The organism is Roseateles sp. P5_E4 (genome assembly GCF_054049255.1).
Window position 1 is genome coordinate 56,989 of record NZ_JBFUMS010000008.1, and the last position, 57,671, is coordinate 114,659.

General features: G+C 66.6%; 44 protein-coding genes (2 of these 44 only partly in view). 20 read left to right on the forward strand and 24 right to left on the reverse strand.

All coding sequences use genetic code 11. The features are described from left to right. The 5 genes from urtB to ACXJLH_RS16475 all read right to left on the reverse strand — a co-directional run. A protein-coding gene (urtB, locus tag ACXJLH_RS16455; protein WP_457445300.1) for an urea ABC transporter permease subunit UrtB crosses the window boundary here: on the reverse strand, positions 1 to 704 show its start. 838 nt of this gene lie to the left of the window's left edge; 704 of the gene's 1,542 nt are visible here — the first part of the coding sequence; the start codon lies at positions 702 to 704; its stop codon lies off the left edge, out of view. A gap of 113 nt (positions 705 to 817) precedes the next feature. Then, positions 818 to 2,068: an urea ABC transporter substrate-binding protein gene (gene urtA, locus ACXJLH_RS16460; protein ID WP_056203781.1), complete on the reverse strand. Its 1,251-nt coding sequence runs from the start codon at positions 2,066 to 2,068 to the stop codon at positions 818 to 820. A gap of 231 nt (positions 2,069 to 2,299) precedes the next feature. Further along, the gene (locus tag ACXJLH_RS16465; protein ID WP_457353646.1) at positions 2,300 to 3,049 is read right to left on the reverse strand and encodes a LytR/AlgR family response regulator transcription factor; all 750 of its coding nucleotides are present in this window, start codon (positions 3,047 to 3,049) and stop codon (positions 2,300 to 2,302) included. After that, positions 3,046 to 4,062, reverse strand: coding sequence for a sensor histidine kinase (locus ACXJLH_RS16470; RefSeq protein ID WP_457445302.1), 1,017 nt, complete (start codon positions 4,060 to 4,062; stop codon positions 3,046 to 3,048). The genes ACXJLH_RS16465 and ACXJLH_RS16470 overlap by 4 nt, the downstream gene beginning before the upstream one ends. Positions 4,063 to 4,075: 13 nt before the next feature. Next, a complete protein-coding gene (locus tag ACXJLH_RS16475; protein ID WP_457445304.1) occupies positions 4,076 to 4,660 on the reverse strand; it encodes a hypothetical protein in 585 nt (194 codons plus the stop codon). A 131-nt stretch (positions 4,661 to 4,791) separates the two neighbouring features. Here ACXJLH_RS16475 and ACXJLH_RS16480 point away from each other — a divergent pair, with 131 nt between their 5' ends. The 10 genes from ACXJLH_RS16480 to ACXJLH_RS16525 all read left to right on the forward strand — a co-directional run bounded on the left by ACXJLH_RS16480 (position 4,792) and on the right by ACXJLH_RS16525 (position 20,414). Then, complete coding sequence (locus ACXJLH_RS16480) at positions 4,792 to 5,490, forward strand: ABC transporter ATP-binding protein (RefSeq protein WP_457445306.1); 699 nt, start codon at positions 4,792 to 4,794, stop codon at positions 5,488 to 5,490. Next, positions 5,483 to 7,825, forward strand: coding sequence for an ABC transporter permease (locus ACXJLH_RS16485; protein ID WP_457445308.1), 2,343 nt, complete (start codon positions 5,483 to 5,485; stop codon positions 7,823 to 7,825). The genes ACXJLH_RS16480 and ACXJLH_RS16485 overlap by 8 nt, the downstream gene beginning before the upstream one ends. A gap of 149 nt (positions 7,826 to 7,974) precedes the next feature. Continuing rightward, entirely contained in the window at positions 7,975 to 9,264 is a 1,290-nt protein-coding gene (locus ACXJLH_RS16490) for an ABC transporter substrate-binding protein (RefSeq protein ID WP_457445310.1), read from the forward strand. Then, positions 9,261 to 9,986, forward strand: a complete 726-nt coding sequence (locus ACXJLH_RS16495; protein WP_056203803.1) for a response regulator — start codon at positions 9,261 to 9,263, stop codon at positions 9,984 to 9,986. The genes ACXJLH_RS16490 and ACXJLH_RS16495 overlap by 4 nt, the downstream gene beginning before the upstream one ends. Beyond that, the gene (locus tag ACXJLH_RS16500; RefSeq protein WP_457445312.1) at positions 9,970 to 11,481 is read left to right on the forward strand and encodes an ATP-binding protein; all 1,512 of its coding nucleotides are present in this window, start codon (positions 9,970 to 9,972) and stop codon (positions 11,479 to 11,481) included. Before ACXJLH_RS16495 ends, ACXJLH_RS16500 begins: the two co-directional genes overlap by 17 nt. A gap of 3 nt (positions 11,482 to 11,484) precedes the next feature. Beyond that, positions 11,485 to 12,954: a tryptophan halogenase family protein gene (locus ACXJLH_RS16505; RefSeq protein ID WP_457445314.1), complete on the forward strand. Its 1,470-nt coding sequence runs from the start codon at positions 11,485 to 11,487 to the stop codon at positions 12,952 to 12,954. A 457-nt stretch (positions 12,955 to 13,411) separates the two neighbouring features. Further along, positions 13,412 to 14,998 carry a glycoside hydrolase family 43 protein gene (locus ACXJLH_RS16510; RefSeq protein WP_457445316.1) on the forward strand — a complete coding sequence of 529 codons (1,587 nt, stop codon included), beginning with the start codon at positions 13,412 to 13,414 and terminating at the stop codon, positions 14,996 to 14,998. 77 nt (positions 14,999 to 15,075) lie between these two features. Continuing rightward, positions 15,076 to 16,731, forward strand: coding sequence for a glycoside hydrolase family 43 protein (locus ACXJLH_RS16515; protein WP_457445318.1), 1,656 nt, complete (start codon positions 15,076 to 15,078; stop codon positions 16,729 to 16,731). A gap of 226 nt (positions 16,732 to 16,957) precedes the next feature. Then, entirely contained in the window at positions 16,958 to 18,622 is a 1,665-nt protein-coding gene (locus ACXJLH_RS16520) for a cellulase family glycosylhydrolase (protein WP_457445319.1), read from the forward strand. A gap of 199 nt (positions 18,623 to 18,821) precedes the next feature. Beyond that, complete coding sequence (locus ACXJLH_RS16525) at positions 18,822 to 20,414, forward strand: GH39 family glycosyl hydrolase (protein ID WP_457445321.1); 1,593 nt, start codon at positions 18,822 to 18,824, stop codon at positions 20,412 to 20,414. A gap of 250 nt (positions 20,415 to 20,664) precedes the next feature. Here the strand turns inward: ACXJLH_RS16525 and ACXJLH_RS16530 are convergent, their stop codons facing one another. The 4 genes from ACXJLH_RS16530 to ACXJLH_RS16545 all read right to left on the reverse strand — a co-directional run bounded on the left by ACXJLH_RS16530 (position 20,665) and on the right by ACXJLH_RS16545 (position 24,939). Then, complete coding sequence (locus ACXJLH_RS16530; RefSeq protein WP_457445323.1) at positions 20,665 to 21,942, reverse strand: TRAP transporter large permease subunit; 1,278 nt, start codon at positions 21,940 to 21,942, stop codon at positions 20,665 to 20,667. Next, positions 21,939 to 22,553 carry a TRAP transporter small permease gene (locus ACXJLH_RS16535; protein WP_457445325.1) on the reverse strand — a complete coding sequence of 205 codons (615 nt, stop codon included), beginning with the start codon at positions 22,551 to 22,553 and terminating at the stop codon, positions 21,939 to 21,941. The genes ACXJLH_RS16530 and ACXJLH_RS16535 overlap by 4 nt, the downstream gene beginning before the upstream one ends. Before the next feature lie 28 nt (positions 22,554 to 22,581). Next, positions 22,582 to 23,796 carry a fumarylacetoacetate hydrolase family protein gene (locus ACXJLH_RS16540; protein WP_457445327.1) on the reverse strand — a complete coding sequence of 405 codons (1,215 nt, stop codon included), beginning with the start codon at positions 23,794 to 23,796 and terminating at the stop codon, positions 22,582 to 22,584. Between the two features lie 114 nt (positions 23,797 to 23,910). Then, entirely contained in the window at positions 23,911 to 24,939 is a 1,029-nt protein-coding gene (locus ACXJLH_RS16545) for a TRAP transporter substrate-binding protein (protein WP_457445329.1), read from the reverse strand. A 149-nt stretch (positions 24,940 to 25,088) separates the two neighbouring features. Here ACXJLH_RS16545 and ACXJLH_RS16550 point away from each other — a divergent pair, with 149 nt between their 5' ends. Next, positions 25,089 to 26,054, forward strand: a complete 966-nt coding sequence (locus ACXJLH_RS16550) for a LysR substrate-binding domain-containing protein (protein WP_457445598.1) — start codon at positions 25,089 to 25,091, stop codon at positions 26,052 to 26,054. A gap of 71 nt (positions 26,055 to 26,125) precedes the next feature. Here ACXJLH_RS16550 and ACXJLH_RS16555 read toward each other — a convergent pair whose 3' ends face one another. From ACXJLH_RS16555 to ACXJLH_RS16585, 7 genes are all read right to left on the reverse strand, one after another. Beyond that, entirely contained in the window at positions 26,126 to 27,445 is a 1,320-nt protein-coding gene (locus ACXJLH_RS16555) for a sugar MFS transporter (RefSeq protein WP_457390752.1), read from the reverse strand. 74 nt (positions 27,446 to 27,519) lie between these two features. Beyond that, entirely contained in the window at positions 27,520 to 30,075 is a 2,556-nt protein-coding gene (locus tag ACXJLH_RS16560) for a TonB-dependent receptor (RefSeq protein ID WP_457445331.1), read from the reverse strand. Between the two features lie 252 nt (positions 30,076 to 30,327). Beyond that, positions 30,328 to 31,557: a fumarylacetoacetase gene (gene fahA, locus ACXJLH_RS16565; RefSeq protein ID WP_457445333.1), complete on the reverse strand. Its 1,230-nt coding sequence runs from the start codon at positions 31,555 to 31,557 to the stop codon at positions 30,328 to 30,330. Beyond that, complete coding sequence (gene hmgA / locus ACXJLH_RS16570; protein WP_457445335.1) at positions 31,554 to 32,846, reverse strand: homogentisate 1,2-dioxygenase; 1,293 nt, start codon at positions 32,844 to 32,846, stop codon at positions 31,554 to 31,556. Before hmgA ends, fahA begins: the two co-directional genes overlap by 4 nt. After that, positions 32,839 to 33,039: a DUF2783 domain-containing protein gene (locus ACXJLH_RS16575; protein ID WP_056203839.1), complete on the reverse strand. Its 201-nt coding sequence runs from the start codon at positions 33,037 to 33,039 to the stop codon at positions 32,839 to 32,841. The genes hmgA and ACXJLH_RS16575 overlap by 8 nt, the downstream gene beginning before the upstream one ends. Then, on the reverse strand, positions 33,032 to 34,612 hold the full coding sequence (locus ACXJLH_RS16580) for an FAD-dependent oxidoreductase (RefSeq protein WP_457445337.1): 1,581 nt from the start codon (positions 34,610 to 34,612) through the stop codon (positions 33,032 to 33,034). Before ACXJLH_RS16580 ends, ACXJLH_RS16575 begins: the two co-directional genes overlap by 8 nt. A 6-nt stretch (positions 34,613 to 34,618) precedes the next feature. After that, on the reverse strand, positions 34,619 to 35,587 hold the full coding sequence (locus ACXJLH_RS16585; RefSeq protein WP_457445338.1) for an MBL fold metallo-hydrolase: 969 nt from the start codon (positions 35,585 to 35,587) through the stop codon (positions 34,619 to 34,621). 69 nt (positions 35,588 to 35,656) lie between these two features. Between ACXJLH_RS16585 and ACXJLH_RS16590 the strand changes: the two genes are divergently transcribed. Beyond that, complete coding sequence (locus tag ACXJLH_RS16590) at positions 35,657 to 36,382, forward strand: IclR family transcriptional regulator (protein ID WP_056203845.1); 726 nt, start codon at positions 35,657 to 35,659, stop codon at positions 36,380 to 36,382. A gap of 169 nt (positions 36,383 to 36,551) precedes the next feature. Here ACXJLH_RS16590 and ACXJLH_RS16595 read toward each other — a convergent pair whose 3' ends face one another. Beyond that, positions 36,552 to 36,716: a hypothetical protein gene (locus ACXJLH_RS16595; protein WP_457445340.1), complete on the reverse strand. Its 165-nt coding sequence runs from the start codon at positions 36,714 to 36,716 to the stop codon at positions 36,552 to 36,554. 146 nt (positions 36,717 to 36,862) lie between these two features. Between ACXJLH_RS16595 and ACXJLH_RS16600 the strand changes: the two genes are divergently transcribed. Beyond that, positions 36,863 to 39,565, forward strand: a complete 2,703-nt coding sequence (locus ACXJLH_RS16600; protein ID WP_457445342.1) for a TonB-dependent receptor — start codon at positions 36,863 to 36,865, stop codon at positions 39,563 to 39,565. A 75-nt stretch (positions 39,566 to 39,640) separates the two neighbouring features. Here the strand turns inward: ACXJLH_RS16600 and ACXJLH_RS16605 are convergent, their stop codons facing one another. Further along, positions 39,641 to 40,549, reverse strand: a complete 909-nt coding sequence (locus ACXJLH_RS16605) for a LysR family transcriptional regulator (RefSeq protein ID WP_457445344.1) — start codon at positions 40,547 to 40,549, stop codon at positions 39,641 to 39,643. Between the two features lie 141 nt (positions 40,550 to 40,690). Here ACXJLH_RS16605 and ACXJLH_RS16610 point away from each other — a divergent pair, with 141 nt between their 5' ends. Next, positions 40,691 to 41,560, forward strand: a complete 870-nt coding sequence (locus tag ACXJLH_RS16610) for an SDR family oxidoreductase (RefSeq protein WP_457445346.1) — start codon at positions 40,691 to 40,693, stop codon at positions 41,558 to 41,560. Here ACXJLH_RS16610 and ACXJLH_RS16615 read toward each other — a convergent pair. Further along, positions 41,557 to 42,390, reverse strand: coding sequence for a DMT family transporter (locus ACXJLH_RS16615; protein ID WP_457445599.1), 834 nt, complete (start codon positions 42,388 to 42,390; stop codon positions 41,557 to 41,559). The two genes, ACXJLH_RS16610 and ACXJLH_RS16615, sit on opposite strands and share 4 nt — an antisense overlap. Positions 42,391 to 42,564: 174 nt before the next feature. On the opposite strand from ACXJLH_RS16615, the gene ACXJLH_RS16620 reads away from it, so the two are divergent. Beyond that, positions 42,565 to 43,422 (forward strand): LysR family transcriptional regulator, encoded by an 858-nt coding sequence (locus ACXJLH_RS16620; protein ID WP_056203856.1) that lies wholly within the window; start codon positions 42,565 to 42,567, stop codon positions 43,420 to 43,422. Here ACXJLH_RS16620 and ACXJLH_RS16625 read toward each other — a convergent pair. The 3 genes from ACXJLH_RS16625 to ACXJLH_RS16635 all read right to left on the reverse strand — a co-directional run bounded on the left by ACXJLH_RS16625 (position 43,406) and on the right by ACXJLH_RS16635 (position 47,269). Beyond that, positions 43,406 to 44,617, reverse strand: coding sequence for a glycoside hydrolase family 27 protein (locus tag ACXJLH_RS16625; protein WP_457445348.1), 1,212 nt, complete (start codon positions 44,615 to 44,617; stop codon positions 43,406 to 43,408). The two genes, ACXJLH_RS16620 and ACXJLH_RS16625, sit on opposite strands and share 17 nt — an antisense overlap. A 20-nt stretch (positions 44,618 to 44,637) precedes the next feature. Beyond that, positions 44,638 to 46,113: an MFS transporter gene (locus tag ACXJLH_RS16630; protein WP_157282095.1), complete on the reverse strand. Its 1,476-nt coding sequence runs from the start codon at positions 46,111 to 46,113 to the stop codon at positions 44,638 to 44,640. A gap of 109 nt (positions 46,114 to 46,222) precedes the next feature. Beyond that, complete coding sequence (locus ACXJLH_RS16635) at positions 46,223 to 47,269, reverse strand: LacI family DNA-binding transcriptional regulator (RefSeq protein ID WP_457445350.1); 1,047 nt, start codon at positions 47,267 to 47,269, stop codon at positions 46,223 to 46,225. Between the two features lie 181 nt (positions 47,270 to 47,450). Here ACXJLH_RS16635 and ACXJLH_RS16640 point away from each other — a divergent pair, with 181 nt between their 5' ends. From ACXJLH_RS16640 to msrA, 5 genes are all read left to right on the forward strand, one after another. Beyond that, a complete protein-coding gene (locus ACXJLH_RS16640) occupies positions 47,451 to 48,374 on the forward strand; it encodes a PfkB family carbohydrate kinase (protein ID WP_457445351.1) in 924 nt (307 codons plus the stop codon). A gap of 13 nt (positions 48,375 to 48,387) precedes the next feature. After that, the gene (locus tag ACXJLH_RS16645; protein ID WP_457445353.1) at positions 48,388 to 49,773 is read left to right on the forward strand and encodes a GH1 family beta-glucosidase; all 1,386 of its coding nucleotides are present in this window, start codon (positions 48,388 to 48,390) and stop codon (positions 49,771 to 49,773) included. A gap of 2 nt (positions 49,774 to 49,775) precedes the next feature. Further along, a complete protein-coding gene (locus ACXJLH_RS16650) occupies positions 49,776 to 51,266 on the forward strand; it encodes a tryptophan halogenase family protein (protein ID WP_457445355.1) in 1,491 nt (496 codons plus the stop codon). Positions 51,267 to 51,307: 41 nt separating this feature from the next. Then, positions 51,308 to 52,840, forward strand: a complete 1,533-nt coding sequence (locus ACXJLH_RS16655; protein ID WP_457445357.1) for a tryptophan halogenase family protein — start codon at positions 51,308 to 51,310, stop codon at positions 52,838 to 52,840. 394 nt (positions 52,841 to 53,234) lie between these two features. After that, positions 53,235 to 53,930: a peptide-methionine (S)-S-oxide reductase MsrA gene (gene msrA / locus ACXJLH_RS16660; RefSeq protein WP_457390727.1), complete on the forward strand. Its 696-nt coding sequence runs from the start codon at positions 53,235 to 53,237 to the stop codon at positions 53,928 to 53,930. 105 nt (positions 53,931 to 54,035) lie between these two features. Here msrA and ACXJLH_RS16665 read toward each other — a convergent pair whose 3' ends face one another. Continuing rightward, positions 54,036 to 57,116: a TonB-dependent receptor gene (locus tag ACXJLH_RS16665; RefSeq protein ID WP_056203880.1), complete on the reverse strand. Its 3,081-nt coding sequence runs from the start codon at positions 57,114 to 57,116 to the stop codon at positions 54,036 to 54,038. 158 nt (positions 57,117 to 57,274) lie between these two features. Then, on the reverse strand, positions 57,275 to 57,671 hold the end of the coding sequence (locus ACXJLH_RS16670; RefSeq protein ID WP_457445359.1) for a glycosyl hydrolase 2 galactose-binding domain-containing protein. 2,102 nt of this gene lie beyond the right edge of the window; 397 of the gene's 2,499 nt are visible here — the last part of the coding sequence; the start codon falls outside the window, past its right edge; its stop codon occupies positions 57,275 to 57,277.

The window sequence follows — 57,671 nt, forward strand, 5'->3', positions numbered from 1 at the left end:
GCGACGAGCAAGAGCACAGAGCCGAGGCTCAGGCCCGAGAACAGCAGCTGCGCGCGCTCGCCCCAGGCCAGGCGGTCGCCGATGGCGTCGATGGCGCTCTTCATCGCGGCCTTGGTGGAGGCATCGGTCTCGTTGCCGATGCGATCCAGCAGCAGGGCCCGCGTCGTCGGGTCGGCGCTGCCGGCCAGCTCGACGGCAGCGGCGCGGCGCTGTGCAGCGTCGGTGGACGACAGCTTGGCGCCGGCCACCAGCGCACTCAACTGGCCGCGCAGGTCCGCATCGGTCTCGGCCGCCAGCGCACGCTCGTACAGCGGCAGCTTGGCCGCGCTGGCGTCCTCACGCAGCGTCGCCAGCGCCTTGGCGCGCGTGTCGCGATCCTTGGACAGCAGGGCCAGCCCGGCCAGGGCCGAGTCGATCTCGCGGCGCAGGCGGTTGTTCAGCATGGGTTCGTCGCCCTCTGGCGGCGCGGCGCCCTCGGCGGCCACGACCGCCTTGCCCTCGCGCAGCCGCACTCGGCCGTCGAGCAGTGCGTGCAGGTAGTCCGCCAGCGCCGGGTCAGCCTGCGCCACGGCCTCGTTGAGGGCGGCGACACGCTCGTCACCCTCACCCGCAGCGATGCGGGTGAGCAGCTCGGGTGGCAACGCAGCCCAGGCTTGAAGGCCACACAGCGCCAGCAGCCAACCGAAAAGAAGTCGCTTGATCATGAAGGCCCAGCCGAGTCAAAACCAGCGCGGTGCGACAGCACGCGCGCCTCTCCAGTGGGCGCCGCCCAACCCGGCCTGGCCGGTCGGACGGCGCGCCGCAGCTTTGCTGCGGCTTACTTCGTGGGCTCGTCCTTTTTGCCCTTGTTCTCAGGGATGTAGGGGCTCCACGGCTGGGCCTTGACCGGGCCGGGCGTCTTCCACACCACGTTGAACTGGCCGTCACCCTTCACTTCGCCGATGAAGACCGACTTGTGCAGGTGGTGGTTCTTCTCGTCCATCTTGGACGTGATGCCCGAAGGTGCCGTGAAGGTCTGGCCGGCCATGGCGGCGATGACCTTGTCGGTGTCGGTGCTACCGGCCTTCTTGACGGCCTGCGCCCACATGTTGATGCCGATGTAGGTGGCTTCCATCGGGTCGTTGGTCAGCGGCTTGTCCTTGTGGCCGGCGATGCCCTTGGCCTTGGCGTAGTCGCTCCACTTCTTGATGAAGGCGTCGTTGGCGGGCGCCTTGATCGACATGAAGTAGTTCCACGCGGCCAGGTGGCCCTGCAGCGGCTTGGTGTCCACGCCGCGCAGCTCTTCCTCACCGACCGAGAAGGCCACCACCGGCACATCGGTCGCCTTCAGGCCCTGGTTGCCCAGTTCCTTGTAGAAGGGCACGTTGGAGTCGCCGTTGATCGTGGAGATGACCGCCGTCTTCTTGCCTTCGGCGGCGAACTTCTTGATCTTGGCAATGATGCTTTGGTAGTCCGCGTGGCCGAAGGGGGTGTAGTCCTCCATGATGTCGGCTTCGGGGATGCCCTTGCTTTTCAGGAAGGCGCGCAGGATCTTGTTCGTCGTGCGCGGGTAGACATAGTCGGTGCCCAGCAGCACGAAGCGCTTGGCGCCGCCGCCGTCCTTGCTCATCAGGTATTCGACGGCGGGGATGGCCTGCTGGTTGGGCGCGGCACCCGTGTAGAAGACGTTCTTGCTCAGCTCCTCGCCCTCGTACTGCACCGGGTAGAACAGCAGCGCGTTGGTCTGCTCGAAGACCGGCAGCACCGACTTGCGGCTCACCGAGGTCCAGCAGCCGAACACCACGGCGACCTTGTCCTGCGAGATGAGCTGCTTGGCCTTCTCGGCGAACAGCGGCCAGTTGGAGGCCGGGTCAACCACCACCGGCTCCAGCTTCTTGCCGAGCAAGCCGCCCTTGGCGTTGATCTCGTCGATGGCCATCAGCACGGTGTCCTTCAACACGGTCTCGGAAATGGCCATGGTGCCGGACAGCGAGTGCAGCACGCCGACCTTGATGGTGTCGGCAGCAAAGGCGGCGTGGGGGAGCAGGGTGGCAGCGGTGGCCAGTGCAAGAGCGGAACGGCGAAGCATCGGTATTCCTCCAGGTTGGATGTGAGGGTCGGGTAGCCGGAGGGCATGAGCGCAAGCCCCGTGCCAGCTTCGTGCACTTCGTCACACCCGGCGATCGCCCACCGGGTCGCACGTTCACGGCCCATGACAGCCCTGTCGCGGTGCAATTTGCACCGTTGGTGTACTGCAGCATTGGGCTATTGCACGAAAACAGGGCTGGTCATGCCCCGATTTGTGGCTTGCGGGTAGACCCTAGCCAGCCAAGCCGCGCAAGACCTGGGACCGGCTTCGGCTGACCATCAATGCCCGGCCGTCCTTCAGTTCGGCGCTGAGCTGGCCATTGGCCAGGCGCCGGAAGCGCGCCACCGCATCCAGGTTGACGATGCAACCGCGGTGGATGCGCACCCAGCGCTCGGCGTCCAGCCTCTCCTCCAGCCGCGCCAGGGCCAGATGCAGCAAGTGCTCGGCACCGCCGGCGTGCACGGCGACGTAGTCGCCCACTGCCTCGAAGTGGCTGACCTCGGCCACGGCCACCGGCACGATGGCCGCGCCGCTGCGCACGAACAGGCGTGTCAGCGGGCCGCGCCCGAGCAGCTCGGCCAGTCGCTCCAACGCCGGTGGGCAGGGCTCGCCCAGGGCGGCGCGCACACGCTCCAGCGTGGCATTGAGCCGCTCAGCGCCGAAGGGCTTGAGCAGATAGTCCAGCGCGCCCAGCTCGAAGGCCGTGATGGCGTGTTCAGCGTGGGCCGTCGTGAAGATGACCAGTGGCGGCGTGCCGGACGCCGCCAGGCGGCGCAGCACCTCGGTGCCCAGCAAACCCGGCATCTGGATGTCCAGGAAGACCAGCTCGGGCTTCAGGCGCTGGATCTCGGCCAGCGCCGCCGGGCCGTCGGCCGCTTCGCCCACGCAATGCAGCCAGGGCAGGCCGCGTAGCAGATGGCGCAGGCCGGCACGGGCGACGGGCTCGTCGTCGGCGATCAGGGCGGTGACAGCGGCCGTCATGCCTCGTCCTTCACCGGCAGGCGCAGTTCGGCGCGCAGGCCCCGGCCAGGCGCCGTCTGCACCGTCAGTGAAGCGCTGGCGCCGTAGAGCCAACCCAGCCGCTCGCGCAGCCGGCGCAGGCCGGTGCCACCGGCCTCCAGCGCGGCGGGCTCCGCGCCCATGCCGTCATCCGCCGCGGCGATCAGCAGAGTCTCGCCCTCGACGCGTGCAGTGACGCGCACCGTCGTCGCCTCGACCCGCGGCGCGGCACCGTGGCGCACCGCGTTTTCCACCAGCGTCTGCAGCGCGAAGCTCGGCAGCAGCTCGTTCAGCGCCGCGTCCTCGAACTCGGTGACGACACGCAGGCGCTCGCCGAAGCGGATGGCCTCGATGTCCAGGTACAGCTGCACCATCGCCCACTCCTCGCGCAGCGTGACGAACTCGCGCGGGTTGTCGAAGCTCGCGCGCAGCAAGGCCGCGAGTTGCTCGGCCGCGCGCGTGGCGCGTTCGGGGTCCAGCGGGATCAGCTGCACCACCGTGTGCAGCGCGTTGAACAGGAAGTGCGGATGCAGCTGGGCGCGCAGGGCCGCCAGCTGGCTGCGCGCCTGCAGCGCCTCCAGCTGGGCGTTGCGGGCCGCGGCGCGCTGGGCGTAGGCGACGCCGGCGATCATCACGTAGAACCACACGCCGGTGACGAGGTAGGCCGCGATGCCGGGGCCCACCACCAGAACGATGCGGCCCACCCTCACGCTCTCGACGATGCTGTTGGCCAGCACCCAAGCCACGGCGTACAGGGCCGCACCCAGCGCATGCTTGGCGATGAAGGCCAGCCGCATCGGATGCGGCCAGGGCAGGCGAGCGGTGACCCGGTGCACGACGAGGCCGAGCACGGCCGCCGTCGCCATCAGCCGCAGCGAGTAATGCAAGGCCTCGTGAATGCCGGCGCCATGCACGGTCATCATCAGCACCGCGAACAGCGCTGCTACCGGCAGCCAGCCGATCAGCCATTGCACCCAGATCCAGGCTCTGCCCATTCCTGCTCCGCGCCTATCTAACCGCTTTGCGCGACGTGCGCTTGGCGATGATGGTCAGCGTCCCCTCCTCCCAGTTCGCGCCATTGTCCAGCGAGCGGTCCTGGCGCATCTTGAAGCGGTCAGCGGTGATCTCGGTGAAGCGCGTGCGTGTCAGCACCGGCTTGCCCTCGGCGTTCTGACCACTGCCCTCGAGCAGCATTTCACCGCCCTGCCACTGGCCGTTGCTGCTGCCGAAGCGCGCGCGGTAGACGTCCAGGCCGCTGATGAGCCAGCGCCTGGTCTTGGCGTCGAAGATGCGCTGGCTGTAGTTCAGCGACGTCGGGTTGCCCGACGCATCGAAGATGCGCAGCTCGTCATCCAGGCCGTAGCCGTCGAAGGCTTTCCAGGCCTTCCAGCTGCCCACCAGCTTCGGTGCGCCGTGGATCATCGCGGCCAGACCGCCGACCTTGGGTGCAACCTCCAGCTCCCACTGGCCAACGAGGAAGTCGAACTGCGCGGCTTCGGCCGGCGCAGCGGCGGCTGCGGGCACCGCGCCGCCATGCTGGGCATGGGCAATGCCGGTGAAGGCGAGAGCGAGGGACAGGACAAGAGCTTTCATGACGTCTCCAGGTAAGGGATGGCGCAGCATCGCGACGCGCGCGACGCCTGGCGAGGGCCAAATCGCCGAGTGGCACAACGGTGCCGTCCAACGGTGCGCCGCGCGGCCGGCGGCTTCCTACATTGGTCGCCATGGACCCAACTGCACTCATCCACCTGCGCGGCGTCGGCAAGAGCTACCCGCAAGCGGGCGGCGATTTCCAGGCCCTCGCCGCCCTCGACCTCGACATCCACGCCGGCGAGTTTGTCGCCGTGGTCGGCCCTTCGGGCAGTGGCAAGTCGACGCTGCTCAACCTGCTCGCCGGTATCGACCGCGCCGGCTGCGGCGAGCTGAGCGTGGCTGGTCAAGACCTGCGCGCCCTGCCCGAGCGCGCACTGTCCCGCTGGCGCGGCCGCGCCGTCGGCGTCGTCTTCCAGTTCTTCCAGCTGCTGCCCACGCTGACCGCGCTGGAGAACGTCATGCTGCCGATGGACTTCTGCAACCAATGGCCCGCAGCTGAACGACCTGAGCGGGCCCGGGCCTTGCTCGAGCGCCTGGGTGTGGCCGACCAGGCGGACAAGTTCCCGTCTGCCCTTTCAGGCGGCCAGCAGCAGCGCGTGGCCCTGGCCCGGGCGCTGGCCAACGCGCCGGCGCTGATCCTGGCCGACGAGCCGACTGGGAACCTCGACTCCGTCAACGCCGAAGCGCTGCTGGCGCTGCTTGCCGAGCTGGCCCGGGAACAAGGCGTCACCATCGTCATGGTCACGCACGAAGCCGCCGCTCTGGGCCAGGTGCAGCGCAGCCTGCGCCTGCGCGACGGCCGCCTCGTCGAGGACCGCCGTCATGCTTAGGGCACTGAAAAGTTGGCGCGACCTCTGGCAACACCGCGCGCGCAGCCTGCTCGTTGTGCTCGCGGTCGCGCTGGGGCTGACCGCCGCCGGCACCATCCTGAATGCGTGGACCCTGGTCGAACGCGCCACCGACCAGGGCTATAGCGCCAGCCTGCCCGTCTCGGCCACGCTGGTGCTGGACCGGGCCGATGCGCAGGCGCTGGCCCTTGCCAAGGCACAGCCCCAGGTCGTCGCCGCACGGCTGCGGCGCAGCGCGATGGCCGCCGTGCAGGCCAATGGCCGGTCGCGCAATGCCGTCGTCATCGCGCTCGACGACTTTCAGCGCGCCGACATCGGGCGGCTGCAGCTCGACACGCCACCCATCGACGGCGGGCTGTGGATCGAACGCTCGTCGCTGGACTTCTCCGGCGCCAGCGTTGGCGAGCCTGTGTCCCTGCGCGCGGCCGGTGCCGAGACACTGCCGGTCGACATCAGGGGCTTGGTGCGCGACGTCAGCCAGGCGCCCGGCTGGATGGAAAACCTCGTCTACCTGTACGGCACCGCAGCGACGCTGACGCGACTGGGTGCGCCAGCGGGTTTCAACGAATTGCAGTTCCGCATGCGGGACGAGCACGCGACGCGCACCGACGTGCGCGCTGTCGTCGACAGCTTGAAGGCCGCGCTGATCGCCGGTGGCTACGTGGTCAAGAGCGTCGACGTGCCCGAACCCGGCCAGCACATCCACGCTGCGCAGATGGACTCGCTGCTGATGACCCAGGGCGCCTTCGGCCTGCTGGCGCTGCTGGCCTGCGGCTTCCTGGTCGTCAACCTCGTGGCCGCGATGCTGGCCGGGCAGACGCGCGAGATCGCCGTCATGAAGGTGCTGGGCGGCTCGCCTGGCCAGATCGGCGCGATGGTGCTGGCCCAGGCTGGCGCTTTAGGCCTGCTGGCCTCGGCAATCGCACTGCCCTTGGCGCTGTGGCTGGGGCGGCTCTACGGCGGTCTCAAGGCCGAGCTGCTGAACTTTCCGCTCGACGGCATCGCCACACCGGCGTGGGGCGTCACGATGCAGTTGGCCGTCGGGCTCGCGCTGCCGCTGGCCGCCGCCGCGCTGCCGGTGCGTACGGCCCTGCGCCGCCCCGTGGGCGAGGCGCTGCGCGACATCGGCATCACCCGCGAAGGCCGGCCGCTGAGCCTGCAGCGTGGCGCGCTGGCGGCGCGGCTGGTGCCGCTGCTCGGTGGCTGGGCGCGGCCACTGCTGCTGTCAGTGGGCAATGCCTTCCGCCGCCGCCAGCGCATGCTGCTGACCGTGCTGGCCCTGGCCAGCGGCGGCGCGGTGTACCTGGGCGCGGCCAATCTGCGCAGCGCCGTGCGCGGGTCGGTGGACGATCTCTTCGATGCCCAGCGCTTCCAGCTGCAGGTGCGCGTCGCCACGCCTTCACCCGCCACCAAGCTGGAGGCGCTGGCCCAGCAGGTGCCTGGCGTCGCGGCGGCCGAGGCCTGGCGCGGGCTGCGTACCAGCCTCGGTGCCGAGCCGCTGACGCTGCTCGGCGTGCCGTCCGCCGGACGTCTGCTGGCACCGCGGCTGATCGAAGGCCGCTGGCTGGCCGGTGACGGCGAACTCGTCGTCAGCCGCCTGCTGCAGAGGCAGCAACCCTCGCTGATCGTCGGCAGCCACCACCGCATCGCCGAGCGAGACTGGACCGTCGTCGGCCTCGTCGATGCCGGCCCGCAAGCCCTGGCCTACACCTCGCGCGCCACGCTGGACGCGCTGGCCGGCAACGAGCTCGCGACCAGCCTGGTGCTGAAGCTCGATCGCCCGGCCTCGCCCGTCGCCCTGCTCGACGCGGTACAGCAGCTGCGCGCGTCCCTCACCGAGGCCGGCATCGGCGTCGCCGCCAGCCAGTCCCAGGCTGACAACCGCCGCGTCGTGGAGGACCATCTGCTGATGGTCGTGGACTTCCTCGGCGCCATGGGCCTGGTGATGATTGCCGTCGGCGCTATGGGCCTGGCCTCGACGATGGGCCTGGCCGTGCTGGAGCGCCGGCGCGAGATCGGTGTGCTTCGGGCCATCGGTGCACGCGATGGCGCCATCCTGGCAATGGTGCAGGTCGAGGGCCTGACCCTGGTCGTGCTGGCCTGGCTGACGTCGCTGCCCCTGGCCCTGCCCATCAGCGCCCTGCTCGAGGTGGCCTTCGGCCGCATCATGTTCAGCGTGCCATGGCGCTTGCTGCCGAGCCCGGCCACGGCGTTCGGCTGGCTCGGATTGATGGCGCTGATCTCGCTGATTGCCTGCGCGCTGCCCGCACGCCGCGCGTTGCGCATTCCCGCTGCGCAGGCGCTTGCCTACGCCTGAGTCACGGTAAGCCCCAATCGCCATTTGAAGCACTTCTCAAGACAATCGCGGCCTCCCGGCAGGTGGCGATCTCCTTGAGTCACACAACATTACAGAAGTCGTACGAAACGCAAGGTTGGCGCTGCCGGGCGGCCCGCAAGATGCGGCGCATGTTGGCGTTGGCGGTGTTGCCCTGGAGTTGCGCGGCCATGGCGGCTGGGCCTGCTTCGACCTCGCCTGCGCCCGAAGGCAGCGGCGAGCTCAACGTGCTGCACTGGTGGACGTCTGCCAGCGAACGCGCCGCGGCCAACCACGTCGCCGCACGCATGGCCGAGAACGGCCTGAAGTGGGTGGACGGTGCCGTGGCCGGCGGCGGCGGCGGTCCGGCCATCAAGGTGCTGAACGAACGCATCCTGCGCCGCATGGCGCCCAAGGTGGCGCAGCTCAACGGCGCGTCCATGAACGAATGGGCCGACATGGGCCTGCTGCTCGAACTCGACGGTGTCGCCGCGAAGCGCAACTGGTCCAAGGTCATGTTCCCGCAGGTCATGGCCCAGGTGACGGTGCGCGGGCACATCGTCGCGGCACCGTTGGGCATCCAGCGCATCAACAACCTCTACCTGAACAAGGCGTTGCTGAAGCGCCATGGCATCGAGCCGCCCAATGACTGGGACGGCCTGGAGCGCGCCGCCGTCAAGCTGCGCGCCGTCGGCGTCACGCCGGTCGCCTTCAGCGATGAGCCCTGGCAGGTGGCCACCATCTTCGAGGCCATGCTGCTCAGCGAGGCCGGCCCGGCGCTGTACCGCCGCATGCTGGAGCAACGCGACCTCAGCGCTTTCGACGACCCCGCGTTGGAGCGCGCCCTCAAGCGCCTGCGCAACTGGCGCAACCTCGCGCTGCCGGCCAGTGGTGTGGCGCCCGGCGAGCGACCCTGGACCGACGTCGTTGCCGACTTCGCCAATGAGCGCGCGGCCATGATGATCATGGGCGACTGGGCTCGCGGCGAGTTGGGCGCCATGGGGCTGGAAGGTGAGCGCGACTTCAGCTGCAAGGCCGTGCCCGGCACCGCCCAGGCCCATCTCTACAGCATCGACACCCTGGCCATGCTGGCCGGCAATGGCGGCAGCCAGGCCGACCAGGAGAAGATGGCCGAGCTGCTCGGCAGCGCCACGCTGCAACTGGGCTACAACCGCATCAAGGGCTCCATCCCCGTGCGCCGCGACGTGCCGGTGGACGAGCTGGACCCCTGCGCGCAAGCCTCCTTCCATCTCTTCGCCAACCCCAACACGCCGCGCGTGCCGAGCCTCGTGCACCGCATGGCCTTTGGCGAGGTCGGCAAGAACGCCATCATCGAAACCGTCCACCGCTTTGCGCTGGACCCGAGCCAGACGCCCGCCGCCGCACAGCGCAAGCTGCAGGGCCTGCTGCGCGCACTCGCTCCCAAGAAAGCTGTCCCATGACCCCGCGCAAGATCCTGATCGTCGACGACGATCAAAAAATCCGCAGCCTGTTGAAAACCTATCTCGAGAAAAACCAGTACGAGGTGCTGCTGGCCCACGATGGCGCCAGCTTCATGGCCGAGTTCGAACGCCACCGCGACGAAATCAGCCTGTGCATCCTGGACGTGATGCTGCCCGACACCGAGGGCTTCACGCTGTGCCAGTCGGTGCGCCGCCGCTCCGAGGTGCCCGTCATCATGCTGACCGCCAGCGCCGACGAAACCGACCGTATCGTCGGCCTGGAGCTGGGCGCCGACGACTACCTCGGCAAGCCCTTCAACCCGCGCGAGCTGCTGGCGCGCATCAAGGCCATCACGCGCCGCACCGGCCAGGAGAAGGCCAAGGAGCCGCGCTACTACGCCTTCAACGGCTTCACGCTGGACCTGCTGGAGCGCAGCCTCATCGACCCCGACGGCACGGCCACGGCGCTGTCGGGCATGGACTTCCAGCTGCTCAAGCTGCTGGTGGAACACCCGGGCGAGGTGCTGGACCGCAGCCGCCTGGCCGAGGTCACGCGCGGCCGCGACCTGGGGCCGCTGGACCGGTCGCTGGACGTGCAGGTCAGCCGCCTGCGCCAGCGCCTGCAGGACGATGGCAAGCAGCCGGCGCTGATCAAGACCGTGCGCGGCTCGGGCTACGTTTTCTCAACGACGGTGACGCCAAGGCATGCCCTCGGAGGTTGAGGACGCAGGGCCGCCCGTACCGGCGCGCCGCTGGTGGCAGCGCGCCAGCAGCTTTCTGTTCGACAGCCTGCAGGGGCGCTTCGTGCTCGCCATGCTGGGCGGCCTGGCTCTTGTGCAGTTGGTCGTCAACCTGCTCTGGTACAGCCAGATCGAGCAGCGGGTGCGGCGCCAGACCGAGCTGGCCGCGCATCACGTCGCCAGCGGTGCAATAGGTGCCGTACGTGCGCTGCGTGAGCTGCCGGCGGCCTATCGCCCCCTGCTCATCGAACAGTTGCGCACGATGGGCGGCACACGCTTCCTCGTCTTCTTCAACGGCGCCGCGGTCAGTGTTGAGCCCCTTCCCAGCCAGCCGATGGCGCACATGTTGGAGCAACAGGTCACACAGGAACTGACCGCCCAGTTGCCCAAGGGCACGCCGCTGCGCGTGGCGCTGGCCTCGCCCATCGGCCTGGCCGTGTCGCCCAGCGGCGCGCTGCTGAGCGACTTGCCGGAGAGCTGGGTCGAGCCCTCGTTGATTGCCGCCGAGCGGCCCGCGCCCTTTCTCGTCATCCAGGCCGAGACCGAGCCGGGCGTGTGGCTCTACCTGAGCAGCACCCTGCCCGATCCCTACTTCCTGGAGCAGCTGGAGTTCTTCACCTGGCAGCGCCTGACGCCGCAACTGCTGGCCCTGGGCCTGGCCGTGCTGCTGACGTTGATCGCCGTACGCGCCATCACGCGGCCGCTGGCGGGCCTGAGCCAGGCGGCGGCGCGCGTGGGCCGGCGCGTGGCGCCCAAGCCATTGCGTGTCAGCGGCACGCAGGAGGTGCGCCAGGCCATCGAGGCCTTCAACGACATGCAGGAGCGCATCCGCCGCTACATCGGCGACCGCGAGCGGCTGTTCGCGTCCATCTCGCACGACCTGCGCACGCCGATCACGCGGCTGCGCCTGCGCAGCGAGCTGCTGGACGACACCGCCGTGCAGGACGAGTTCCATGAGGACCTCGACGAGCTGGACATGATGGTGAAAACGGCGCTGCAGATCGTCAAGGACACCGACATCCACGAGAACCGCGCGCCGCTGCGCATCGACCTCGTGCTGCAGAAGATGGTGCGCGACGCGCGCATGGGCGGGCACAAGATCGAGCTGCAGAACGAGGCGCTGACGGTATTCGGCAAGCCGCTGGCGCTCAAGCGGGCCATCGGCAATTTGCTGGACAACGCGATGTTCTACGGCGAAAGCCAGCAGCTGCCGGTGGAGGTCAGCGTGTGCAGCGACGAGGACGGCCTCGTGCTCGTGACCGTGCGCGACCATGGCCCCGGTGTGCCGGAGAGCGCGCTGGCGCGGCTGGGCCAGCCCTACACGCGGCTGGAGCATGGCGCCGCGATGCGCAAGGAGGGCTTGGGCTTGGGCCTGTCCATCGTGCGCGAGATTGTGGCGGACCATGGCGGCACGGTCGGGTTTCGTAATCACCCGGCCGGCGGATTTGAAGTCCGGGTTGCCCTACCCGCAGGCTGAGCAATGGCGCCTCCCAAACACATCGCCATCGTCGGCGGCGGCACGGCCGGCTGGATGACGGCCAACCTGCTGCGGCACCGCTGGGCGCGGCTCGGCGTTGACGTCACGCTGATCGAGTCGGCCGACATTGGCACCATCGGCGTCGGCGAGGGTTCGACGCCCTTTTTGCGCCACTTCTTCCGCACGCTGGGCATTGAAGAACGCGACTGGATGCCGGCCTGTGACGCGACCTTCAAGAGCAGCATCCGCTTCCCCGGCTGGAGCACCGTTGCGGGCTACGAGAGCTACGTTCATCCTTTCTTCAGTGAAGCGGACCGTGAGCTGGGCAATCTCTTCTTCACCAACGCCTGTCTGCGTCGGCGTGGCCAGGCGGCCGATGCCAACCCGCGGGACTTCTTTCTCGCCGCAGAGTTGGCCCGGCAGCGAAGAGCGCCGCTCGGCACGGATTACGCCTATCACTTCGACGCTGGCAAGCTCGGCGCCTTCCTGCGCACGCACGCGGTGGGCCTCGGTGTGCGCCACATCGTCGACACGGTGACGCGCGTGGAACAGCGCGAGAACGGCGACATCGCGGCTGTGCACATGAAGAGCGGCGCGCGCGTCGATGCGGACCTCTTTGTTGATTGCAGCGGCTTCAAAGGCCTGCTGATCACCGAGACGCTCGGCGAGCCTTTCCTTCCCTATCGCGACAACCTCTTCAACGACCGCGCCATCGCCATCCCGACACCGCTGGTCGATGGCGAAGACATCCCCTGCGAAACCGTCTCGACCGCCCTGCGCCACGGCTGGGCCTGGCAGATCCCGCTGACGACGCGCTATGGCAATGGCTATGTCTACAGCTCTGACTTCGTCAGCGATGACGAGGCCGAGCGCGAGTTGCGCGAGGTCCTCGGCGCCGCGGCCGAAGGCGCCACCGCGCGACGCCTGCGCATGCGCGTTGGCTGCGTGAAGCAGCACTGGCGCCAGAACTGCGTCGCCATCGGCCTGGCCCAGGGCTTCATCGAACCGCTGGAAGCGACGGCGCTGATGCTGATCCAGCTCAGCGTGGAGCAGTTCATCGCAGCCATGGAAGGTGGCGAATTCGAGCGCCGACAACAGGACGCGTTCAATCGCCGCGTCAGCGAGATGTTCGAGGGCGTGCGCGACTACGTCGTCGCCCACTACCAGCTCAACACGCGTCGCGACACCGACTACTGGCGTGCCAACCGCGCCAACAAGAACATCTCCGACCGGCTCGCCAGCCTGCTCGACGTCTGGGACCGCGGCGGCGACTTCGAGGCCGAGCTGGAGCGCCACGGCGCGAAGCTGATGTATCTGCGCCCGTCCTGGTACTGCCTGTTCGCCGGCATGGGCCGCTTCCCGGCTGAGCTGCGCGCGGCGCCTCAGGCCGTCACGGCCGCGGTCGCAAGACAAAGCCTGGCCAACATGGCTCGGGCGTTCCGCTCACACCATCGCTGCTTGATGGGCGAATGAGCCATCTGCACCAGCTTGCCGTGTCAGTCGCGTCGAGGTCACCTCCACTCGCCAATTCCGGTGTTGACCGACGTTCGCTCCAGGCTGGTTGCAGTCTTTCGCCGCGACGCCCAGGTTGGCCGCTCAGCTCCCGAGCTTCCTTTCAAACGACCGACCGGGACGCTCTGAAGCGGGTGGTCACGGCACCCTGAGCCGCCGCCTCATAAAGAACTTTCCGGAGTTCGTCTCGCTGACCGCAACTATTTTGGTCAATTGATTAACCGCCCCATCAAATTGATTAACCGGTGAATTAACGCGCGTAGTTGGAGGAGTCATATGCCGCAGGGCGAATCCATTCATTTCTCCAGCGGACCTTGCTGCTGACGATGACCCTGCTTTGACGCGGGGTTGATCGATGAGCCCGCAAACCACCCATGTGCACAGCCGCCACAACCGAATTGAAGGTTCTCACTTAGCCATGCGCCTCGCCAGACTGCTTCAACACACCGCTCTTTGCTGCGCAGCCATCACGTGTGCCGCCGCTCCGGCCGCCGGACTGGCACCAGGCGCCAACCCCGTGCTGCGCGACCGCTTCACCGCCGACCCCGCACCGCTGGTGGTGGGCGACACGGCCTACCTCTACGTGGGTCGCGACGAGGCCAAGGGCAACGACTTCTTCCTGATGAAGGAGTGGCTGGCCTACTCGTCCAAGGACCTGCGCCAGTGGACCGCCCACGGCACCATCATGAAGCCCACCGATTTCAAGTGGGCGGTGAGCGATGCCTGGGCCGCGCAGGTGGTGCAGCGCAATGGCCGCTTCTACTTTTACGCCACCGTGCAGCACAACGACACGCAGCCGGGCAAGGCCATCGGCGTGGCGGTGGCCGACAACCCGCTGGGCCCGTTCAAGGATGCACGCGGCACGGCGTTGATCACGGATGCGTCCACGCCCAGCCCCTACGGCTGGAGCGACATCGACCCCACCGTCTTCATCGACGACGACGGCACCGCCTGGCTGGCCTGGGGCAACCCGGTGCTCTACCTGGCCAAGCTCAAGGCCAACATGACCGAGCTGGACGGCCCCATCGAGAAGATCTCGGTGCCCAACTACACCGAAGGGCCGTGGCTGTCCAAGCGCAAGGGCACGTACTACCTGACCTACGCATCCATGGCGCAGCAGGGTCTCTTTGAGCATCTGTCTTATGCCACCGCGCCGAGCCCACGCGGCCCTTGGACCTACCAGGGCCTGCTGACCGGCGCCGTGCCCAACAGCTTCACCATCCATGCCGGCGTCATCGACGACTTCAAGGGCCAGTCCTATCTCGTTTATCACAATGCCGGGCTGACCCTGAACGGCGAGACCGGCGCCACCTCCCGCCGCTCGGTCGCGATGGAGTACCTCTACTACGACGCCGACGGCCGCATGTGGCCGATCACGCAGACGGAAGCCGGCATCAGCAAGCCGCCCCAGCCGCCCAAGGGCAAGGTGCCGGCGCTGACGGACCCGGGCCGCTCCGACCCGCGCGTGGCCGTCCAGCAGTTCGCCCAGGGCTATCCCGAAACCTGGCCTGGCAGCCCGGCGCTGGCCTCCGTCACCCGGCCTTTCGAGCAGACACCCGAGCCCATCGGCTTCAACCGCGACGGCGGCGCCAGCCGCCTGGTGCAGACCTTCGTGCCGCGCGCCGACATCCCACTAGGCCGGCTCAGCCTGTACGCCGGTGACGGCCACGGCACGGACGCCACGCGCAGCTTGCGCCTGTCGTTGCGCGACGTGGAGGCCGGCACCGAACTGCTCGGCGCGGGCGAGGGCCTGGCCATTGCCTACCGGCCGCAAGGGGCCGGGCTGCTGAGCTTCGACTTCAGCGCCCATCCGCCTGTCGTGCTGAAGTCCGGTCGTCGCTACGCGCTGACGCTGCAGGGCCAGAAGGACGCGGTGACGATCAACCTCCGCGCCAGCCGCAGCGATGTCTACGCCGACGGCGAGGCGACCCTTGATGACCGGCCGCTGAAGGACAAGGAAAGCGGCCGCCCTGCGGACTTCGCGTTCGCGCTGTATGCGCGGTAGGCGCGCTGAAACGGACTCAGGCCGGGCGGCAAGTCGCCTTGACCGACGCGACTCCAAATGACTGATCCGGACAAAACATGGACAAACACGCTGACGACCTGAGCCGCCCTTGCGCCGCCTCTCTCACCCGCCTCATGAACCGCCCGGTTCTTTGGCTCGTGATGGCCCTCGTGCTCTGCGTCGCGTCTCAGGCCGTTCCGGCGGCACAGGCAGCTCCTGCTCACAACCCGCTGATCTGGGCCGACGTTCCGGACATCGCCATCATCCGTGTAGGCAAGACCTACTACATGAGCAGCACGACGATGCACATGAGCCCGGGCCTGCCGATCATGAAGTCGACGGACTTGGTCAACTGGCGCATGGCTTCCTACGCCTATGAAACGCTGGCCGACAACGAAGCCCTCCGCCTCGACAACGGCAAGGACGCCTACGCGGCCGGCTCCTGGGCCCCCAGCCTGCGTTACCACGACGGCGTGTTCTATGCCTCGACCTTTTCGTACACCAGCGGACGCACCCACATCTACACCACGCGCGATCCAGAGCGCGGCCCGTGGAAGGAGACGAGTTTCGAACCCGTGCTGCATGACCACAGCCTGTTCTTCGACGATGACGGTCGCGTCTACATGGTTTACGGAGGCGGGCGCATCACGCTCGTCGAGCTGAAATCCGATCTCTCCGGCATCAAGCCCGGCGGCGTGAACAAGGTTCTCATCGAGAACGTCAACACCGTCTTCGGCACCGACCTGGGCGGGCTCAATGGCGAGGGTTCGCATCTTTCCAAGATCAACGGCCGCTACTACCTCTTCAACATCGCCTCGCCCGCAAGCCGCTGGGCGCCCACCGTCATCGTCCACCGCGCCGACAGCATCGACGGGCCCTACGAGGGTCGCATCGTGCTCGATGACCGTGGTATCGCCCAGGGCGGCCTCATCGACACGCCCGACGGCAAGTGGTACGCCTATCTCTTCAAGGGCAACGGCGCCGTCGGTCGCATTCCCTACCTCGTGCCCGTGACCTGGAAGGACGGCTGGCCCGCGCTCGGCGAAAACGGCAAGGTGCCCATGACGCTCGACATCCCGGCCGGCGCACAAGGCGTCTCCGGCGCCTCCGGCATCGTCGCCTCCGACGAATTCAACCGCCAGCCCGGCGACCCTGCCCTGCCCCTGGCCTGGCAATGGAATCACAACCCGAGGCCCAATGACTGGTCGCTCACCAAGCGCGCGGGCCATCTGAGCCTCGTCACCAGCCGGGTCGTTGCCACGTTGCCGGAGGCCACGAACACCCTCACCCAGCGCACCTTTGGCCCTGCCAGTTCCGCCACGACAAGCATCGATGTGAGCGGCATGAAAGACGGCGATGTGGCCGGCCTCACGGTCTTCCAGAAACAGTACGGTTTTGTCGGCGTCAAGATGACCGGTGGCGTCAGATCGCTCGTCATGGTGAGCGCCGATTCCGACAAGCCCGAGGAGATCGCCGCCATTCCCCTCGCTGGCAAAACCGTTCACCTCAAGGTCGAAAGCGAATTTGAGCCCGCGCCCGAACTCGCCCGCTTCTCCTACAGCCTCGACGGCAAATCCTGGACTGCCATCGGACGTCCCTCGCGCCTGACCTATTCCTACCCAAAGCACTTCATGGGCTATCGCTACGGCCTCTTCTTCTATTCGACCAAGACCGCCGGCGGCCGTGTGGACTTTGACTACTACCGCATCGGACCCACCGGCGACTCCCGCTGATCTTCGCCGTGCGCCTCACCCACAACACATTCCAGCAGCCGCAGGCCGTCGTGCCGGCACCGTTCTCCGCGAAGCACGGCCCGCAAGGCCCCTGGTGCTGGAGCTGCTACCCCAATCCCTCGGAGTTGTCGGGATGTAAGCCCATGTACTGAGCTGCGTCCTTCCATAACGCTCGAGTCCGGAGGAGACAACCGGCCGAGCACTTTCAACCTTGAAAGGTAGAACCATGAGAACCTTGATACCCGCACTGCTGCTTGCCTTCGGAGCAAGCGCAGGCACCCTCGCGCAGGCGCAAAGCTGCGGCAGCGGCGGCGGCGCCACCGTCTGCCTGAGCGCCAGCGGCTCGGCCAACGACAACCAGCTCACCTGGACCGTGAGTGGCAACGTCTCGCGCCTGGAGGTCTACCGCGACACCGACGCCGACCCCGCCGGCCGCACCCGCATCGCCGTGCCAGCCACCAGCGCCAGGACCTACGCCGACGGCTCGGCCAACACCGGCACGCCGTACTGGTACTGGGTCAAGTTCACGACCAGCGCCGGCAGCTACAACTCCGGCTCGGCCAGCGCCACACGCGGCAGCAGCTGCGCGCCGACAGCCATCACGCCCTACATCAGCGCCAATGGCTCCTGGACGCAGACGTCCTCAGCCACGGTCACCGCAGGCAACTCGGCCATCCTCGGCCCGCAGCCCGTGACCGGCGGCTCGTGGGGCTGGAGCGGCTGCGGTACGTCGGGTTCGGCACGCCAGCAGACCATCACGCCCACTGCCAGCTGCACGGCCACCGCCACCTATACCAACACCTGCGGCGCCAAGACCACCCAGGCGTTCGCGATCACCGTGCCCAGCGCGCAGACCCAAGTCTTTCCGAATCCCGGTATCAACCTGGGAAACACCCTCGAAGCATTCTGGCCAGGAGCGGCGGCGCCCACCAAGGCACTGATCGACTCCATCAGGGATAGGGGGTTCAAGACCCTGCGCATACCCGTTGCGTGGGATTTTCATTCCACCAACGGAACGATCGATCCCGCGTTCATGGCCCAGGTCAAGCAGACGGTCGACTGGGCCCTCGCCGACGGCCTGTACGTCATCATCAACGACCACTATGACCTTGGCTGGTTCGAACGCAACGGCTTCAATTCCTACGACCCTGCGATCAATGCCAAGTTGATCAACATGTGGACCCAGGTTGCGAATACTTTCAAATGGTATGACAGCGACAAATTGGCCTTCGCTGTCGCCAACGAACCTGACGCGCCAACCCAGGCCAAGACCGATGTGCTCTACAAATACCAGCAGAATTGGATTACCGCGATGCGCGCCAATGGCGGCGGCAATGCGGTTCGCTGGCTGATCGTCCAAGGGCCGAACACCAATATCGATAACACGATCAACTTTGGAAAGAATCTACCTTCGGATCCGGCGAATAAGCGGATGGTCGAAGTGCACTTTTATGATCCCTTCGACTTCACATTGATGGAAACAGATGAGTCGTGGGGGACTTGGAGTGCCTTCTGGGGAAGTTATAACGTGAGCAATCAGTTTACGAATCGCAATGTCAAGGGGGGATATAACGAAAGCTCCATTGATGCTCAGCTCGCCAAGATGAAGTATTTCACGGACCGGGGCATCCCCGTGCTGATCGGCGAATATCGCGCGGGGGTGAAGCCGGCGAGCCTCGGCCTGACCGGCTCATACAAGGACCAGAATTACCGGGCAGCCACGCACTGGAACAAGTATGTGCAGAACAAGATCGCCAGCCTTGGGTTCAGTGGCACCGGCTGGGTAACCCAACACGACATTTTCCACGAGACGACCGGTGAAGTCCTGGACTGGAACCTGCTTGGCTCCATGCTTGGCACTTCCGATATTGCTCCGATTCCGGGTCTGTAATTCCCTGGGAGTTTGTCCGAAGGTCCGCCGCATGGCGGACCTTCTTTTGAATTCCTTGGCCGATTCCGGACGTATCTACGACAGCGGGAACGGCCGCGGTTTCCTCTACAGCAACTGAGCCAATGGTTCGGCGGCCTGGCGTCCAGCTTCTGGCGCCGGGCCTGCCGCCCTCTCTTCCGAAGTCCTCCGAAATCCTCCAATGAACACATCCCTGTCCCTGCCCCGAAGCGTTATCAGCCTCGCGGCGACGCTCCTTTCACTTGGCCTGTGCACCGCGACCCCTGCGGCCACTCCCGCCGCTCGCGTGGTGACGCTGGACCGCGCTGCTGCGACCCAGCCCATGGACCGCTTCTTCGATCTCTCGGTCGGCGCGGACTACCCGGGCACCACCGGCCGCCCCGAAAACCTCGCCCAGCTCAAGACGGCTGCGGACGAGCTGGGCTTTCGCTATGTGCGCTTCCACGACATCTTTCACGACGTCTACGGCACGGTGAAGAAGGACGGCGACAAGCTGGTGTTCGACTGGACCGGCATCGACAAGCTGTACGACGGCATGCTGGCCAGTGGCGTCAAGCCCTTCATCGAGCTGGGCTTCACGCCCGCCGTGATGAAGACCTCCGACCTGAAGATCTTCTACTGGAAGGGCAACACCTCGCACCCGCAACCGGGGCCCTGGACCGAGCTGATCGACGCGTTCGCGCGCCACCTCATCCAGCGCTATGGCATCGAAGAGGTGCGCAAGTGGCCGTTCGAAGTGTGGAACGAGCCCAACCTCGACGGCTTCTGGGAAAAGGCCGACCAGAAGGCCTATTTCGAGCTGTACGCCAACACCGCGCGCACGCTCAAGAAGGTGGACGCCCAACTGAAGGTGGGCGGCCCCGCGACGGCCGGCGCTTTCTGGGTGCCCGAGTTGCTGGCTTATGCCAAGCAGGAAGGCGTGCCGGTCGACTTCGTCACCACCCATACCTACGGCGTCACGGAAGGCTACCTCGACGAGTTCGGCAAGTCGGACCGCATCCTGGACCCCAACCCCGACGCCATCGTCGGCGACGTGCGCCGCAATCGCAAAGAGATCGAAGCCTCGCCGTTCCCCGGTATTCCGCTGTACCTCACCGAGTGGAGCACCAGCTACAACCCGTACGACAAGGTGCACGACAGCTACATCAGCGCACCGTGGATCCTGACCAAGCTGCGCGCCACGCGAGGCTATGCGCAGGCGATGAGCTACTGGACCTACAGCGACCTGTTCGAGGAGCCGGGCCCGCCGCCCCGCGCCTTCCATGGCGGCTTCGGCCTGATGACTCGCGATGGCCTGCGCAAGACGACCTGGTTCGCCTACAAGTACCTCAACGCGCTACGCGGCAATGAGATCCCGAGCGCGGACGACAAGGTGCTGGCTGCGGTCGATGGCGACAAGACCGCCGTCGTGGCATGGGACTGGCAGCATCCTGATCAAAAGAGCACCGCTAACGGCGTGTTCTTCGCCAAGCCGGTGCCCAACGGCCCGGCGCCAGCGCTCAAGCTCGCGCTGCGAAACCTGAAGCCGGGCGCCTATCGGCTCGAGCTGCGTCGCGCCGGCTACAAGGCCAACGACGCCTACACCGCTTACCTTGAGATGGGTTCGCCCATCAACCTCGATGCGGCGCAGCTTGCCAAGCTGCAGTCACTGACCCGCGACCTTCCCGAAATAAAGCGCACCGTCAACATCGGCAAGGACGGCCTGCTGAACTTCACCGTGCCCATGCGCAGCAACGACATCACCTTGCTGACGCTGGACCCGGTCAAGCGCTGAAACGCAGTGCTACTTGCATCACGATACGCCCCTAACCGCCGTCTTTCCAGCCACTCTCCCAGGCGTATCGGCGCAAAAGACCCAGACGCTGGCAACCGGACCAGTGCAGCTCGGCTGTGCTGGTCTCCGCATACCAACCGCCCGCGAGTGACGGCTCCTGGCCGAGACCTAACCTCCGTGGCCATCATCTCGACCGGCAGCAACCGCTGCAAAGGCGACCGGCGGCTTCAAGCTCGAAGCGGCCGAGGCTTCAATAGAACCAGCGCAGCGGTGCGAGCACGGTCTGAGGGAACAGGACCATCACGAACATCACCGCGAACTGGGCGGCCATGAAGGGCAGGACCCCGCGCGTGACCTCGTCCATCTTCATGCGGCCAACGCCGGCCACCACGTTGAGGACGGTGCCGACCGGCGGCGTGATCAGGCCGATGGAGTTGTTGACGATGAAGAGCACGCCGAAGTAGACCGGGTCGATGCCGGCTGCCTTGATCAGCGGCATCAGCACCGGCGTCAGGATCAGGATGGTGGGCGTCATGTCCATGGCCGTGCCCACGAGCATCACGAGCACCATGATGGCGATCAGGAGCAGCGTCTGGTTGTCCAGCAGCGGACGAAGCAGGTCCACCATCTGCACCGGCAGGTTGGCCACCGTGACCAGCCATGCAGACACCATGGCCGAAGCCACCAGGAACATGACCACCGCCGTCGTGCGCGCGGCCGTGATGAAGATGCGCATCAGTGCCTGCAGCTTCAGCTCGCGGTACAGCACGGTGCTGACGAACAGCGCGTAGACGGCGGCCACGACCGCTGCTTCGGTGGGCGTGAACACACCCATCCTCAGCCCCACCAAGATGAAGACCGGCAGCATGAGCGCCCACACCGACTCGCGTGCCGCGGCCCAGACTTCGGCGCGCGTCTTGCGTTGAGGCAAGGCCAGCGCCTCCTTGCGGCCGACCCACCACCAGGTCAGCGCCAGGCCGATGCCGATCATGATGCCGGGGACGATGCCGGCGATGAACAGCTTGCTGATCGACACATTGGCGGCGACGCCGAAGATGACGAAGCCGATGCTCGGCGGAATGATGGGGCCGATGACACCGGCCGCTGCGATCAGCCCGCCGGACACTTCGCGCTTGTGCCCGGCCTTGATCATCATCGGTAGCAGCAGCGCCGTCAGCGCGGCGGCATCCGCCACCGCGGAACCCGACAGTGCCGACAGCAGGCAGGCCGCGAGGATCACAACGTAGCCCAACCCACCCTTGACGTGGCCCACGAGCGCCAGCGCGAAGTTGACGATGCGCTGCGACAGCCCGCCGACGTTCATGATCTCGCCGGCCAGCATGAAGAACGGCACCGCCAGCAGCGGGAAACTGTCCGCACCGTTGATGAAGTTCTGCGCCAGGATCTGCGCGTCGAACAGGTCCAGATGCCACATCAACGCGACGCCGCTCGCCAGCAAGGCATAGGCGATGGGTATGCCCAGTGCCATGGCGCCGAGCAGGCTGCCGAGGAAGATGAGGACCGTCATTGACGTGGGCGACCGGGTGTGTCGCCGGCGCCGTGGGCAGGTGGCTGATCACGCTGCGCTTCGCTGCGCGCCAACTCGGCCTGCAGGGCTTCGAGCTCGGCCTGCTCTTCCGACTCTGTGACCATCACGAGGTCGCTCTCCTCGAGGTTGCCGGTCAGTAGCCGTGCGAGCTGCAACAGCAGCAGGATACCGGCGCAGACAGAGAAGACCACGCCCGGCGCATAGAAGATGGCCATGGATGCGCCGGTCACCGGCGCTGCCACGTCCAGGTTGATGCGCGCCTGCTCCCAACTGCCCTGAAGGAACAGCCAGGTCAGGTACAGCATGAGCAGGTGACCTAACACCATGCAGGCCTTCTTGCCCGCCACAGGCAGGCGCGACACGAGCATGTCGGTGCCCAGGTGTGCACCGTCCTTCATCGCCACCACGGCGCCCATGAAGCACAGCCAGACGAACAGCCAGCGCGAGACTTCTTCGCTGACGGCGATGCCGGAGTTGAAGGCATAGCGCAGCACGACATTGCCGAACACCAGCACCACCATCACGGCGAGTGCAGCGGCGACAGCCAAATCGATGGCGCGGCACAGCCGCGCGATGGCGGCGTCGATCAATTCGCCTTCCCCGCGAGACGCCCGGCGGTCACAACCGCGCCCCCTGCAGCAGGCCGCGCTCAGCCAGGTTGCCGATGAGCGCGCGCAGACCGAAGCGCCAGGGCGGCGCCGCCTCGCAATGCGTCACGCGGTTCTGCAGGCTGCCCAGCCAGTGGCTGTGGATGGTGACCATGTCGCCCAGCTTGTGGGTGAAGCCGCTGCCAGGCTCGTCACGGTCTTCGGTGGGCGCGAACAGCGTGCCCAGAAACAGCATGAAGCCGTCGGGGTATTGGTGGCTGGCCAGCGTCTGGGCCACCAGGTCGACCGGGTCGCGGCTGATCTTGTCCATGGTGTTGATGCCGCGCAGCGTGAAGCCGTCATCCCCGCTGACGTGCAGGTGCACGGTCTCGCCGCGCACGTCGTCCAGGCCGAACGGGCCGTCGAACAGGCGGATGCAAGGGCCGATGGCACAGGAGGCGTTGTTGTCCTTGGCCTTGCCGAGCAGCAGCGCGCTGCGACCTTCGATGTCGCGCAGGTTCACGTCGTTGCCCAGCGCAGCGCCGACGATGACGCCCCGGCTGTTGACAGCCAGCACGACCTCGGGCTCCGGGTTGTTCCAGGCGGAATCAGCGCGGATGCCGATGTCCTGGCCATGCCCCACAGCGGCCAGCACCGGCGCCTTGGTGAAGACCTCGGCATCCGGCCCGATGCCGACCTCCAGGTACTGCGACCACAGGTTCTTCTGCTGCAGCAGCGTCTTCAGCGCCTGCGCCTGGGGCGACCCGGGGCGGATGTCGGCCAGGCTGTCGCCGATCAGCGCCAGGACCTGGCTGCGCAGCGCCTGGGCACGACTGGCGTCGCCGCGCGCCTGCTCCTCGATCACACGCTCGATCAAGCTCGAGGCAAAGGTGACGCCAGCGGCTTTGACCACCTGCAGGTCGCACGGCGCCAGCAGCCACGGCAAGGCGGCGTCGCGGCCTTCGGCCTTGCTGTTGTCCAGCAGCGCATCGACGGTGCACAGCAACTCGCCGGTCACCGAGCGCACGGCCGAAGCCGGGTCGTCGGTCTCGAGCAGCGTGCTCATGGTGGCGAAGTGCCGGCTGACGTCGAACACGCCCTCCGGGCGCAGCACCACCACGGCCGGACCACCGGGCGTGCCAGCGCGCCAGACACGGCCCACCAGCGTGCCGGCCAGGCCGTCTTGCGGCAGCAGGGGGTGCACGCCCTCGGCGCGCGCAGGCAGGGCGGTCGTTGTCGCGGTCATTCAGGCTTCTCGGATGTTGTGAAAGGTGGGACGCGGAGCGCGTGGCGATGTCGGCAGGCCGTCGCGAACAAGGGTGGACGCCAGGCGGGCGGTTGCGCCGCCATGCGAAACAAACTACTTGGCGGCTGCCGTGCCGCTGCGCACCTTGGCCAGTTCGGCATTCAACTCCGCCGTCGTGTCCTCGCCGAACTCCTTGCTGAACTTGGCCAGCACCGGCTGCAGCTTGCTGCGCATCTTGGCCTGCTCGGCCGCCGGCAGGTCGGTGATCTGCATGCCGGCCTTCTTGAGCTCGGCCAGGGCCGTCTCGGAGAACGCGCGGATGGTCTTGCGCTCGTACAGCGTGGCTTCGCGTGCGGCGTCCTGCACGATCTTTCGTTCGTCCGCCGAGAGGCCGTCCCAGGTCTTCTTGGACATCAGCAACACCCAGGCGCTGTACATGTGCCGCGACAGCACCATGTGCTTCTGCACCTCGTAGAACTTGCTGGCCAGGATGGTGGCGGCGGGGTTCTCCTGGCCATCCACCGCCGACTGCTCCATCGCCGTGTACAACTCGGTGAAGGGCATCGGCGTGGCGTTCGCACCCAATGCGTTGAAGGTGTCCAGGAACAGTGGACTCTGGATGACGCGAAGCTTCAGGCCGCTCAGGTCGTCCGCGCGCTGCACTGGGCGGCGCGAGTTGGTGACGTGCCGGAAGCCGTTTTCCCAGAAGCCCAGGCCAATCAGGCCTTTCTCGGGCAGCGTGGCCAGCAGCTTCTGGCCAAAGGGGCCGTCCAGCACCGCATCGGCTTCCTGCTCGTTGTTGAACGTCAAAGGCAGGTTGATCACGCCGAAGGGCTTGACGAGGGACACGAGCGTCGAGCTGTCGGGGACGGTCATCTCCAGGGTGCCGCCCCGCAGCGCCGACGTCATGCTGATGTCGTTGCCCAGTGCGCCGCTGGCGAAGACACGCGCCACCAGCTTGCCGCCGCTCTTGGCTGCCAGTTGTTCGGCGAAGAACTTCAGCGCCTTCGCCTGAGGATGGTCGTCGCTGAGGCCGATGCCGACCTTGAACACGTGTTCCTTGATTTGCGCCGCGGCGGGGCCGGCAATCCCAGCGAGGGCGGCGAGCAGGGCCGCAGCCAGGCCTAGTGATCTGATTTGCATGATGTCTCCAGGATCGTGAAGTGCGGAGCGCGCGACCTTGCTCCGACCTGCCGGCCCCTCTGGGGGCGGTTCTTGGTGGAGCTGGAGGCTAGGTGAGCCCAGGAGCCCAGTCCACTGAATTTTTTAGCTAGCATCCATTCCAAATGCTGATGAGTCCCGACAAGCCTCCTGGCAAACCCTTGGCCGTGGCACAACTGGCCCGGCTGCGTTTCAGGCATCTGCACTTCCTGGACATCCTGGGACGCACGCGCAATCTGCGGCTGACTGCCGAGCAAATGCACATCACCCAGCCGGCGGCGACCAAGGTGCTCATGGACATCGAGGAGATGCTGGAGTCGCGCCTGTTCGATCGCCTGCCGCGTGGCATGCGGCCGAATGAGCTGGGCCTGTTCACCTTGCGCTATGCCCACGCGGCGTTGGACAGCCACCGCAAGTTCGTCGACGAGTTCAGCACCCTGAAGCAGGGCGGGCACGGCCATTTGACGATCGGCGCCATCTCGGGCTCGGCGGCGCACCTGCTGATTGCGGCGGTGGCCGAGCTGCAGCGCCTGCGTCCGTTGCTGGTGCTGAAGATCCTGGAACAGAGCAGCGACCAGCTGATCATCTGGCTGGCCGAGCGCAAGATCGACGTGATGATCGGCCGTTTCACCGACAAATCGCAAAGCGACCAGTTCCAGTACGAAAGGCTCGCCGGCGAAGGATTGCAGATCACTGCCGGCGTTCACCATCCGCTGCGCGGCGTTCAGGCACCGGGGCTTTTGGAGCTCTCGCGCTGGCCGTGGATCCTCTATCCGACGTCCACGGCGCTGCGCAAGGTGTCGGACGACATCTTCAGCAGCACGGGCCTGTCGCTCACCTCGGGCATTGTCGAGACGCCGTCGTTCCTGTTTGCGATTGAGCTGATGCAGAGCACCCACATGCTGTCGCTGCAGCCTGCTGCGCTGGTGGACAAGTACGTGCGGCGTGGTCTGCTGACGCGAATTGCCGCCGACCTGCCCGATCGCATGCCCGACTTCGGCCTGATCACATTGCGAGACGAGCCCCCCAGCACCGCGGTTCAAGCGTTCACGGACGTCATTCGCAACTTGGCCGAGCAGGCGATCGCGACAGCGTAGGTCCGCTGCCCTGCCCTCGCACCCCCGACGAGGGCTGCATCAGCAGCCGCGGCGAGCCCCGGACGACAGCCTCACCATTTCCTGAGCCGGCTGCCGAACAGCGCGTAGAACAAGATGAGCCCGTACCAGGGCAGCATGACCCAATAGCCCCGCTGCGGCGTCCACGCATCGGCGAAGTGGCCGTAGAGCATGGGGATCAACGCACCGCCCGCGATGCCCATGATGAGCAGGGCCGAACCGGCCGCCGTGTACTTGCCCAGGCCTTCGAGCGCCAGCGGCCAGATGGACGGCCAGACCAGCGCGTTGGACAGGCCTAGCATGGCCAGGAAGAACACGGTGTTCGGGACCGACGGCACGCCGGCCCAACCCAGCAGGGCCTGCGAGATGCCCGACTCCGTCGGCGACGACATGGCCACGCCGAGCACGAAGGCGATGCCGCTGACGGCCGAGAAGATCAGGGCCAGACGCTGTGACATCCAGCGCGGAATCAGCGCCACGCCGAGCAGATAGCCCAGCACCATGAAGCCCATGGTGTAGGACGTCAACACGCCGTAGTGGGCCACGCCAAGTTCACGGCCATACAGGCCGATGGTGTCGCCGGCGATGACTTCCACACCGACATAGCCGAACAAGGCCATCGCACCGAGCACCACCTGCGGATGCTGGAAGACGCCCCAGCGCTTCACGGCACCGGTGGGTGCATCAGCCGCTTCCAGCTCGGGCTCGCGCAGCGACGAGAAGTGGATGAGCGCCATGAAGATGACCAACCCCACGGCCATCACCGCATAGGGAAAGACCAGGCGCTGCGACAGCTCGTTGCGCAGCGCTTCCCGCCCCGCCGCATCGACCGCCGCAAGCGCCGACTCGGAGAAGCGCTCCATGCCGGACAGGATCAGCGCCGAGAACACCAGCGGCACGACGATGCCGGCGCCCTTGTTGAACAAGCCCATGATCGAGATACGCATGGCCGCGCTCTCGCGCGAACCGATGCAGACGATGTAGGGGTTGATGGCCGTCTGCATCAAGGTCATGCCGCTGGCCAACGTGAACAGCGCCAGCAGGAAGACTGGGTAGGCGCCTGAGCGCGCCGCCGGAATGAAGGCCAGTGCGCCGATGGCCATGACGCCCAATGCAGCCGTCATGCCTTTCTTGTAGCCGATGCGCGCCAGGATGGCCGCGCTCGGCAGTGCCATGACCGTGTAGGCGATGTAGAAGGCAAACGCCACCCACAGCGCCTGGAAGTTGTTCAGTTCGCAGACGATCTTGAGGAAGGGAATCAGCGAGCCGTTCAACCAGGTGACGAAGCCGAGGATGAAGAACATCAGCCCGATGAAGATCATCGGCAGCAGCACGCCCTGGCCTGCCGTGGGTGTGAGGGTTTTGGTGTGCATTTGAGAAGGCGTCAGGCAAGGGCTGGCAGCGGTGGGTGTACACCGCCGCCAGGAACCGCAACAGAGGTCGAACCTTAGAACTTGGCTCGCACGCCGACGCTGTAGCGAGCGCCGTTTTCGTACACGCCCACCGGGATGCCATCGACCGTGTTGGACTTGATGACCTCGTTGTTGAGGTTCACCGCACTCGCATACAACGCGATCTTCGGCGTCACGTCCCAGCTGGCCGACGCATCCCACTGGCCGTAGGCGCTGTTGACGACCTGGCCGCCCATCTCCACGTTGCCATAGCTCTTGGAGCGGTAGTTGTACGAGACGCGCAGCGTGATGGGCCCCTGCTCGTAGTAGCCGCTGAAGTTGAACTGGTCACGCGAGTTGCCCAGCACCTTCAGGCGCGGCTGGCCGGCCACGGCGCCGGCCTTGGCGTCGGTGAAGGTGTAGTTCACGACGGTGCCGAAACCTGTGTTGCCGAAGGGCTGCTGCCACTGCAGTTCGAAGCCCTTGATGTCGGCGCCGTTGTCGGCGTTGTAGGGGCGCTCGATGGTCAAGGTCTCGCTGCCCACCTGCTCGGACTTGGAAGCCTTGTAGGTGAAGGTGTCAAGCTTCTTGATGAAGAAGGTGCCCGAGATCAGCGCCGCATCGGCGTAGTACCACTCGGCGCCGATCTCGGCCTGGTTGGCGTGCACCGGCTTGAGCAGCGGGTTGCCGGCATAGCCCTTGGACAGCACGGTGCCGTCGCGACGCATGCCTGGGCTGAGCAGGTCGAAGGTCTGGCGGGCCATGGCGCGCGAGACCGAACCGCGCAGGATGAGCTGCTTGCTGAGGTCGTAGACGACGTTCAGGCTGGGCAGCGCATCGGTGTAGTTGTTGCCGACGCTGGTGGGCGAGAAGCCGCCGCTGGCGTTGCCGAGGTAGCCGTCAGAGGTCTGCTGCGTGCGCACGAAGCGCAGGCCGAAATCACCGCGCAACTGCCCCATCGCATAGTCGGCCTTGGCGTAGACGGCGCTGATGCGCTCCTTGATCTGGTAGTTCTCGTTGAGCACGTCCTTGTACGTCATGGCCTTGTCGAACATCGGGATGCCCTTGCTCGCAACCAGCGCGTCGTCATACCAGGCGTATTGGGTCAGCGCGTCGGACGTGGCCGCCACCTGGCTCAGCAGCGGCGAGGGGCCGGTGGACAGGTCAGACAGGCTGAACGATTGCCAGCCCGTGGAGCCTGGGCCGGCGGTGCCCTGGATGCGGGTGTTCTTCAGCGTGTTGTCGCGCAGCTTGATACCCAGCTTCACGGCCTTGATGACGCCACTGTCGAGATCGAAGGTCACGTCGCCCTGGGCGTAGTTCTCCTTGGCCTCCATGCGGCGAATGCGGTCATCGCCCGCCTTCAGTGTCAGCGCCTTGGGGTCCAGCGGGTTGATGTCGAGGTACTTCACGCCGTAGTGATCCGGCCCGAGCGAGATCGTCGTGCGCGTGTCGCCCTCCATCCAGAAGTGGCGGTCATGCGAGCTGCCGCCCGAACTGTTGGTGGTGCCGACCTGGCCGTGCAGCTGCCAGTTGCTGCCTTGGTAAGTACCGTCCAGGTCCGCCACGCGGGACTTGATGTAGCTCTCGCGGTAGATGGGCTCGAAGGACACGCCGGTCTTGGGGCCGACCGTGCCGCCAACCAGCGCCTTGCTGCCATCGGCCACGGTGATGAACTTCGGGTCGACAGCGCTGATGACGCCGCCCACCGCCAGGCCACCGGCTTGCCAGAGGTAGTTCTGGTTGTTGTTGTTCATCTTCATGTCCGAATCCATCAGATTCAGCACGAGATCGGTCGCCGGGTTGGGCTGGAACTGCAGCGAGAGGTTGGTCGTCGTGCGTTCGCGCTCCTGGCGGAAGATGGCCGAGCCGCCGCCCCAGGAGGCATAGGCGTTGGTGACCGCGCCGTTCTGGTCTTTCACGTCGTACTTGCCGTCGGAGAACTGCTCCAGGCCGTCGCGGCGCATGTGGCGCTTCTGGCTGCTGATGGCCAGCAACACGCCGAAGGTCTTGTCGTCGCTCTTCCAGTTCAACAGGCCCGACACCTGCGGGTCGGTCTTGCCGGGCAGCTTGCTGTACATGGCCTCGGCGGAGGCCTGCAGCGTGAGCTGGTCCTTGAAGGCCAGCGGCTTGCGGGTCTTGACGATGACGAGGCCGCCGATGCTGCCTTCATCCAGGTCGGCCGACGGGCTCTTGAACACGTCCAGGCTACCGACGATCTCCGACGGCAGCACGTCGTAGTTGAAGCTGCGCGTCTGCGGTTCGTTCAGCCACCACTCCGACGACGCGACAGCCTGGCCGTTGAGCTGCGTCATATTGAGGTTCTTGTCCGTGCCGCGCACGAAGATGGCCTTGCCCTCGCCCCAGATGCGGTCCACCGAGATGCCGGGCACGCGCTGCAGCGAGTCGGCCACGTTCTTGTCGGGGAACTTGCCGACGTCCTCGGCACTGATGGAGTCGACGATGTTCTGCGACTCGCGCTTCTCGGCGAGGTTCTTCTTCAGCGTGGCCCGCACGCCGCGGATCTCGACGGTGTCGAGCTGCTGGGCGGCGTCCTGGGCCATGGCGCCAAGCGCTGTCGCGCCGAGTGCCAGGCCGATAAGTCGGGGCAAGAGAAGGGGCTTGAAGTGAGGCTTGGCCACGTAGGTGCTCCTGGGCAACGAGTTTTGTTGGACAACAAGGGGCCTCGCCCATGGCGGATGTGCCATCGGGTGGGGCTCAACTCAGAAGGCCAGGGCTGCGTTGTCTCTTGTCGTCAGACCCTGGCCAGTGCCCGCAATCTAGCGGCGGCGCTCACACCTGGAGCAAGGCGTTGCGCTTTGTTGGACTTCATTGCGCCGACGTTACGTTGGCGCAAGACAGGGTCAGGTCGCGGCCGTGATTTGCCCGTCGCAGGCGCCGAAACCGATGCGCCGGTATCCGGGTTTTTCCGCAAAGGCGCGCAGGCCGAGAGTGTCTCCGTCGAGCACAAAGGTGCGCGTCTCGCCATTGGGCAGCGTGATCGGCTGCTTGCCACCTGCAGTCAACTCCAGCAACGAGCCAGCCTCTTCCGGCGCAGGCCCGCTGATGGTGCCAGTGCCCAGCAGGTCACCCGGCTGCAGGTTGCAGCCATTGCTCGCATGGTGGGTCAACATCTGCGCCAGCGACCAGTAGGCGTGGCGCAGGTTGGAGTGCGACAGGCGCGTCGCCTCGCTCATGGCCGGTGTCTTGAACCAGACCTCCAGCTCGATGTCGAAGCTCGCGTTCGCGCGATGCGCCGGCGAGTCGAGATAGGGCAGCGGCTGCGGGTCGCCGTCGGGCCGCGTGAATGGGATGCGGAAGGGCGCCAACGCCTCCATCGTCACGATCCACGGCGAGATCGTCGTGCCGAAGTTCTTGGCCAGGAAGGGCCCGAGCGGCTGGTACTCCCAGGGCTGGATGTCGCGGGCCGACCAGTCGTTGAGCAGCGTGAGGCCGAAGGCGTGCTCGTCCGCTTCATCGATGCCGAAAGGTTCGCCCAGTGCGTTGCCGGGCCCGACGAAAAGGCCCAGCTCCAGTTCGCAGTCGACGCGCGCGCTGGGCTTGAAGACGGGCACCTCGGCGTCCGGTGGCTTGACCTGGCCCTTGGGCCGGCGCAGCGGCGTGCCGCTGACGACGATGGAGGAGCTGCGGCCGTGATAGCCGATGGGCACCCACTGGTAGTTGGGCAGCAGCGGGTTGTCGGGGCGGAACAGCTTGCCGATGGCACGGGCGTGGTGGATGCCAGTGTAGAAATCGGTGTAGTCGCCGATGCGGCAGGGCAGCGTGTACTCGGCCTCGGGCTGCGGCACGAGTTCGAGTTCAGGCGAGCCGGCCTTCAAGGTATCAAACAGGCGATGGCGAAGCGCGCGGCGCTCGCCGCTGGGTCGAGCCATCAGGGCGTTGAGATCGGTGATGCCCCAGCCGGTCAGGTCGAGGATCTGGTCGCCGATGCCAACGCCCACACGCCAGGGCTCCAACGTGCCGATGCGGCGGAAAGAGCAGAACGGCAGGTTCTGCAGCGGGAAGTCGGTGGTGGGGTCGTTGGCCGAGGCGACCCAGGAGAGAGCGGCTTGGTCGTGCGTGTGATCAATCATGCTTTGAACTCGTCTTTCAGACCTTGCCAGCAGTTGGCGTAGGTCGCCTCCAGCGGCGCGTCACGTAGCGCCCAGGCGGTGGGTTTCAGGGGCCAGCGCGTCTCGAACATGAAGGCCAGTGTGGCGTCCAGCTTGTGCGGCTTCAAGTCGGCGCCGCTGGCCTTGTCGAAGGCCTCGGTGTCGGGGCCGTGGGGCACATAGCTGTTGTGCAGGCTGGCGCCGCCGGGCTTGAAGCCTTCGGGCTTGGCGTCGTACTGGCCCAGCACCAGGCCCATGAACTCGCTCATCACGTTGCGGTGGTACCAGGGGGGCCTGAACGTGTCCTCGGCCACCATCCAGCGCGGCGGGAAGATGACGAAGTCGACATTGGCCCAGCCAGGCGTGTCGCTGGGGCTGGTCAGCACCGTAAAGATGCTGGGGTCGGGGTGGTCGAAGCTGACGGTGTTGATCGTCATGAAGCGCGACGTGTCGTACCGATAGGGCGTGAGGTTGCCGTGCCAGGCCACGACGTTGAAGGGGCTGTGCGCCTGCTTCGCCCGCCAGAGCTTGCCGCCGTAGCGCTTGACGATCTCGTACTCGCCGTCTTCCTGCTCGTGCCAGGCCACCGGCGCCTCGAAGTCGCGCGCATTCGCCAGGCCGTTGGAGCCGATGGGGCCGAGTTCGGGCAGGCGCAAGGCCGCGCCGAAGTTCTCGCAGACATAGCCGCGGGCGGGCACGTCGAGCGGGTCGACCTTGAAGGCCATGCCGCGCGGCAGCAGCGCGATGGAGCCGGGTGCCACTTCCAGCCGGCCCAGTTCGGTGGTCACCAGCAGGCGGCCTTGCTGCGGCACGAGCAGCATCTCGGCATCGGCGTTCACCAGGGCGCGGCGACCCATGGAGCGCGTGGCGACATAGGCGTGGGCACCCATGCCCGTCATGCCGACCTCGCCGTTGACGGCATAGCTGCGCAGGCCGTCGACGAAGTCGCCGTCGCCTTGCATGGGCGCCGGCCCCCAGCGCAACGGATCGGGCGAGGCGCATTCGCCCTCCGCCGCACCGCTTTTCCAGAGCGCATGCGACAACGCCTCGTAGCCCCCGACGACGACCGACGGCCGGCGACGGTACATCCAGGTGCGCTGGTTGTCGGCCCGCGGTGCGGTGAAGGCGCTGCCGGACAGCAGCTCGGCATACAGCCCGTGCGGTGCGCGCTGCGGGCTGTTGCGGCCGATGGGCAGTGCGCCGGGCACGGCTTCGCTGCTGTGCTGGTTGCCAAAGCCCGTCAGGTACTTCATGGAGCTCAGTTCAGTCATGGTGTTCGTGCGCCAACGCGAAGGCTTGCCGAAGCACCTCACGGTCGCCAATGTGGTTGCACAGGATCAACGCAAGCCGCGCCAGCCAGTCGGCCGCGGCGGCGTCAGTGAGGCCGGCCTGGGCGGCAATGAGCTCGGCGTAGAAAACATCCGCCTCGCCCCCGAAATTTGGGGTCAGTGTCAATTTATGCATCGGGCTTCCCTTGAGCTCGGGCCAGCGCGGCGCGCAGCACGTCGGTATCGAAGCGGTGCCAGCGCGCAGCCACGATGGCGTCGGGACGGATCAGATGAACGCTGCCGGGCCGTGCGCCGTAGCGCGTGGCCGCAACGCCCTCAGCCGGCAGCGTGACAACACGCACACCGGCCGCCGGCACCGGCCAGCCGAAGGCCAGCAGCACGAACTCCGAGCCGAACAGCTCGCTGAGCCAGCCCTCGTCCAACGGTGCGTCCGGCGCCGGGCAGCCCGGTGCAGGGCCACCCGCCCAGGCCTCGGTGTCCGGCGTGCTCAGCGGCGAGTCGACATGCTCGGTCGGCGCGGACAGACGGCCGCTGTTGACCAAGGGCTTGGCGAAGTCGGTGCGTGCTGCCAGGTCCAGCGCCGCCTTGCGCAGCCGCAAGCTGAGCGCGCTCTTGGGGCTGATGAAGTCGGTCGCGCGCGTGGAGTGGCCGATGTTGTCGTCCGCCGCCTCGATGCGCTCGAACTCATAGGCGTCCAGCAGCATGTCGCCCCCTTCGCCCTTCAGCACGGCGGCCAGCTTCCAGCCCAGGTTGTCGGCGTCCTGCACACCGCTGTTGGCGCCGCGCGCGCCAAAGGGCGAGACCTGGTGGGCCGCGTCGCCGGCCAGCAGCACACGGCCCACACGGAAGCGCTCGGCGCGGCGGCAACAGAATTGGTAGATCGATGACCAAGCCAGCTCGAAACCGTCGGTGCCCAGCATGGCGGCAACGCGAGCCTTGATGCGCTCGGTTTCGCGCTCCGCCTCAACATTCGCATCGCGGCCGAGCTGGAAGTCGATACGCCACAAGCCCTCGGCCTGCGCATGCAGCAGCACGGACTGGCCGCGGTGAAAAGGCGGATCGAACCAGAACCACCGCTCGGGCTTGGCGGGGTCCAGCCCACGCGGCTGCACGCCGGGGGCGAGGCGCACGTCGGCGATCAGGAAACGGTCCTCGAACACCTGTCCTTGAAAGCCCAAGCCCAGCAGCGTGCGCGTGGGGCTGCGCGCGCCGTCGCAGCCAACGACCCAGTCGGCCCGCATGTCGAAGAGCCCGTCGGGGGTGCGCAGGTTCAACGTCACACCGCCTTCGTCCTGCTCCAGCCCGATCAACTCATGCTTGCCACGCAGCTCGATTCGCCCATCCAGTTGCACCGCGCGCACGAGCTTGGCCTCGACCACGTCCTGTTGCAGGTTCACCATCGCCGGCATCTTGTGATGGCTCTGCGGCAGCAGGTCGAAGGCATACGCCTCGCGCTCGCCGTGGAAGACGCGGCCGCGCTGCCAGCGCACGCCTTCGCGCGCGATGGCCTCCCCGATGCCGAGACGGTCGAACACCTCCAGCGTCTTCTTGGCCCAGCAGACGGCGCGCGAGCCCTCACCGATACGGTCGCTGTCGTCGATGACGACGACGGGCACATCGCGCCTGGCGAGATCGAGCGCCAGCGTCAGGCCGACAGGTCCGGCGCCGACGATGACGACCGGGCGGCGCTGCGGCTGGGCGCTGCGCTGCTCCAAGCTCTGGTGATACGGGTACAGCGGCAGATCCATACCGCGTCAGGCCCCTTCCAAGGCCTTCCACATTTCCACGTCGCGCTCGGCGGTCCAGATGCGCGGGTGCGATGTGCCACCGGCCTCGTCGTAGGCGCGGGTCACGTCGAAGGGCATGCAGTGGTCGAAGATGACCCAGTGGCCGTACCTGGGCCGCAGCACGGCCAGGGTGCGCTGGTACACCGCCTTCAACTCCTCGTTGGCATTCACGCCCGCTTGCACGGCTGCGAACAGCTCACTGACGAAAGCGCGCGTGCCGGACAAGCCTGCTGCAACCTGCTCGGCACCTTTCAACGCCGGTCCACGCCCTGGCACGAGGGCGTTGGCGTTGAGCGCGGCGATGGCATCCAGCGTTGCCGGCCAGTCGGCAAAGTGCGCGTCGCCGCAGTAAGGCGTCGCGTCGAACTCGACGAGATCGCCGCTGAACAACACGCGCTCCTCGGGCAGCCAGGCCACCGTGTCGCCCGCCGTGTGGCCGCGGCCGGGCGAGAACATCTCGACCTTGACGCCGCCCAGGTCCAGCGTGAGCCGGCCGCTGAACGTCAGCGTCGGCCAGGTCAGCCCTGCCGGCACGGACTCGACGTTGCGGAACAGCCGCGGGAAGCGGCCGATCTCGCTGGCCTTGTCCTGCTCGCCGCGCTCCTTGATGAGCGCCAGCGTCGCGTCGCTGGCAATGACCTGCTCCAGGCCCTCGGCCTTGAAGGCCGACGCGCCCAGCACGCGCACCGCGTGGTAGTGGCTGAGCAGCACGTACTTGATCGGTGCGGTCGTCACTTCGCGGATGCGACGGATCACATCGGCCGCCATGACGGGCGTGGCCTGGGTGTCCACCACCATGACCGCATCGCGGCCGATGACGATGCCGGTGTTGGGGTCACCCTCGGCGGTGTAGGCCCAGGCGTGCTCGGACAGACGTTCGAAGGTGACCCTTTTCTCTTCCAGGTCGGCTTGCGAGGCAAAGGCTTTGGTCGTCATGCGGGTCTCCAACATCGAAGCCGAAATTTATCCTATTACAAATCAATTCACCAATATAGAATTTTCAGCATGGTTGAGCCCAAGGCCCCGCGAGGCATCCAGAGCATCGAAGTGGGTGGTCAATTGCTGCTGGCACTGGCCCACCGCGGCAGGCCCATGGCATTGAAGGACCTGGCCCGAGAGGCTGGCATGACGCCGGCCAAGGCCCATCCCTACCTCGTCAGCTTCATCAAGCTCGGCCTCGTGGAACAGGAGGGCGGCAGCGGGCCCTATGGCCTCGGGCCGCTGGCACTGCAGCTCGGCCTCATCAGCCTGCAGCAGTACGACCCCGTGAGGCTGGCCACGCCTGTCATCGAGGAACTGGCCCAAAAGATCGGCCACACGGTCGCCATTGCCGTCTGGGGCACACACGGCCCCACCATCGTGCGCGTGGCCGAGGGGCCGACGCCCGTGCACATCAGCATGCGCCATGGCACGGTGATGAGCCTGGCGGGCACGGCGTCGGGGCGCTTGTTCGCGGCCTATCGCACCGAGGAAGCGGCGGCGCTGGCGCAGACCCTGCCGGAAGAGGCTGTCATCGCCGCCGTGCGCGCGGCGGGCCTGGCCACGTCGCGGGACAGCGTCGTCGCCGGGGTCAGCGCTGCGGCCGCACCCGTCTTCGACGCCTCCGGGCGCCTGGTGTTGGCCTTGACAGCCATCGGGCCCACTGCCGGCTTGGACATCAGTCTTCAAGCACCGCTGGCCGCCGCGTTGCGGGATGCTGCAGCGCTGTTGTCACGGCGCCTGGGCCGATGAAACATCTCAGCCGCCACGACAGGCAGGCGACAGCAAGTTTTGCTGAAAACCAAGCAAACTATTTTTGCGACCTGGAACACGAGTTCAAGAGTCTTTCGACTCAGTTGGCAACTTGTGATTCAAAACATATCTCTTAACGTCATATCTGATCAAATAAAGAGATAGATGGTCACAATTGATCTTCACATGCTGCCGAACCATGGCGGAACGTGAAGATGGATTGCTGGTTGGCAAACTGCAGCATTCCAGCCACACCCGCGCATGCTTGGGGGGCGCGATAAATCTCATTGCGATCAATGACTTGCGCTCCAAAACGGCCCTGCATCAGCTGCATTTGAAGAATGCCTAGGGGTTTTCCCAAGCCGGTCTGAATTTCGCGCGCTCCGAGAATTTGCTTCAGCCGCCGCCCGATCGGGCGGTTTGTCTCTTGGCTGAACCGTCTGGCAACACACCCGCTTGCCATTCCTTTCTGGAGCAGTGATGCATAAGCAAACCAAAATCGCCGCCGCGGTCCTGATGACCGTCGGCGGTCTCAGCGCTTGGGCCCAACAAGCCCCCGCGGAACCGCAGCAGATCGAGCGAGTGACCGTCACCGGTTCGGCGATCAAGCGCATCGACGCCGAATCCTCCGTGCCTGTCACCATCGTCAAGATGGCTGACCTGCGCAGTGCCGGCGTGACCTCCGTCGAACAGGTGATGGCCAACCTGGTGGGCGTCCAGCAGTCGACCAATGCGGCGCAGTCCATCGGCTCGGGCAGCGGCGGCGCATCCTTCGCCGACCTGCGCGGCATCGGTGCCGACAAGACCCTGGTGCTGTTGAACGGCGAGCGCATCGCCAACAACGCGGTCGACGGCTCGGCGCCCGACCTGAACATGATTCCCTTCGCTGCGATCGACCGCATCGAAGTGCTGCGCGACGGCGCCTCGGCCCTGTACGGCACGGACGCCATCGGCGGCGTGATCAACTTCATCACGAAGAAGAGCTACAACGGCGGCACCATCACGCTGGGCTATGACTCGCCCAAGCACAAGGGTGGCCGCGCCAAGAGCGCCAACGTCGGCTTCGGCTTCGGCGAGCTGGACAAGCAGGGCTTCAACCTCTCCGGCTTCCTCAGCATGAAGAAGGAAGACCCGATCGCCGGCAACGAGCGCGACTTCAACAAGCGCATCGTCGGCGGCCTGTCCAACAGCACCGATCCCGCCAACTACACCCAGGATTTCAGCGCGCTCTACAACCCGGCCGCTCCGGCCTGCGCGGGCACCGCCCTGATCCCGATTGCTGGCGGCACGCAGTGCAAGATCGTCACGCCCAACTTCGTCGACTTCGCGCCCAAGTCGGACACGGCGTCCGGCATGCTCAAGGGCACGCTGCGCGTCAATGATTCGCTGGAACTGGGTGCAGAAGGCTTCCTGACCCGCAACCGGGTCACGACGCGCATCGCCCCCGTGCCCTACGGCGGCTATTACATGAACCCGACCATGCCCAATGGTCAAAAGAACCCCTATTTCCCCACGGCGCACATCGACCCGACCTTCGATGACGGCACGGCCGGCCTTACCATCTTCAACCCCTCTGCTGCCTTCGCCAACCCGGTGGCCGTGCAGCCGGGCTTCGCCTACGTCTTCTGGCGCGACTTCCCCAACGGTTCGCGCGCCCAGATGAACGAGAACAAGCAAAGCCGCATCGTGCTGTCGGCCGAAGGCAACGCCCTCAACTGGGACTACTCGGTCAAGTTCTCGGCCAACAAGAACACGGTCGACCAGAACCTGACGGGTGGCTACGGCGACGGCGACATGATCGGTGAAGGCCTGCTCGAAGGCGTCATCAACCCCTTCGGCGCCCAGAGCGCCGCCGGTACCGCCCTGCTGGAAAAGGCGGCCCTGAACGGCAGGCTGCAGACCGCCACCGGCAAGGTCAACATCTTCAAGATCACGGCGAGCCGCGAACTGGGTGACTGGTTGGGCGCTGGCCGCCCGGCGCAGATCGCCGTGGGTGGCGAGTACCGCAAGGAAAACTTCGATTCGCACCCGGTCAAGGAATTTGCCCAACTCGTCTCGGCGTCGACCGGCGTCGATCCAGAGGCGACTTCCAAGGGCACGCGCAAGGTCGGCGCCCTGTACACCGAAGTCAACGTGCCGGTGAACAAGATGCTTGAGCTGACCGGCTCGGTGCGCTACGACAAGTACAGCGACTTCGGCGACAGCACCAATCCCAAGCTGTCGTTCCGCTTCCAGCCCAGCAAGGAAATGCTGTTCCGCGGCTCGGCATCGACGGGCTTCCGCGCGCCGACGCTGTTCGAGCTTTACAGCTCGACTTCGTTCACCAACACGGCCGGCAACTTCAACAACCCGATCAACTGCCCGGGCGGCACCCCCATCCCCGGCGCATCGCAGGCCAACTGCAATGGTCAGTTCCAGGTCCAGAACGGCGGCAACCCCAATCTGAAGCCTGAGAAGGCCAAGAACTACACCCTGGGCGCCGTGTTCGAACCCATGACCGACCTGAGCCTGGGCATCGATTTCTGGGCGATCAAGATCAAGAACGCGATCGCTGTGCTGCCGCAGTCGACGCTGTTCCAGAACTACACGCAGTGGCAGCAGTACTTCCACTTCTCCCAGCCCGGCAACCTGCTGTCCATCACCAGCAACTGCCCGGGTCCGAAGTGCGGTTACGTTGAACAGCTGAACCAGAACCTGGGCGGCACCAACACCAACGGTATCGACCTGAGCGCCCAGTACCGCCTGCGTTCCAACGTCGGCCAGTTCGACTTCGCGTTGAACAGTACCTTCGTCAACAAGTACGAGTACCAGGACTACCCGTCGGGCCCGTGGAACCAGAACGTTGGCATCTACTCCGGTGCCGGCCCGATCTTCAAGTGGCAGCACAACCTGACGGCCAACTGGGCCTACAGCAGCTTCGCTCTGGGTACGGCGGTGCACTACAAGTCCGGCTACGTGGACTTCACGCCGACCAACCACGTCTCGGCGTTCACGACGACCGACCTGTACGGCAGCTGGTCGCCGATCAAGGGCGCTTCCCTGGTGCTGGGCGTTCGCAACCTGTTCGACCGCGATCCGCCGTTCACCAACCAGGCCGACCTGTTCCAGTCCGGCGGCTGGGATTCGCGTTACGCCAACGCAGCGGGCCGCACCTACTACGTGCGCGGCACCTACTCGTTCTAAGCTCCCAACGGGCTCAGCCCCGAAAGCCGCTCAGCTTGCCTGAGCGGCTTTTTTTGTCGTGGCCAAGGCCGACCGCTACAGCGGCGACCTGCTTTGACTGGAGGTCTTGAGCGGGAGCACCAGCGCACCCTCAGGAAAGCGGTTGCTCATGAAGTCCACGAAGGCCTTCACCTTCGGGCTGGCCAGGCGCCGGGAGGTGTGCAGCACCCACAACTCGACCTCCTTGCCGTCCAGGCTGCCCCACTGCACCAGCTCGCCGTCATCGACCTGCTGCCCGACGATGGACCGCGGCACCAGCGCGGCGCCGGCGCCTGCCAGCGCGGCGTCCCGCAGCATCAGCATCGACGAGAGCCTGAGCACCGGGATGGGCTCGATCAGCAGACGGCCCTCATCGACAGACCAGGTCTCGCCTTCCCGATAGGCGCTGACGACGGCGGGCACGCGCACGGCCGCAGCGCCAGGCGCGGGCCTGGCGATGGACGGCGCGGCGACGACCACGAGGCGGTCCTTCGCAAAACAGCGGCCCACCAGCGCCGTGTCCACCCGCGGGTTGGGGCGGATGGCGACGTCGAACTGCTCGTCGACGAGATCCACCACGCGGTCTTCCGCCACCACCTCCAGAGTGACGTCGGGATAGAGCCCGCGGAACTCCGCGCACAGCCGCCCCATCGCCAGCTGTGAAAACAGGATGGGTGCCGCCACGCGCAGGCGCCCGGCCACCTTGCCGCTGCCTTCCCGCGCCGCGCCGATCGCATCGGCCACCTCGTGCATGGGCCCTTCGGTACGGCTGAGCAGCAGCTGGCCGGCCTCGGTCAGCTCCAGTCCCTTGCCGCCGCGCTCGATGAGGCGCACGCCCAGTTGCTCCTCCAGGTCCGCCACGCGCCTGGACAGCGTGGCCTTGGAGCGCCGGCTGGCCCGGCTGGCTCGGCCAAAGCCACCGTGCGTGGCCACGAGGTTGAAGTCGGTCAGGGCGTTCAGGTCCATATCGTCTCAATTCGAATACACATTGTCCTGATTTTGGCGTCTGTGTTTATGGATTGCAACGGCCTATCTTTCGTCCAAGCCAGCGAAACAAATCGCCTGGCCCTGGTCCTTCTCCTTAATCAGCTTTCAAGAGAGTCCATCATGAGCATCCTCGTCATCGGTTCCACCGGCACCGTCGGTTCCCTCGTCGTCCAAGGCCTGGCCAAGCAAGGCGCCCAGGTCAAGGCGATGGTCCGCCGCACCGGCACCCTGTCCCTGCCCGCCGGCGTCGACGGCGTCGTCGCCGACCTCGGCGACGTGAACTCCCTGCGCCTGGCGATGAGCGGCGTGCGCACGCTGTTCCTGCTGAACGCCCTCGCCCCCGACGAGGTCACGCAGTCGCTGCAGGCCCTCAGCGTCGCGCGCGAAGCGGGCATTCAGCGCATCGTCTATCTGTCGGTCATCCACGCCGACCTCTACACCGATGTGCCCCACTTCACCGGCAAGCACACCGTGGAGCGCATGATCGACAGCCTGGATCTGCCGGCGACCATCCTGCGCCCGGCCTATTTCATGCAGAACGATGCCGCCATCCAGTCCGTCATCGAAGGCTACGGCGTCTTCCCCATGCCCATCGGCGCCAAGGGCTGCGCGATGGTGGACGTGCGCGACATCGCCGACATCGCCGTGGCCGAGCTGCTGCGTCGCGACCGGTCGCCGGAACCCCTGCCCCGCCTGACGCTGGAAGTGGCCGGCAACGAGGTCTTCACCGGCGAGGCGGCTGCCGCCGTCTGGGCCCAGGCGCTGAATCGCGAGATCCGCTACGGCGGCGACGACGTGCAGGCCTTCGAGGCGCAACTGGCCGCGCAGCACGTGCCCGCCTGGATGGCCTACGACCTGCGCCTGATGATGAGCCGCATTCAGCAGCTCGGGCAGATTCCGGCCGCCGGCGCGACCCGCACACTGGAGAAGATGCTCGGCCGCCCGCTGCGGACCTACCAGGCCTTTGTGGCCGAGCGGGTGGCGACCTAAGGCTTGCTAGCCAGGGCGACGCCGGCCAGCACCAGCAGGCTGCCGGCCACGAAACTGGGCGACAACGCCTCGCCCAGCAACCAGACACCCAGCAGCACGCCAAACAGTGGCGTCATAAAGGTGAAGGCGCCCAGGCGCGAGGCTAGGTAGCGACGCAGCAACCAGAACCAGGCCAGGAAGCTGGCGAAGGACACGACCAGGCTCTGGAAGGCGAGGTGGGCCCAGATGGCGGCAGTCGGCTCGAAGCGCCACTGACCCGTCGCCCAGGCACCCGGCAGCAGCAGCACGAAGGCGCCGAGCAGCTGGTAGCACAGCGTCTCGGTCGCCGGTGCGGCGGCCAAGCGCGTACACCGGATGGTGACCGTCGTAGCGCCCATGGCCAGGCCGGCCAGCACCGCGAGCAGATCTCCCAGCAGCGCAGAGCCGTCAGGGGCCAGACCACCGCGCAGGAAAGCCAGCGCGATGCCTCCGAATGCCAGGCCTATGCCCGCCCAGCGACGCCGGTCGAGGCGCTCGGCCGGCAGCCGCCAATGCAGGCCCAGGGCCGTGAACAGCGGCGAGGTGTAGAGGAAGACGACGACGTGGGAAGCCTGGGTCAACTGCAGCGCCAGGGCCACGAGCAGGAATTCCAGCGCGAACAGCGAGCCCGCCGCGGCGCCGGCTGCCCAGCGGCGGCGATCCAGCGCCTCGCCGCGCCAGCGCATCAGACCGGCGAGCAGCAACAGGGCGATGCCGGAGCGCAGGCCGATCATCAGCATCGGGCCGGCCTGCGCCGTCACCGCCTTCAGCGACACCTGCTGCAGGCCCCAGAGACAGCACAGCAGGAGCATGACGCCGCCGGCGCGGGCGTCGAGCGGGCCGGCCGTGATGCCGGGCGGCCGGGCAAGCTTGGCGGGTAATGCGGTTGGGGCGGGATTGAGGTACTTCATGGCCGCCAATGTGCCGGTCGGCCGCGAATCCGAAAAGCACATAATTCGCTTCCAAATCATCCGTTTTTCGAATTCATGCGCGATCTGCAGATCGACTGGCTGAAATGCTTTGTGGCCACCGTCGATGCTGGCTCCCTGTCCAGCGCCGCGGCCGAGATCCACCGCTCGCAGTCGGCCGTCAGCATGCAGCTCAAGAAGCTGGAGGCGGCCGTCGGCCACCGCCTGCTTCGGCGCGATGCGCGCCAGTTGGAACTGACGCATGAGGGCCAGACCCTGCTGGGCTATGCGCGACGCATACTGGACCTTCAGGCCGAGGCCCAGGCGGCGCTGCGCGAGGACGATGTCTCAGGTGTCGTGCGCCTGGGCGTACCGGATGACTACGCTCGCAGATACCTGACACCGGTCCTCAAGCGCTTTGCGCCGCGCCATGGCGGCGTTGAGATTCAGCTGGACTGCGAGCAGTCGACCTCGCTGATCCCGCGCGTGGCGCGTGGCGATCTCGACCTGGCCCTGGTTTCGCGCGACCACGCACGGCGCGGCACCCTGCTCTTCCACGAGCCCATGGTCTGGGTCGGCTCCCCGCAGTTTGACATCTGGCGGCGCGACCCGCTGCCCATTGCAGTCTACGAGGAGGCCAGCCTGGGCCGGCGCAGCGCCATCAACGCCCTCGCCCTGCAGGGCCGGCCCTACAAGATCGTCTACAACAGCTCCAGCCTGGCAGGGCAGATCGCAGCCGTCGAGAGCGGCCTGGCCGTGGCCGTGCTGACGCAGTGCAGCGCGCCGCCGCATCTGCAACTTCTGGGCGCCGAACAGGGCCTGGGACCGCTGGAGCCGATGCAGGTAGCCGTCTACCGCAGCAAGACGTCCAAGGGCAACAAGGCGGTGGACAGCCTGCGGCGGATGCTGATCGAGACGCTCAGGGTGTCGGGCTGACACGCACCATCATCACGCCGTGCGGCTTCACGCTCCCGCCGAACTCGCCCGAGACGCCGCGGGTCTTCTTGCCCGACCACAGGTCGTGGACCTCGGCCTTGATGCGCGGCGCGAGGTCCAGCTGCTCCCACGTCACCTTGATGTCGACTGCCGTTTCGCCGCGGTTGAACAGCACGGCCGCACGTTCGCCACCGGCCAGCGTGCGGACCCAGACTTCCAGGTTGCCCTGGCGCCAGACGCGCCGGCCCTGCCGGCCAAGCGCGTCTTGGTCGACCTTGATGACCTCGGCGTTGGTGAGGATGCGGCGCGTGTCGGCGTCCATCTTCGCCATGTCATTGCCCGCCACCAGCGGCGCAGCCAGCATGGCCCAGATCGAGAAATGGCTCTCGTACTCGGTCGTCGTCATGCCGCCGTTGCCGACCTCCAGCATGTCGGGGTCGTTCCAGCCATTGGGCGCGGCGTCGGCCCACAGGTCGGCATTCATGTCGATGATGTCCAGCAGGCCGTGCGACCACTCCTTCTTGCCCTTCCAGGCGTCCCAGATGTCGCCCGTGGTGCGCCACAGATGGCCGACGGGATGGGCCCAGCGGCCCGGCTGGCTGCCGCCCCATTCGCAGATGGACAGCACGATGTCACGGCCCGATTCGCGCAGCGCCTTGGCCATGATGGTGTAGGCCGCTTCGGGGGTGCGCGGGCCGGTGTAGCACCAGTCGTATTTCAGCCAGTCCACGCCCCACTTCGCATACTGGCGCGCATCCTGGAACTCGTGGCCGGCGCTGCCGGGGCGGCCACCGCAGGTTGCGGCGCCGGCATCGGAATAGAGGCCGAACTTCAGGCCCTTGGAATGAACGTAGTCGGCCAGTGCCTTGATGCCCGATGGGAAGCGCTCGGGGTCGGCCTGGATGTTGCCGTCCGCGTCGCGGCTCTTCTGCCAGCAGTCGTCGATGACGATGTAGCGGTAGCCCGCGTCTTTCATGCCGGAGGCGACCATCGCGTCGGCCTGCTGGCGGATCAGCGTCTCGCTGACGTTGCAGGCGAACTTGTTCCAGGAGTTCCAGCCCATCGGCGGCGTGGGCGCGAGATTGGGCTTGGGGGCGTCGAGCTTGAGCGTCTCGTGCGGGGCGGCCTGGGCGCCGGCAATGAAGACGCAGGTCGACAGGGCCAGCAAAGCGCGGCCGAGCCAGGTTGAAGTCATGGGGAAAACTCCGAAAAAAGTCAGACGGTGCCGCGGCGCGCTTCCAGCTCGGCGCGGATCTCGTTCATGCGCCGCTCGGTCAGGAAGTAGCGGGACACGATGTAGAGGGCGATAAGCAGCCCGAGGATGGGAATGCCCGACAGGGCGACCCGGATCATGAACAGCGCATCCTCGCCCTGCACCGGCAGCTTAGCGTTGAAGCCGGTGAACATCAGCACCCAGCCGGAGGCGCCGTTGCCCAAGGCGAGGCCGACCTTGGAGATCCAGGAGCCGCAGGCGGCGAACGAACCCTCGCGGCGCTGTCGGCTGCCGAGCTCGTCATGGTCGATGACGTCGGCCATCGCCGAGCCGTAGATCGTCCAGAACCCGGCACCGACGAAGGCCACGCCGCCGCTGGCAAACAACTGCAGCCAGGGCAGCTGCGGGTTGTAGAAGAACCAGTCGCCGACGAAGGCGAGGATGCCCAGCACCAGCACCGTCATCAGCGCATTGCGCTTGCCCCAGTGCCTGGCCACCCACCCGGCGAAGGCGATGCCAACGAGGCCGCAGACCAGACCGGCGATGCCCATCATCGAGTTCCACTTGGTGGCCTCAACGACGTTGCCGGCGCAGACGTAGTAGACGGTGGCGTAGTAGCCCAGCATGCCCACCATGGAGGTGGCCATGTTGTAGGCCATCATCGTGCCCAGCATCTGGCGGAAGGGCTTGTTCTTCAGTGTGCGGTACAGGGTGTCCTTGAAGGGCACGCGCTGCCGGGTCTGCGCCACGACCTTCTGGTAGTAGCGTTCGCGGGTCAGCAGGAAAATGGCGATGGAGACCACCACCATGATGCCGCCGAGGATGCTGGTGTAGACCTGGGCACCCAGCAGGATGTCGGGCTTGCCCGACGCATCGTTGAAGACGGCCAGCGTCGTGAACTGGGCCGCCACGAACATCGCCAGCTCGGGGAGCTTCTGGATCGCGTTCTTCCACGACATCACGCGCGTGCGCTCGTGGTAGTCGGGCGTCATCTCCGCACCCAGGCTGTTCCAGGGCATGTTGAAGCAGCTCATGACCGGCACGTACAGGCAGGTCGAGACCAGCATGAAGATGAAGTATTCGTTGTCGCTCCAGCCGCGGCCGACGGCGAACATCAGCGGCAGGCCGATGCCGGCGAGGATGCCGCCCACCAGGATGAAGGGGCGGCGGCGCCCCCAGCGCGTGCGGGCGTTGTCGGAGAGCCAGCCGAACAGCGTGTCCGAAACGGCATCGACCGCGATCTTCAGGAAGATGACCGTGGAGATCAGCCCCGGCGCCACGCCGAGGAAGATGTTGAAGACGTGGAAGGCCAGCGACTGGTAGAGCCAGTGGCCCCACATGTCCAGGAAGGAGCCCAGGCCGAAGCCGATCTTCTGCCGCGCGGGCACGCGGTCGGCCGCAAGTGTTGGCGCTGGCGGCACGGAGGCGGTCGGGCGCTGCACGGGCGGCATGGCGGCCCCTTCGGGATCGGCGATCAAGACTGTCTCCTTCGCCTGGCGCTGAGCGAGGCGGTATTTTTAGTAAACAGTCCTATTTTCGTTCGTTGATCGCACGAACGAAAGGCGGTGCAACTACCTAGGCAGCCACCTAGACAGCTGCGGTCTTGCGCCTGGCCTTGCGCGGCGCGGCCTCAGCTTCAGGCGCCGCGACGAAACGGGAACTCTCGCGCACGACCAGCTCCACCGGCAGCGACGCGTCATTGGGTGCGACATCGCCTTCGATGAGGGCGCGTGCGGCGACGTTGCCAAGTGCTTCCTTGTCCATCTTCACAGTGGACAGGGGCGGCTTGTTGCGGGCAGCCTCCTCGATGTCGTCGTAGCCGATGAAGCGGATGTCCTCGGGGACCCGCAGGCCACGCTCAAGGCAGACCTCGATGGCGAACATGGCCGTCGAGTCGTTGTAGGCAAAGACCGCGTCCGGGGGGTTGGGCAGGGCCAGCAGGCGGCTCATCGCATCACGGCCGGCGTCGCCGTATTCCAGCGCAGGGTCCAGCGTGACTTCGTAGTCGGGGTCGAACAGGCGGCCGGCCTCGAACAAGGCACGGCGGAAGCCCTTGGCGCGCAGCGACGTCGAGTAATGCGCCAGCGGCCCGAAGATGGCGGCGATGCGCTGGGAACTGCCTTCCAGCAGGTGGCGCGTCGCCAGCCAGGCGCCGAGCTGGTTGTCGTCATTGACGCAACGCACGCCCGGGTAGAAGTGGTCCACGAGCACCAGCGGCAGTTCGCAGCGGCGAATGGATTCCATGGCCTCGGGGTCGAAATAGCCGGCACCCAGCAGCGCCTCGGCCTCATGGCGGCGTACCTGGCCGGCCACGTCGTCACCTGCCAGCACCGACATGATGCTCAGCGGCACGCCGGCCTCGCGGCAGGCCGTCTCGGCGCCGTGCAGCACATAGGAATAGAAGGGGTTGTTGGCCAGCGAGCCGAGGCTGCGGCTGTACAGGAAGAGCATGCGGCGTGGCTTGCCGGTGCGCAGCTTGCCGACGTCATAACCCATCTGCTGGGCCACGCCGAGCACCTGGGCGCGAGTCTGCTCCGACAGGCCGGGCTGGCCCTTCAGCGCGCGCGACACCGTGCCGATGGACACGCCCGCGGCCTCGGCCAATTCGCGAATCGTCACTCCCTTGTCGGCCATCACCCGAGCTCCCGCTGTTGTTTAGCACGTCGCATCGGGCGCGATTGTGCATCGGCACCCCAGCGGCCCCGGGTACACCCTGTACCGGGGGCAAAACCTAGGCTGGACATTGTTCACTAAACAATCGCTGTTGCATAGAATATTTCCGAACCACCGACGAAGCGCGCCAAGCGCCGCCGCCATGCTCCCCTGCCCCATCGCCGTCCTCGGCGAAGCCCTGGTCGACGAATTCCATGACGGACCCGTCGCGGGTGGCGCGCCCTTCAACGTGGCGCGCTCGCTCGCCGCCATGGGCGCGCCGGCCCTGTTCATCAGCCGCATTGGCGCGGACGATGACAACGGCCGCCTCGTGCTCGACAGTGCGCGCCGCTACGGCCTGGACAGCGCCGGCGTGCAGCGCGACCCGCAGCACGCCACCGGCCGCGTCAGCGTGCACGAGGACGCCGGAGGCCACCACTTCGAGATTCATGGCGACGCCGCCTGGGACCATATCGACGCCGCGGCCGCCCGCCCTCACCTCGCTGAAACGGCGCCAGCGTGGCTCTACTTCGGCAGCCTGGCCCAACGCCAGCCCGCCTCGCGCGCGGCCCTGCGCGCCCTCCTCAAGCCTTTCACCGGCACGCGCTTCCTGGACTTGAACCTGCGGGCCGGCACTGAAACCCGACTGCTGGCCGCCGAGTCGCTGATGCTGGCCGATTGGGTCAAGGTCAACGACGAGGAACTGGCCCAGCTGGCCGGCTGGTTCGATGCCGCCGCGCCCGACGACGCCGGCCGCGCCAGCGCATTGATGGCACGCTTTGCGCTGCAACGCCTGGTGCTGACCTGCGGCGCCAGCGGCTGGCGCTTCTACGCGCCGGGCGGCGTGCTGCTGGCGCAGGGGGCTGGCGTCATCCAGCCGTGCATGGTCGACACCGTCGGCGCCGGCGATGCCTTCACGGCCCTGCTGCTGGCCGGCCTGTCGCTGGGCCGTGACCTGCCCGCCACGCTGGCCCTGGCCAATCGCTACGCCTCCTTCATCTGCGGCGTGCGCGGCCCGCTGCCCGCCGAACCCCTTGCCCTGCAACCCTGGCGCACCGCCCTGCATGCGCTGCCGACCTCTGCCTGAACGACTGCCCGACATGGACCTGACTCCGCCTCCCACCTCCCTGGCCGACCTCGTCGCGCCGCCCGCCGGCTCGGCCATGCGCCGCCCCGGCTTCATCTTCGGCGCCGGCACCTCGTCGTACCAGATCGAAGGCGCCGCGCATGACGACGGCCGCCTCGAATCCATCTGGGACCGCTTTTGCGCGACTCCCGGCAAGGTGCTGCGCGGCGAGAACGGCGACGTGGCCTGCGACCACTACCACCGCTTTGAAGAAGACCTGGACATCCTGCAGCGCCTGGGTGTGGACGCCTACCGCTTCTCCATCGCCTGGCCGCGCGTGATGGACGAGGCCGGCCGCCCAAATGCGAAGGGCATCGACTTCTACAAGCGCCTGCTCGACGGCCTGGCCAAGCGTGGCATCCGCGCCTTCGTCACGCTGTATCACTGGGACCTGCCCCAGCACCTCGAAGACCGCGGCGGCTGGCTGAACCGCGAAACGGCCTACCGCTTTGCCGACTACGCCGAGCTGATGAGCCGCGAACTCGGTGGCGGCCGCGTGGCGGCCTGGACGACGCACAACGAGCCCTGGTGCTCAGCCTATCTTGGCTATGGCGACGGGCACCACGCGCCCGGCCTCAAGTCCAACCGCTGGGCCGCCCAGGCCATGCACCATCTGCTGCTGGGACACGGCCTGGCGCTGCCCATCCTGCGCGCCAACGACCCAGCGGCCTTGCACGGCATTGTCGCCAACTGCGCGCCGGGCTATGCCGACACGGATACAGCCGAAGACCGCGACGCCGCTTCGCTGTTCGAGACCTACCAGAACCGCTGGGTGCTGGACCCGCTGCTCAAGGGCGAATACCCGGCCGACCTGTGGCGGCTGTGGAAGGGCTGCGAGCCCCTGGTGCTGCCCGGCGACATGGACCTCATCAAGCAGCCCATCGACTACCTGGGCATCAACTTCTACAGCCGCGCCGTGCTGCGCTCCAAGGGCCCCGACACCATCGACTGGGTGCGCCACCCCGAGGTCGAGCGCACGACGATGGACTGGGAGGTCTACCCGCAAGGCCTGCAGGACCTGTTCGAAGCCTTCAAGCGCGACTACGCCAATCTGCCGCCCCTCTACATCACCGAAAACGGCATGTCGAGCGACGACATGGTCAGCGCCGGTGACGTCGACGACCTGCAACGCCAGGCCTACATCAAGCAGCATTTCGCGGCATGCTCGCGGGCCATGGACAACGGCGTGGACGTGCGCGGCTATTTCATCTGGTCGCTGCTGGACAACTTCGAATGGGCCTTCGGCTACGAGCGCCGCTTCGGCCTCGTGCACGTGGACTTCGAGACGCAGCAGCGCACGCTCAAGCGCAGTGCGCTGGCCTATGCGGACTTCCTGAAGGAGCGCGCCGCGGCGCGTTGAGCATGGGCATCCGGCGCGTCGTCATCCTCGGCGGCGGCTCCGCCGGCTGGATGTCGGCCGCCGCGCTGACGACGGGGCTGCGCGGCGTCGCCGTTGAGCTGGTCGAGTCCGAGGAGATCGGCATCATCGGCGTCGGCGAGGCCACTTTTCCGTCGATCCGCAGCTTCAACGACATCCTCGGCATTGACGAGGCCGAGTTTCTCGCCGCCACGCGAGGCAGCTACAAGCTCGGCATCCAGTTCTGCGACTGGAAGCAGCGCGGCGAGCACTACTTCCACACCTTCGGTGACTTCGGCCCACTGGACGGCCCGATGGCGTTGTGGGGCCAACTGCGCCGCCTGCAGACAGGCCCCGGCACGCCGCTGGGCGAGTTCTGCCTGCCGACGGTGATGGCGCGCCAAGGCCGATTCTGCAGGCCTGCAGAAGGCGAGGACAGCCTGGCCTCGCGCTACACCTACGCCTACCACTTCGACGCGACGCTCTACGCCGCCTTCCTGCGCCGCCTGGCCGAAGGTCGCGGCGCGAGGCGTACCGAAGGCCGCGTCGTCAGCGTGGACCGTCACGAGGATGGCCGTGTGCGTGCGCTGCGCCTGGCCGACGGGCGCCAGGTCGAGGGCGATCTCTTCATCGACTGCTCGGGCCTGGCGTCCCTGCTGATCGGCCAGACGCTCGAGCAGCGTTTCATTGACTACGGCCACTGGCTGCCAGTGGACCGCGCCTGGGCCGTGCCCACCGAGCGCGCACCGGGCGATCTCGCGCCCTTCACGCGCTCGACGGCGCTGGAGGCCGGCTGGGCCTGGCGCATCCCGCTGCAGGACCGCACCGGCAACGGCCATGTGTTCAGCAGCCGCTTCATCGACGAGGGACGGGCGCGCGAACAGCTGCTGGCCCAGCTCGACGCGCCGATGCTGGCCGAGCCGCGGCTGCTGCGCTTTCGCACCGGCCACCGCGAGCGCTTCTGGGTCAAGAACGTCGTCGCCATCGGCCTGGCCGCCGGCTTCCTGGAGCCGCTGGAGTCCACCGCCATCTACATGGTGCACAACGCGCTGGGCCGCCTCATCCCGTTGCTCGGCGAGGCCGATCACACACAGGCCGCGGTCGGCTTCAACGTGCAGCAGCTGCGCCAGTACCAGCGCATCCGCGACTTCATCATCCTGCACTACGCCCTGAGCGAGCGCCGCGACAGCGAGTTCTGGCGCACGCTGACGAGCATGGAGCTGCCCGAGTCGCTGGACTACAAGCTGCATGCCTGGCGCGAGACCGGCACCCTGCATGCCTACGACAACGAGGCCTTCGACACGGCGAGCTGGCTGGCCATCCACGCCGGCATGGGCGACTGGCCGCGGCGCCGCAGCCCTTGGCCGGACGAGATGCCGGCTGAGTTGGCAGCCCGCTATCTCACTGAGCGCCATCAGGCCATTGCCGCGCTGGCCGCCGGCATGCCTGACCACGACAGCTTTCTGCGTGCACGCTTGAGCGGTGCTGCGGGATAGCGCCCATGCTCAGAGCCGAAGCCCCTACCTAGACTGGCGCGATGGAAAACCTGAACAAGCCGCTGCGGCGGGTCGTGATCGTCGGCGGTGGCGCCGCCGGCTGGATGTCGGCCGCCGCATTGAGTGCGGTGCTCAAGCCCCCGTATGAAATCCGCCTCGTCGAATCCGACGAAATCGGCATCATCGGCGTGGGCGAAGCGACCATCCCGCCGATCCGCATGTTCAACGGCCTGGCCAAGATCGACGAGGCGGAGTTCCTCAAAGCCACGCAAGGCACGTTCAAGCTCGGCATCGAATTCGTCAACTGGGGCCGCCAGGGCGAGCGCTATTTCCACGGCTTCGGCGGCGTCGGCCGCGAGGCGCTGTGGCCGGTGGACTTCTCGCAATACTGGCTGCGCCTGCGCGCGCTGGGCCGCGCGCTGCCGCTGGACGCCTACGTCATCTCCAACATGGCGGCCAAGGCGAATCGCTTCATGCTGCCGCGGCCGGATATGCAGAACTCGCCGATGGCCGCACTCGGCTATGCCTATCACTTCGACGCGTCGCTGTACGCGAAGCACCTGCGTGCCCTGAGCGAGCAGCGCGGCGTGCGCCGCACCGAAGGCAAGGTCGTGCGCGTGCTGCTCAATGAAGAACCGGGGCCAGCCGAAGGCCATGTCCGCGCCGTGCAGATGCAAAGCGGCGAACTGGTGGAAGGCGATCTCTTCCTCGATTGCTCGGGTTTCGCGGGCCTGCTGATCGAGAAGGCCCTCGGCACCGGCTTCGAGGACTGGAGCCACTGGTTGCCCTGCGACCGCGCCGTGGCGGTGCCCAGCGAGAGCACGAGCCCGCTGCTGCCCTATACGCGTTCGACCGCGCACCGGGCCGGCTGGCAATGGCGCATTCCGTTGCAGCACCGCGTCGGCAACGGCCATGTCTATTCCAGCAGCCATGTCAGCGACGACGAGGCGGCCGGCGTGCTGCTGAAGAATCTCGACGGCCAGCCGCTCGCCGACCCGCGGCTCATCAAGTTCCGCACCGGCATGCGTGAGGAGGCGTGGCGGCGCAATGTGGTTGCCATCGGCATGTCGGCCGGCTTCGTCGAGCCGCTGGAGTCGACGGCCCTGCACCTGATCCAGATGGGCGTGGCCAAGCTCATCGAGGCCTTCCCCCACAGTGGCTTCGACGCCCTGGAGATCGCCGAGTACAACCGCCAGAGCCGCGAGCGCTACGAATACGTGCGCGACTTCATCGTGCTGCACTATCACCTGAACCAGCGCGACGACAGCGAGTTCTGGAAGGCCTGCGCGGCCATGGCCATTCCCGAGGCCCTGCGCTGGCGCATGGCGCTGTATGCCTCCAGCGGCCGCCTGGCCAATGTCGACGGCGACCTGTTCCGCGAGCCGAGTTGGCTGGAGGTCATGGAAGGCCAGAACCTGCGCCCCAAGGGCTGGCTGGCGCTCGCCGAGCTGCAGGGCGTGGAGGAGACGGTGGCCTACTTCAAGGGCGTGTCCGACACGATCGCGCAATGCGTGGCCGTGATGCCGGAGCACGCGGAGTTCGTGCGGCGCTACTGTCCGGCGATGCCAGTCTGATCACGCGAAACGGCTGAGCGAGGTGGAACTGCTCTCCGTCTCGCCCGACGCGATCGACGCCCACCCGCTGATCCGCGAGTACTTCGCGGCGCAGCTGAAGCGGTAGCAGCCCGAGGCGTTCCAGGCGGCCCACTCGCGGCTGTTCGACTATCTGTGCGAGAACACGCCGCACCGCCCGGACGGCCTCGACGGACTGGCCCCGCTCTACGAAGCGCCACCCACGGCTGCCGCGCCGGACGACAGCAAGAGGCGTTTAGGTCGGAGCGACGGGCCTTGCGTCGAGGACCTGGTCCGCAAGTTCCGGAAGTGACGGCCGAACGGCGGGTTGCCTGAACCCGCCATGTCGGCCTACGCTTTCGCATCCAGCCAACCGCTTCACTTCGGATCGAAAGCCATGACCTCACTGCCGTCCCGCCGCCGATTCACCGCTGCGCTGCTGCTTGGCAGCCTGGCAGGTGGCTGCGCTGCCGCCGGCGAGTCGGTGAGCATCCCGCCGCCGGCCCAGGATCCGGCACCCACGGCAACCGGCCTGCAGACCGCGGTGTTCGCCGGTGGTTGCTTCTGGGGCGTGCAGGGTGTGTTCCAGCATGTGCAGGGCGTGCAGCAGGCCGTCTCAGGCTACGCGGGTGGCACGGCGAGCACGGCTAACTACAAGCAGGTCACCAGCGGCCGCACCGGCCATGCAGAGGCGGTCGAGGTGACGTTCGACCCATCGCAGGTCAGCTACGGCGCCTTGCTGCAGGTCTTCTTCTCCGTGGCACACAACCCGACGCAGCTGAACCACCAGGGACCGGACATCGGCCGCCAATACCGCTCGGCCCTGTTTCCCGCCGACGCGGCGCAGCGCGAGACGGCCCAGGCTTACATCGCGCAATTGGACGCGACAGGGCTCTACGGCAAGCCCATCGTGACCAAGGTGGAGAACAGGGGCAACTTCTATCCCGCCGAGAAATTCCATCAGGACTACTTGGTCGACAACCCGCGAGACCCCTACATCGTGTTCCACGACCTGCCCAAGATCGCGGCGCTGAAGCGGCTTTTCGGCGAACGGTTCAGAAGCGAGCCCATGCTGGTGAAGCAGGCGCGTTGATCCTGGCCCAGTGGCCGACGCGCATAAAAAAAGCACCGCGGAGCCAACCGCGGTGCCGGGTCTTGCGAGTGGCGGGCGGGCCGGGCGGCCCGCCCTTCATCAAGCTCAGAAGCTGTACTGCATGCTGACGCGATAGCCGCGGCCCGACGTGAAGTAGTTGTGGCCGATCATGCCGATGTGCTGCTGCATGATCTGCTTGTACGTCTTGTTCGTCAGGTTGGTGGCATCGACACCCAGGGACAGATCGTTGCCGATCTTCAGGTGCAGACCTGCGTCGACCTGTCCATAGCCGTCAGCCCAAAGCGGCAGGCCCACGGGCAGGTTGTGCTGACCAAAGTTGGCGCTCGCCGGGTTGGTGTCCAGCGCATTGGTCTGGTTGGGGCCGGTGTTGTCGGAGTTCAGCGCCACGCCGTAGAGGTATCTGCCGCGGTAGTTGTAGGCAATGCGGGCAGAGACCGGACCACGGTCGTAGAGCAGCGCGATGTTGAAGGTGTTCTTCGACAGGTTGTCCAGCGGCATGTCGCCAAAGGAACGACCATCGGTGTCACAACCGTTGATGTACAGGTTCAGGTTGTCCTGGCCTGCACCGGGCGAGCAATAGCCCGTGTACACCGCGTTGTAGCGCTTCACCTTGCTGTCCACGTAGGTGTAGTTCGCCTGCAGGCCGATGCCCTGCAGCAGCGAGGGCAGCCCCTCGAAGTACTGCTGGTAGGCCACTTCGAAGCCCCGCGCATAACCCTTGGCGCCGTTGACCGGGCCATTCAGCACGAAGTTGACCGGCTTGCCGTTGGCGTCGTTGACCGTGCGGTTGAAGGCCTGGTTGACGATGATGTCCTTGAGGTTCTTGTTGAAGACGGCGGCAGTCACGGAGCCGTTCTTCGCGAAGTACCACTCGGCCGTCACGTCTTCCTGGTCGGAGCGGATGGGCTTGAGCTCGGGGTTGCCGCTGGCCGTGCCGGTCAGGTTGATCTTCTTGACGTTGGGCGGCACGCTTTGCGCATCGACCTCGATGGTTTGCGACATCGACAGGAAACCCTGCATCTGGCTGAACTGCGGGCGCGCCAGGGCTTTGGACGCGGCAAAGCGGAACTGCAGCGCGCCGTCCGCCGTGGCCTTCCACTTCAGGTTCAGGCTGGGCAGGTAGTCCGTGAAGCTCTGGTTGAAGTTCTGCTCCTTGGCGAACGGCGTCAGCTGCGGCACGGCCAAGCCAACCGCCCCGGGCGGTGCGGCCTGCGTGGTCAGGATGGTGTAGCCGTCGGCCTGGTTCTTGGTGTGGACTGCGCGCAGGCCGACGTTGCCGTCGATGGGCAGGCCCACCTCATCGAAGGAGAAGCGCAGCTGTGCATACCCCGCCGTGGTGGTCTCGGCCTGGGTGTTGCGGCCGGCCGGGTCGGTGCCGAAGGAAGTAGGAGCCCACTTGCCGCCGCCCTGGATGCTGTTGGCCTGCTGCGGGCAGCCCGCACCATCCCAGCCCGGCTTGAAGTTCGTGCACTCGTTCAGGTAGAGCTGGTGCAGCTTGTTGTAGCTGTTGGGCCAGTCGAAGGCCACCGAAGCCGCCGGGAAATACAGCGACGGGAGGTTGGCCTTGCCGCCGCCCATGAAGTCGGCGTAGTTGTTCTTGTAGGTGGGGATATCCGGCGCCTTGGTGATGTAGGCCAGGTCGCCGATGTTCCAGCCCACCTGCCAGGCGTGGGTGATGGTCGCCCAGTTGTAGCTCGGGTTGCTGTTGATGGTCTCGGCGTCGCGCTTGGCGATGCGCACGCCCACGCGCAGGTCGTTGAGGATCTTGTTGTCGTGGAAGACCCAGCGCGCATCACCCTTCCAGGCTTTTTGCGTGCCCTTGCCCTTGTCCAGGTGGTCCATCATCATCGCCCAGTAGTACTTGCTGGGGTCGTTGAGGACGGCCATGTCACTGGCGTCGAACACCAGGCGCGGCATCGAGCCGGTGTAGTCCACGGTCTCCTTGGGCAGGGCCACAGCGGTGCCTACCGTGGAGTCGAAGTTGTTGGTCTTGGAGCGGATGTACTGGAAGTCAGACGTCAGCGTCAGCTGCTCGTTGACCTTGCCGGAAATCTTCCAGGCCAGTTCATCGGTCTGCGAGTTGCGCTTGGAGTAGCGCGTCTGGTTCTCGACTTCGATGCCGGTGTAGTTGCCGTTGGCGTCCTTCTTGCCGGTCAGCACGCCCTTGGTCATCACGCCGTTGGCGTCGTAGGTGCCGTCCAGCACCTCGACGTTGTAGGGGTCGACCTGGGCGCTGACGTTGTTCTCGTTCCAGTTGAACTTGAACTTGGAACGGAAGAAGGTCAGCGAGGACTCGACGTCGTCCTTCTTCCATTGCAGCGCGCCGTAGATGCCGTCGCGCGTGCGGTCGTAGAACTGCTGCTTCCACGACATGTCGCGGGAGAACCAGGTCGGGCTGGTCGGCGTGGCCTTGTAGAACGGGTCCAGCACCAGGCCGTCCGTGCGGTTGGAACTGAGCGAATGCGCCACGTCGATCAGCGCGCCGAACTTGCCCGCGTCGGTGTTCCAGGTGTTGGACAGCAGGCCCGAGACGCTGGGCTTGTTCTTCTTGGCCAGGCTGTTGCGCGAGACGTCGAGCGAAATCGAGCCCTTGAAGCCGGGAAAGTCGAAGGGCAGGGCCGTGCGCAGGTTCACCAGGCCGCCGATGGCGCCCTCGATCTGCTCGGCCGAGGGGTTCTTGTAGACGTCCACGCCGGCCATCAGCTCGGGCGGCACGTCCTCGAAGCCCAGCGTGCGGCCCTGGTTGGCGCTGAAGGTTTCGCGGCCGTTCAGCGTCGAGCTGACATAGGTCAGGCCGCGGATGTTGACGCCCGACCCTTCGACCGAGAAGTGCACCGGGTCGTTGGACGACGACACCCGCGACATCGTGGCCCCCACGATGCGCTGCAGCACCTCGGACACCGAGCGGTCGGGCAGCTTGCCGATCTCGTCGGCGACGACCGAGTCGACGATCTCGTCTGATTCCTGTTTGAGTTTCTGCGCCGACGCAAGCGCGGCGCGGCGCCCGGAAACAATGACGGTCTCCAGGGCCTGAGGCGCCTTGTCAGCCGCGGGTGCTGCCGCCGGAGCTGGCGCGGGCGTGTTCTGCGCCAGCGCCGGTGTGGCTGCCCAAACCAGCGCCTGTACGGCCGCCAGGGACAGCGTTGTCCTCTTGAAATGTCTCATCCTCTTTGCTCCTCTTCGGTGGGAAACACTCAGCCCTTGCGGGCCTCGTGCCGGTCCTGCTGGTTTCTATGCCGCAGGTATTTGGTAACGCTAACAATGTCCAAGTAATCGGACATCCGGACTACTAGGGATAGGGGATATACGCATGGCTCCTGCATTCAACCCTCCTTTCTCCGCAGATGGATGTGCTGTGCTGGCAGCTCGAGTGCCACGGTTTCCAGGGATTCTGGTAGCGCTATCCTCGAGCCAACGAGGCGCTCGGCGCCAGGCACCAGATCGATGAAGTTGTCCGCCAGATCCAGGCCCGGGTGCTGGAGCCAAAGGCCTTTGACCGGTCGATCGCAGCTCAGTCGCAAGGCCTGGCCCTCGGCCTGGATGGCGATGCGCGCGCCGGCCAGGCGGTAGAACTTGAAGGGTTCGGTCCAGGCGCAATCCCGCGCGAGCTCGCGGCCGTCCGCATCGAAGGCGCACAACTCGGCGACGACCGGCTCGTCAAAGCCCGGCAGAGGCTGGGTCGTCTCGACGCTGGTCGACGCTGGAACCGCTTGCAAGACG

What these genes read in the sequence shown, in the direction of transcription:
- ACXJLH_RS16520 (WP_457445319.1), top strand. Translation starts at nt 16,958, where the DNA reads ATGAGAACCTTGATACCCGCACTGCTGCTTGCCTTCGGAGCAAGCGCA.
- ACXJLH_RS16655 (WP_457445357.1), top strand. Translation starts at nt 51,308, where the DNA reads ATGGAAAACCTGAACAAGCCGCTGCGGCGGGTCGTGATCGTCGGCGGT.
- ACXJLH_RS16665 (WP_056203880.1), bottom strand. Translation starts at nt 57,116, where the DNA reads ATGAGACATTTCAAGAGGACAACGCTGTCCCTGGCGGCCGTACAGGCG.
- ACXJLH_RS16545 (WP_457445329.1), bottom strand. Translation starts at nt 24,939, where the DNA reads ATGCAAATCAGATCACTAGGCCTGGCTGCGGCCCTGCTCGCCGCCCTC.
- ACXJLH_RS16575 (WP_056203839.1), bottom strand. Translation starts at nt 33,039, where the DNA reads ATGCATAAATTGACACTGACCCCAAATTTCGGGGGCGAGGCGGATGTT.
- ACXJLH_RS16470 (WP_457445302.1), bottom strand. Translation starts at nt 4,062, where the DNA reads ATGGGCAGAGCCTGGATCTGGGTGCAATGGCTGATCGGCTGGCTGCCG.
- ACXJLH_RS16600 (WP_457445342.1), top strand. Translation starts at nt 36,863, where the DNA reads ATGCATAAGCAAACCAAAATCGCCGCCGCGGTCCTGATGACCGTCGGC.
- ACXJLH_RS16585 (WP_457445338.1), bottom strand. Translation starts at nt 35,587, where the DNA reads ATGACGACCAAAGCCTTTGCCTCGCAAGCCGACCTGGAAGAGAAAAGG.
- ACXJLH_RS16550 (WP_457445598.1), top strand. Translation starts at nt 25,089, where the DNA reads ATGAGTCCCGACAAGCCTCCTGGCAAACCCTTGGCCGTGGCACAACTG.
- ACXJLH_RS16555 (WP_457390752.1), bottom strand. Translation starts at nt 27,445, where the DNA reads ATGCACACCAAAACCCTCACACCCACGGCAGGCCAGGGCGTGCTGCTG.
- ACXJLH_RS16590 (WP_056203845.1), top strand. Translation starts at nt 35,657, where the DNA reads ATGGTTGAGCCCAAGGCCCCGCGAGGCATCCAGAGCATCGAAGTGGGT.
- ACXJLH_RS16480 (WP_457445306.1), top strand. Translation starts at nt 4,792, where the DNA reads ATGGACCCAACTGCACTCATCCACCTGCGCGGCGTCGGCAAGAGCTAC.
- ACXJLH_RS16615 (WP_457445599.1), bottom strand. Translation starts at nt 42,390, where the DNA reads ATGCTCCTGCTGTGCTGTCTCTGGGGCCTGCAGCAGGTGTCGCTGAAG.
- ACXJLH_RS16595 (WP_457445340.1), bottom strand. Translation starts at nt 36,716, where the DNA reads ATGCAGCTGATGCAGGGCCGTTTTGGAGCGCAAGTCATTGATCGCAAT.
- ACXJLH_RS16515 (WP_457445318.1), top strand. Translation starts at nt 15,076, where the DNA reads ATGGACAAACACGCTGACGACCTGAGCCGCCCTTGCGCCGCCTCTCTC.
- ACXJLH_RS16510 (WP_457445316.1), top strand. Translation starts at nt 13,412, where the DNA reads ATGCGCCTCGCCAGACTGCTTCAACACACCGCTCTTTGCTGCGCAGCC.
- hmgA (WP_457445335.1), bottom strand. Translation starts at nt 32,846, where the DNA reads ATGACTGAACTGAGCTCCATGAAGTACCTGACGGGCTTTGGCAACCAG.
- ACXJLH_RS16645 (WP_457445353.1), top strand. Translation starts at nt 48,388, where the DNA reads ATGGACCTGACTCCGCCTCCCACCTCCCTGGCCGACCTCGTCGCGCCG.
- urtA (WP_056203781.1), bottom strand. Translation starts at nt 2,068, where the DNA reads ATGCTTCGCCGTTCCGCTCTTGCACTGGCCACCGCTGCCACCCTGCTC.
- ACXJLH_RS16610 (WP_457445346.1), top strand. Translation starts at nt 40,691, where the DNA reads ATGAGCATCCTCGTCATCGGTTCCACCGGCACCGTCGGTTCCCTCGTC.
- fahA (WP_457445333.1), bottom strand. Translation starts at nt 31,557, where the DNA reads ATGATTGATCACACGCACGACCAAGCCGCTCTCTCCTGGGTCGCCTCG.
- ACXJLH_RS16605 (WP_457445344.1), bottom strand. Translation starts at nt 40,549, where the DNA reads ATGGACCTGAACGCCCTGACCGACTTCAACCTCGTGGCCACGCACGGT.
- ACXJLH_RS16650 (WP_457445355.1), top strand. Translation starts at nt 49,776, where the DNA reads ATGGGCATCCGGCGCGTCGTCATCCTCGGCGGCGGCTCCGCCGGCTGG.
- ACXJLH_RS16525 (WP_457445321.1), top strand. Translation starts at nt 18,822, where the DNA reads ATGAACACATCCCTGTCCCTGCCCCGAAGCGTTATCAGCCTCGCGGCG.
- ACXJLH_RS16465 (WP_457353646.1), bottom strand. Translation starts at nt 3,049, where the DNA reads ATGACGGCCGCTGTCACCGCCCTGATCGCCGACGACGAGCCCGTCGCC.
- ACXJLH_RS16640 (WP_457445351.1), top strand. Translation starts at nt 47,451, where the DNA reads ATGCTCCCCTGCCCCATCGCCGTCCTCGGCGAAGCCCTGGTCGACGAA.
- ACXJLH_RS16475 (WP_457445304.1), bottom strand. Translation starts at nt 4,660, where the DNA reads ATGAAAGCTCTTGTCCTGTCCCTCGCTCTCGCCTTCACCGGCATTGCC.
- ACXJLH_RS16540 (WP_457445327.1), bottom strand. Translation starts at nt 23,796, where the DNA reads ATGACCGCGACAACGACCGCCCTGCCTGCGCGCGCCGAGGGCGTGCAC.
- msrA (WP_457390727.1), top strand. Translation starts at nt 53,235, where the DNA reads ATGACCTCACTGCCGTCCCGCCGCCGATTCACCGCTGCGCTGCTGCTT.
- ACXJLH_RS16580 (WP_457445337.1), bottom strand. Translation starts at nt 34,612, where the DNA reads ATGGATCTGCCGCTGTACCCGTATCACCAGAGCTTGGAGCAGCGCAGC.
- ACXJLH_RS16485 (WP_457445308.1), top strand. Translation starts at nt 5,483, where the DNA reads ATGCTTAGGGCACTGAAAAGTTGGCGCGACCTCTGGCAACACCGCGCG.
- ACXJLH_RS16505 (WP_457445314.1), top strand. Translation starts at nt 11,485, where the DNA reads ATGGCGCCTCCCAAACACATCGCCATCGTCGGCGGCGGCACGGCCGGC.
- ACXJLH_RS16625 (WP_457445348.1), bottom strand. Translation starts at nt 44,617, where the DNA reads ATGACTTCAACCTGGCTCGGCCGCGCTTTGCTGGCCCTGTCGACCTGC.
- ACXJLH_RS16620 (WP_056203856.1), top strand. Translation starts at nt 42,565, where the DNA reads ATGCGCGATCTGCAGATCGACTGGCTGAAATGCTTTGTGGCCACCGTC.
- ACXJLH_RS16500 (WP_457445312.1), top strand. Translation starts at nt 9,970, where the DNA reads ATGCCCTCGGAGGTTGAGGACGCAGGGCCGCCCGTACCGGCGCGCCGC.
- ACXJLH_RS16495 (WP_056203803.1), top strand. Translation starts at nt 9,261, where the DNA reads ATGACCCCGCGCAAGATCCTGATCGTCGACGACGATCAAAAAATCCGC.
- ACXJLH_RS16490 (WP_457445310.1), top strand. Translation starts at nt 7,975, where the DNA reads ATGTTGGCGTTGGCGGTGTTGCCCTGGAGTTGCGCGGCCATGGCGGCT.
- ACXJLH_RS16530 (WP_457445323.1), bottom strand. Translation starts at nt 21,942, where the DNA reads ATGACGGTCCTCATCTTCCTCGGCAGCCTGCTCGGCGCCATGGCACTG.
- ACXJLH_RS16635 (WP_457445350.1), bottom strand. Translation starts at nt 47,269, where the DNA reads ATGGCCGACAAGGGAGTGACGATTCGCGAATTGGCCGAGGCCGCGGGC.